This window comes from Marinobacter sp. ATCH36 (assembly GCF_023555055.1).
Lineage (GTDB): Bacteria > Pseudomonadota > Gammaproteobacteria > Pseudomonadales > Oleiphilaceae > Marinobacter.
Genome location: NZ_JAMJPL010000002.1, coordinates 115,344 through 173,014, shown reverse-complemented (window position 1 = coordinate 173,014; position 57,671 = coordinate 115,344). Strand labels below are relative to the sequence as shown.

Genomic DNA, 57,671 nt, shown 5'->3' with positions numbered 1-57,671 from the left:
CAAATTCCGCACACTCATTGAGTTCCTCGGAATTACGACATTGGTTGTTACCGATTTAGACAGCGTGAGTGGGCGAGCCAATAAAGATGGTGTTGACGCCGATGAGGATGAAGATGCGGCGGGCAGTACCTGTTTACCGGAAACGCCGGATGCCGTGACCTCGAACCAGATGCTTGCCCAGTGGCTGCCTGGAAGAAATAAGATCGATGAGCTCCTGGCCATGGAAGCGGCGGGGAAGACTATCCCCGCTGACATCTCTGGGCTGGGGGCGATTCGTGTCACCTATCCTTCCACGGTCGATATGACATTTAACGACGAGCAATTGCAGCGCGCCGGTCGGACGCTCGAGGTTGCCTTCGCCTTCGATAATCTTGATTGGACGCAGGAAGCCGCCAATGCTGACCTGAGACTGCGGGTGCACAAACCGCAAAATCTTGAACATCTCGCAAAGCGGCTTCACGAGAAGGTTCACAACTCGGGCTACAAGAAGACGGATTTTGCGCTTGCGTTGCTCGCCAAAGACCCGGAGGCCTGGAATGTCCCTCGCTATATCGCTGAGGGTCTACAGTGGCTTGAAGCTGTGCTTGGTGTGTCGGTTGATGACGATGGCCAGCAAGAAGGTGAGGGGGCATGACTAGCCGCGTTGGCAAACCCAATACAGAAACCGACACGGTGCTTCACCAGAGGCTTGTCAGTGACGGCAACCGACATTTTGTGATGGTTGCAGGGGCCGGTTCGGGCAAGACAACATCGCTGGTCAAAGCTCTTGCTCAGATCGAACGTACCCAGGGGCCGTCTTTGCGCCGCAACGGGCAGAAAATTGCCTGCATCACCTACACAGAAGTAGCTGTTGAGGAAATTTACGGTGACGTGGGTAACGACGAGCTGTTCCATGTTTCCACGATCCATAGCTTCCTGTGGGCCATGATCAAGCCCTTTCAAAACAATCTCAGGGATTGGGTGCGGAACCGGCTGCAAGAGAAGATTTCCGAGGAACAGGAAAAGATCGAAAACCCACGAACTAGAGAAGCAACGAAAGTCCGTGCCGCTGAAAACATCGAGCGCTATCGTCGTCAACTCACCGAAATCGATTCGGTAAAGAATTTCCGGTACGGAACTGGCAGTGACTACTCGAATGGTGTTCTCGGCCATAGCGATATCCTGAAGATAGGACCAGAATTTATCGCAGGATACCCACTGATGCAGACCTTTCTGACACAGCGTTTTCCAATCATCTTCGTCGACGAAAGCCAGGACACTGAACCGGCCTTTGTAGATGCTTTGCGCCAGGTGGCGTGTGCGGTTCCCCTGGGCTTTTGCCTCGGTTTTTTTGGTGATCCGGTACAGAAAATATACATGCAAGGTGCTGGCCCAATACCACCAGAAGAAGGATGGGAAACGCTTAAAAAGCCCGAGAACTTCAGATGCCCACAGGCCGTGCTTCGCGTCATTAATCGAATCAGGGCGGAAGACGACCGGCTTCAGCAAACGCGGGGGCGGCACATTACAGTAGACGGCGAAGAAGTTGCTGTTGAAGGGTCTGCAAGAGTATTGATATTACCTGCCGATAACCGGAGACAGGAACGGCTGGAAGAGGCGCGTCGCTGGCTGGCCGACCAGGACGGTGACCAAGGCTGGCTGGTAGAGGATGAGGATGCGCTACGGATGTTGGTCCTGGTGCACCGGATGGCAGCAGCCCGACTTGGGTTTCCAAGCCTTTATGGTGCACTTAACGATAAATCACCGGAGGACTTGAGTGCCGGTTTGATTGACGGAACAGCATGGGTAGTGCGTCCCTTCCTGTCCTACATCTTGCCACTGGTCCTTGCGCGGATCGAAGGGCGTGAATTCGAGCTTATGCGCCTGCTTCGAAAATACTGTCCTCGTTTGCAGCCGGATGCTCTGGCTGTTGGAGACACAGCCGGCCTGCTAAACAGTCTACAAGAACAGGTCGACGAACTGGTGGCTATGTTGAAAGCCGATAGTGGCGCGCGCGTCGGTGATATTACGCGTTTCATTAGGGATAACGATTTGTTGGCGTTTGACGAGCGTTACACCAGGTTGGTCAATGTCTACGCTGAAACAGCTGATCCAGTTGCCGAACCGGCGATTGACAACGCCGCGTTGCGTTTTATGCAGTGCGACGCGTCGGAGCTATGGGGATATCGAAAGTATATTGAAAAGCTGTCTCCCTTCGCCACGCAGCAAGGTATCAAAGGGGCCGAGTTCGAAAAAGTTATCGTTGTCGTTGACGATCAGGGGCGAACAAATACGTTCTCCTACGGCAAGTATTTCGGTGTTACGGAACCTTCGGATACAGATCGGGCTAACGCTGCTGCCGGAAAGGACTCAGTCATCGATCGAACACGACGCTTGTTCTATGTTTGCTGCTCGCGAGCATTGTCCGACCTTGCCGTAGTGATATTTGCCGATGACACCGTGCGGATGCGCAATGCGTTGCTCGAAAGAGCATTCTTTGAACCCGAATGCGTCAAAGTCTTCGATTAATCGAGGGTCATCTGGCGACGCCGGTTCAGCGCCCGATCAGGATCAATCCTGAAGTTGTCGTCGGGCTACACTCTGTATCTCCCGTTGGCTAAGGTGCCTGATTAGAATATTCCCATGAATTAAGGTCTGGCATATCGTCAAACTTCGCAGGAGTAAAAATGGTGGCACGACGCATTTCGCGGAGCCAGCTATTGGGCTACCTCGATAAACTATCTCGAGAAGAAGCCCTGCCCGAGCCCAAACTGCATCAGGCCGCAGACCAGTTCGCGCTGGACATCGACCAGCTGCTTGCCAACGCCACTCGGTTGCATGTCCGTCGCGACCTGGTCAGATACCTGGGGGTGAATCAAGACCTCCTGGCACAGTGGCAACGTATGGCGGAGGAACGTCACGAGGTTCCCCGGATTGACCAGTCCAGCTTGGGCAACAGCCACGGCTCTCGCGTCAGCGGCGCCATGGTCACTGTCCGTAGCGCTCGCCAGCCACACCCTCAGGTTGTTATGGTGAACGATCAAGGGGAGATCAGCGCGCCATTGGGGAGCACCCCTGCCGCCCGGCTGGTCATCGTGGAGAACCTTGAGAACTTCCTGAGCCTTGACGGCACGCTGTCACTTCTCCCTACCTGTGGGCTAAGTCCGGCCTGGCAGGACGCTGATATCCTCTACGGCAGTGGTAACAGCATCACGAACATTCTGCTTACCCCTTTTTTCCAGCAGTACCAGGAAATCGGCTGCCTGTTCGATCCCGACCCTGGTGGCATCCGCATGTGTGACACGCTTCACCAGCGGGGAGACCTTCCTCCCCTCTATTTTCTGGCACCAGCGGATCTTCGGGAGCGCCTAAGTGCTTCCACGCGAGAACTCAACATGAAGCAGCGCCAGCAGTTAGCCACTCACATACGCCGTTCACCGCCTTGCGCTCATGTAGGTGGCCTGATCCGCACTACGGGTAAGCACCTCGAACAGGAAACCTATCTTCTACCCGTGTCAACTACGGAGGCCACCCGATGAATCTGGGCTTTGATACCTTTGATACCTTCCGCTTCAAGCAATTGGTTTTCGTCAACAGTGCGGCCTATGCATACACCCAGATCCGCATCGACCAGCACACCGCACTTTTCGGCGAGAACAACCTGGGCAAGACCTCCATGCTCAACGCCCTGAAACTGTTCCTCCTGCCGGAGGTGAACTTCCGAAACTGCGGCAGCAAGTTCAACTTTCGAGGTACCAACGGTAATCTCTATGACGGGATGGCGAGCTTTCGCTACTACTTCCCGGAAGACCGCACCTTTATCGTACTTGAAGCCGAAAACCCCCACGGTGACTTCTGTATTGTCCTGCATCGTGGCGGGGCCACCGATAAAATGGAATACGCTCGCATGGTGGTACCGTGCCCTTATGCGAAACTCGAACCGCTGTTCTGGGATGTCGACGCCGACACTAACGGTGGGATTGGCGCTCCGATCGAGAGCATGACCCTGCAGGGGGTGAAAACGACACTGCGTGAGATGGGCGGTGAGCCGCTGAGTGACCGGAAGACCATTCTGGAGCGCCTGTTCACCAACCAGCCCTACGACAAGAAGGCCGGGCGTTACAGCCTGCTCCCCCTGCGCAACGGTGCTGGCCAGCGGGAGATGGACGCCTGGCGTAAGCTGGTGCACCTCGCCTTCGATATCTCCGCATCGGACGAGCGCACCCTGCCGGATACCTTAGCTACCATCATCGAGGGGCAGAAAAGCCGTAAGGAAGAAGAGTTACTCCTAGACCTCAATGCTATCGTAGAAGAGGCATTCCAGCTTCGTGAGCAAGGCGACCGCATTACGCGCATCCGCAATGCCTCTGACAGCTGGGAGAAGTTTAACGAGAGGTTCCAGTGTGAGACGCAGCTGCGCAGCCAAGCGGCCAAGGCGTATGCGGATCTCAATGAAAGCGTTGAGGTCGAGGAGGGGCGCCTGAAGGAGGCGTTGGAGACAGCCTCCCGGTTCCTCACCGAGGCCGAAAACCGAGAAGACGGCCTTCGTGGCATCAAGCGCGACAGCGACAAAGCGGTTTCCAACACCGATGTCGAGGTCAGGGCCAACAGCAGGCTGGTAGAGGACCTACGCAAGGACATCAATGCGGCATACGCCACTCTGAACGAGTTTCCTAACGGCACGCCTCGACAGGAAATCATCAAAAGCCTCGATGAGTACATTGACCAGCAGTCGCAAGCCATTAAGGGCTACGACGACAAGGCTGTAGCTCAACAGGAAATCGGCAAGATCTGTGATCGACTGGGCGGGAACGAACGCCAAGCCAAGCGACTGGATGAACGGCTCACCAATCGCACCCCAACCCTGCTGGACGACCTCACCGTGAGTGACGCCAGCATCCTAAACTCCCTGAATCGCTCACTGGGCACCACTCATGGGGTGCTCACCCGAGAGCAGAAGGAAGTATTCACTCAATTCAGCCAACAATTCCGGTCGGAAGATGACCACCTAGCGTTAGGCCATCTTCACGAGCGTATCGCTCTGAGTGATATTCCTTACCAGGATTATGATGCCGAAAAGACTCGACAGCAGATGCAGGACACCCTGAACGAATTGAAGACGAGAATCGCCCAAGACAAGAAGCGGCGTGACAATCTCCTGGAAGAGTCGAACATGAGCCCCGAGGAAATAGCTCGGCGCCGCAAGCAGGCAGATAAGGAGCTCAACAAGGCGCAGAAGGACAAGAACGCGCTCAATGCCCTCGATGCCAATCTCCAGACGTTAGAGAGCAGAGAAGGTGAGCTGCGCGAGGATGAAGAAAAACTGGAAGAGCAAAAGCGCCAGCGCGACAAGGCTGATGTCCAGTGGAGGGAAGCCGATGAGAACCGCAATAAAGCGCGGCAGGGCCTTAAAACCCTTAAAGACCAGGCACAGCAGGTACACGTGATTCGGCAGCGCCTCGACCCCATCGGCAAGGACGCCAATAACGTCCTCGAAGGGCGCCACAAAGTGATCCAGCCGACCCCTTGCGAGGTCAGCGAGGCCAATTTCGAGGCCCTACAGGAAACTATCTATGAGCTGAGCAATCTTCGCACCAAGGTGCACCACCAGCTCCGCAACCTGCTCACCATGAGCATCCTGCCCAACGCCGATAGCCAGGCCCACCTCAGCTCTTTCACCAGTGATCAGGTGGCCGAGTTCCACGAGCAACTCAAGGCGGTGTTCGACAACCTCGACACCCAAGAGGCGAACTACCGCCATCAAGTCGAACGCCACAACATGACCACCAACTCCCAGGTTGATATCCTGCGAAGCGCCAAACATCTGGTGTCCGCCTTCATCAGCGGGATCAACGCGGAGATGGGCCAGTTCTCGATCTCTGATCTGGAGGAAGTGCGGGTGGACTATAAGCTACACCCGCGCTTCGAGCAGCTCCTCACCGACCTCGACAAGGCTGACCTCGGCGGCAAGGAACTACAGGATAGCAAAGTCTACGAGCAGCTGAAGGCCTTCCAAGCCGACTTTTTCAACTCGGACGCCCGGCGCACCGGCATCCTGCTCAGCCTCGACAAGATCCTGGCCGGCGTGCATTACAAGTACCGCAAACGCGGCGAGGAAGGCTGGACGACGAATGCCCAGTCCAACGGCACGACCATGATGATCACGACCAACCTGCTCTCGGTGCTGATGTCGCGGCTGATGGACGGTGACGCCCAAGTGACCATGCCACTGGTTATGGACGAATTCGGCTCTCTGGCCACCCAAAACATGCGCACCGCTCGCCAGATAGCCGAGCAGCACGACTACTGCCTGTTCGTGGCCAACCCCAACCGAGACTCGAAGATTACTCAGGTGCTCGGCAACTACGTCCACCTCGGCCTGTTCCACGCCACCCAGGCCTATGCAGAGAATCGCACTGTCGTGCACCACGGCCTCTGCGAGTCACTCGCCCGCAAAGGGACGCTCACCAGACGGCCGGCAGACACCCGGATTGAAGGAGCGACCCTTTCGGAAGAGGAGGCTGACCTGTGAACATCAAGTCGCCGTTCGTGCTCAAACAGATCATCGAGCACCGTCAACTCTTTACCCAGCTGGTGGCCTACATAGAAGAGCACGACGGGGATGTGGAGATCCCCTCCAGGCTCTACCGCTTCATCGTGCGCCAGGCTATCCAGACGGAAGCAACCCAGGGCAATGACCGCGAACGTGAGCGCATCCGCTACACCCTCTCGGAAGACAACCTGTTGCGTGAACGTCTGATCATCCGGAAAGATCCTGCTCGCGGCACACTGGTACTGGCACCCTTCGTCGTCGACATGCTGCGCCATTTCGATATTGGGCGCATGCGAGGGTTGAGCCAGGCCGAGCTTGAGGATCTACGTGACGGCCTCAACCAGAGCCTGGCGGCATTCCAAGAGCTACCCATCGATCTGGAGAACGACGACTTCACTGATGCGCTGCGTCTGCTCCGGCGTCGGATACAGGACACTCTCGGCAAGATGCAGGAAAGCATCGCGGCACTCGAAGCTCAAGGGGATCACCTGGCGGATCAGGTGGAGCAGCAGGACGTAGGCAGCCTCGAAGGTGCGGCAGAAACCCGCAAGGCCTTAGAGAACATCAACCGCATCTACCAGCGATATATCCTGCCGGCGCTCGAATTCCTCGACCCCAAGACCCTTTTCAAGAAGGGCGTCCCGGCGATTACTGCCATACGCCGCATCGCAAAGCTAGCGGAAGAAAGCGACCACCCAGCGCTTAATGAAGAGATGCAGCTCTCAGCCAATGCCATCCAGAGCTACGTCAAGGACATTGATTCTCTGCGCCTTTCACTTGAACGTTATGTCCGCCAGGACCGGCAGCAGCGCCAGCAATACGACGCCATCGAGCGAGCCTTCAATACCATCCGGCTCGCCACGGAGGAGCGTCACGACGATAGCTTCCGCAATCTCTACATTCCCGTTCGTCACGCCGCCATCCAGTCACCTGGTACTTTCGTGGGAATCAAGCGGATGCGCTTTGCCCGCCTGGACTGGCACGACATCGACCACCGGGCCGATATTGAGGAGTTCACAGATCGACGCATTGAAGAGCTACGCAACCAGCTCGATAAAGCTGGCTCTGTTACGGTAGACCCGGCGCGAGCGAGGCGATCAGAGGTCGAGCTGCAAGAACAGTTGCGCCAACATCAGATCCAGGCGCTATTCGAAACGTGGACGATCCCGGATGATTGCCAAGACCTTCACGCCTCTCTTCACGAATACTTAGGCAGTCACCTTGAGGACTACACCCTCAACGACCTTCTCGAAGCCTTGGACTGGGTAATGGCTCTCCCGGACTTCAAGTTCCATGCCCGCTTCCAGCACCTCGAAATTGCCCACGGCGAGTTGGCACTGTCATACCACCCCCTCATTCCCCAGGAAGCCCCCGTCAAGGAGATCACCGCATGAGCGACACCCCCCGCACACAAGAAACAAACCTTGGACAGCCGGTCGTCAATCGTCGCTTGAGTCAGGAAGCTTTTCGCAAACTGACTGCGGGCCAGGTCATCAACCAGACCCAGTATGTGAATGGGCAGGTAGCGCCCAACCCCTTGTTCGACGAGCTTTACAAGGAGCGGGACCGATACTACGTCGAGGCTTACGCCAACATGGGAATGGAACTGGTACAACGCCCCGGTTTCTTCTACGTTCGCTCTCTCTCAGAGGCCCAGAACGATGATGACACCAGGGATCATGAAAGCACTGGCGCCATCCGCCAGGTTCAGGGGGTGTTACTGGTGCTGGGTCGCGGCGTGCTTGAGAAGGGCTTCATGTTCGAAGCCTTGACGCTACCTGATGCCGGCATCTCTCGGGAAATCCTCGAAAACATCGGTAATGATCCGATCTTTAACCAGATTCTGAAGGCATGCAAGATGGATCAACCACTCCCAGAGGCGGTAAAGGTGGCTCTTGTGGATCGAGACATCGCCTACTTCAATGTAAAAGGGAATCTGGTGCTTGCCGAATCCGGGAAGGCATTCTTTGATGACCTCTTCATCGAATATCAGTCTGGTGAATAGGAATCAGAGAAGATGCTTTTTTGTGGTTTTATCAGTTACAACTGGAGAAAAGCCCAGGCTCCATTCTGACGTTCACTGGAAGCCACCATTGTCCATCGTGTTATTTGCATAGACTAGGGCATGCAACAAGGGCCGCCTTGCATGCATTAACAGTTTAGTAGCATATTGATTTGCATGCTCCAGTTGGTCTGCTACCCTTTGGGTCGGCTCAGGGTGAGCCAGCAGATCCGCATCGTGCGAAGCTACGAGCAGCCCTCCATCTAAAAAAACGTGATTTCACCAATCAGAGCTTGTTTGATTGGGCCTGCGGATCGGCCAATCGAAATTGGCTCTGTACTTGGAGAAAAAACGTGTCCTACTATCTATCCCCCAATAAGTTCTTGATCAACCTGAAAAGAGCTGCAAAAGCAGAAAAGCGAGCCGCTGGCACGGGGCCCCTGGCTCAATATCAGAATGATCTTGCCAAAGCTCTTGGCTTTCAATCGTGGGCCCTACTGCACAAAAACGTTGTCAAAGACGGATTTCGGAATCTGCAAGACCGCAGAGAGCAAATAGGTCGTGGTATTGGAAGAGCTCTTCCAATTGCTGCTAGTGAGTATGCTTATAGAGATATCGAAACGTTCATGTGCTCAGCTTTTGAAAGGTGTGCGGTGTACTCCGTGCCGAGTGTAGAAACCCCGAATGGTTATTCCCATTCCTCGATTTCTGTCTCCAAAACAGTTCGAGAAGAATTTGGTGATATTTACCCCGAGGAATTTCTGCTTCCAGCAATAAAGCGGATTGAAGAGATGGGGCCTTGGACTGAAGACGAGTCGGAGTTGATATTTGAATAAGCTCGATATCATGCCGCTTAATAGATGAACTTGAGACCGGTGCCTGAATCAATCAGGCACCGGTCTCCTACTCTATGATCTGCCTTGATCGCTCAGTAAACGCCTTAATGCTCATGTCTTTGATATAGGCTTTGGGTCAGGTTCGCCTGCTTTTTAGTCCAATTAATCCGCCGCCAATTCTTCAGGCTCTCCTGCCAATCCCAAATTCGTTGGACTCTGAACGGGCTCACACAATACCGGGGCCGGTATGTGCGTTTTCAGCAGATGATGAAAAGCATCGACCTTGTGGAAGTCCGGATCGAGCCAGAGCTCAAAATCATCAGGCCGCAGCATCAGGGGAATGCTTTTCGGATGAATGTGGCTGAACTTTGGGTGGGGCGGTAGCGTGATTACTGTGAACGAGTTCATCCGCTCATGGCCAAAGTGCCAGGACTGCCATAGCCCGGCCAGCGCCGTTGCCTCGTTTACGGGGTGGATATTGTAAACCTGTTTCCCACGCCACTCATGGAATGCGCTCACCGGAATCACACACCGTTTTGAGGGGAAAGCCTTTTTCCAAAGCGGGCTGCTAGTGAGGCGATCACTGCGGGCATTGAAGGTCTGGAACTTGGGGTTAGGACGAAATCAGCTTCCATCGGGTTTGGGCTCAATGAGTAGTGACCAGATGCCGGGTATTAATAGGCGCTTCCCGTCCGCTTCAACCACAAATTCACCCGTGCCGCCGGGCGGCACGTTCAGTTGCGGTGAGGGCGCTATGCCAGTTAGGCCAAGCTCACCCATCAGAGTCTGGATTTCCGGAGAGTCCGTTACATTGTACCGGCCACACATTTTGGCCTCCTTGATCAGCTCTGCATGTTCTGTGGTTCACTGGACGGTTCGTTCGCAAGATTGTCGGAACGGTCAGTAAACGTCTGGTAGCTGTTTCCAGCTTGTGGTGTAGGCTGGTGACAGGTGTTTCCGCCTCATGGCGTATGCACCAGGCCCTGCCTCCCTGGCCATAGTGACGGTGGCGCGGGATTTTCGATTTATGTCGTCCATCACCGCCATTAGTCGAGCGGCTCGCTCTGCCGAATAATTATGCTCGCCCGGGGCCTCAAACAGGTCTGACTGCAAACCTGTCCCGTCCACCAGTTCACTCAGCATAACCCCGGCTTTTGCGTAGTCAAAGCCGTATCGATAGAGCGATCGGAGCAGCGTCATGGCCTGGCGGGTAATCACTCGTGAATCCTGTGTCGGACTAACCAGGCTGACGGATGCGCTTCTGGAATACTGAGGAACAGACGCCCGAAATGGATTGGTTCGAATAAACACCATCAGCTCCCCGGCGTACAATTGACCTTTACGGAGTTTTTCAGTGGCCCTCGCCGTGTAATGGCTAACGGCTTCCTCTAAATCGGATAAAGCCTGGATGGGTTGGCCAAAGCTACGTGAGCACATGATCTGTTTCTTGGCCGGGGGCGCATCTTCCCAGGCCAGGCAAGCGATGCCTCTGAGTTCGCGAGCTGTTCGCTCCAGCACAACAGAGAATCGTTTTCGAACGGTCGCCGGGTCCGCATCAGCCAAGTCTAAAGCGGTTTCAATGCCCATAGCCTGCAACCTGGCGCTGAGCTTACGCCCGACACCCCATACCTCCTCAACTGGAACCCTTGCCATCAGACGGCGCTGTCTGGCGGTGTCTGTCAGGTCGACCACCCCGCCGGTTGCTGGATAGTGTTTTGCCGAGTAGTTGGCAAGCTTGGCGAGGGTCCGGGTTGGCGCAATGCCAACACAGACCGGCAGACCAACGCTTCGAAAGATCGTGTTTTTGACCTGGCACCCGAATTCTTCAAAGGACACCACGCGATCAATACCCGTTAAATCCAGAAACGCCTCGTCGATGGAATAGACATCGACGCGCGGCGCCAGCGACTCCAGTGTGACCATAACCCGTCGGCTCATGTCGCCGTAGAGAGTGTAATTCGATGAGAACACCTGGATCTTGTGTCGGCGGATGTCCGATTGAATGTGATGAACCGGCACACCCATCTTGATTCCGAGAGTTTTAGCTTCTTTCGATCGAGCCACAACACAGCCGTCATTATTGGAAAGCACGACCACCGGCGTATGCCGCAGATCCGGCCGGAATAGTTTCTCGCAGGAGGCGTAAAAATTATTACAGTCCACGAGGGCAAAAACCGATGTCATCCTGGCTCGCCCTGAACACAGCTCATCTTGCGATCCAGGATACCGAAGCTAGCCGTCGCTTCATGACAACCCGCCACGGGTAAAAGAGCGCACCACATTGGTCACTACTCCAAACACCTCAAGCACCATATCGTCCCCGATAACGATGGGTTCATAGCCAGGGTTTCTCGGCAAAAGCTTTGCGGGCGGGGGAGACAAATGTAACTGCTTCACCGTCATTTCGGTTTCCAGACTAGCGATAATGATATCCCCATGCCGGGCTTGGAGAGATCGGTCCACCACCAGCACGTCACCCGGGAAAATACCGGCCTCAGTCATTGACTCGCCCTGTACACGGACAAAGAAAGTAGCGGCAGGGTGCTGAATGCATAGTTCGTTCAGATCGAGTGTTTTCTCAACGTAGTCCTCCGCTGGGGAGGGAAAACCCGCCGAGACCCGTTCCAGGAACAGCGGGATTTTCAGGACCGAAATGGGGTTGTAGTCACCGAGGAGGGAGCAGGGCATGGAGACACCTAGTACTGTTAATTTATACAGTATTATTGGTGGGGCAAAAGGTCGATGTCAAACGATTACGTGGCGAGGAAAGCGACACTAGGCTAGGCTGTTGTTTTATCGCGATTTGGAGAGAGTGCATGTGGCAGCGCGGAGCGTAATCAAGAAGCGGTCAGGTGTCTAGATATCGAGGGCTTGCCACGCACTGGGGATACCATTGGCTAAAATTTTTTTCATTGAAGAGAAGGTGTGGCATCTTCTTCTAATTGCTCATGGAGAGACCATTGAAGAAAATTGATCTTCACTTACACACAATCCCTACAATCAGTGATGCAGACTTTACATTTTCACTAGACAAGTTTAGTGAATACGTTAATTCTGCTGAACTCGACGCCATAGCTATAACAAATCACGATATTTTCAATCTTACTCAATTCCATGAGATCGACGACGCGTTAGACTGTATTGTCTTTCCCGGAATTGAAGTAAATCTAGATAATGGTCACATCTTAGTTATTTCCGAAAATAGAAATTTAGAAGAGTTTCAAATTAAAACTAGGCTAGTTTCTGAGAAGATAACGGAAATAGGGGATTCAATAAGTGTAGATGAACTAATCCAAATTTTTGGCGATCTAAATAACTATTTACTTATCCCCCATTATCAGAAAAAACCTGCTGTATCGAGAGATAACATTGCCCAGCTAAGTGCGTTTATCTCTGCAGGTGAGGTTGATAGCCCTAAAAAGTTTATTCGTATGGCGAGAGATGAGACTGAGCTAACGCCAGTTCTATTTAGTGATTTAAGAATCAAGGAAGGTTTGAGCATATTTCCCCCTAGGCAGACATATATTGACTGTGGGGAGCTGACTTTAAATGCCATAAAGCACAGTCTTCGAGATAGAAAAAAGGTTGCTCTCTCGAAGTTAGATGGCAACTCTCTTTTTAATATTTTTGATGATGGTCAGCAACTGTCCACCGGTTTGAATATTATTTTTGGAACAAGGTCGTCAGGGAAAACTGTAACCTTAAATCGAATAAATGAAGAGTGTGAAAATGTAAAATACATTCCCCAGTTCTCTTTAGTTCAGCGAGATGATGCCGTCAATGAGAAAGAGTTTAATGACGGCGTTGCTCGTAAGAAAAGCAACTTTGCTGATAAACATTTGAGCCCGTTCAAGGCTGTTGTGGACGACGTTATAAATATTGACCTAGCAGCAAATCGGCGAAAGGTAAGTGATTACCTTGACACTCTAATGAAGTTGGCAGAGGAAGCTGGGAAACGTGATGCTTTTTCCAAAGTTGCACTGTTTAACGAAACTTTATTTGATACAGGCGATGAAAAGGGACTCAGTGACCTTTTTGGTGCTGTACGTCTACTGATCGAAAACATTGAACACAGGGAAGTAATTGATAGACATCTCAATATGGATGCCTTGAAAGCACTGGCATGTGAATTGATAGGTCTTCTTTGGGCCAAGAATCTCGAACGAAAGAAAAAGAGCGCTGTGAATGATGTTGTTCGAGACGTTAAAAGCAAACTTCATCTGCGTTCATCTTCAACTCAAGTCAAAGATGTTGATCTATACAAAGTCATGATTGAGCACCAGAAGGTGCAAAGGTTTAATCAAATTGCAAAACGATTGCAGACAGAAAAGGTAATACATGAAGAAAACATTCAGGGATTTAAAGTGGTTTGTAAGCAACGCGCTTTTACAGGAGCAGGTGAGGTTAAGGGTGTTAGTGGCAGAAAAGTGGCATTTACCGATGCATATAAAGAGTACTCTTCTCCATACCAATACTTGATGCTATTAAAGGATAACGAGGCTCTAACGCCCTCCGAGTTTTATAAATATTTTACGTGCATTGAATACGAGATACTAAACCGAGACGGCTTTAGGGTTTCCGGCGGTGAAAGGTCAGAATTTAGATTGCTGCAAGAAATCAAGGATGCTCAAAATTATGACTATTTATTGATCGATGAGCCAGAGTCTTCTTTTGATAACCTATTTTTGAAAGGAGAAGTTAATCAGATATTGAAAGAGCTTTCTAAAACTATGCCCGTAGTGGTTGTTACCCATAATAGTACTGTCGGTGCTTCGATAAGTGCAGATTATATTTTGTATACATCTAAGGAAGTTGAAGGGCAAGAGGTTGTGTATCGAAGGTATTCAGGGCACCCATCGGATAAAGAGCTACGGTCAGTTGATGGTAAAACAATAGATAATTTTAAGGTAACACTGGAGTCATTGGAAGCTGGCGAAGGTGCTTATGTTGAAAGGAGGAGTGGTTATGAAAGTATTAAAGATTGATAACAGTCAAGGTTACTTTTTAACTGAAGAAGGTGACTATAAGCCAATAGATAAATTGGATAAAAACGTTCTACTGAGGTTGGTTAACGTGGCTCTCGAAGACGGCTTTGAAATCGATACTTACGACGAAGCTAAACTTAGAAATCAAGCCCATCAAATCATATATAAGAGTATTAGTGAAAAGCTTAGTGATCTGCATCAGAGACGGCAGCAATTTCGTGATGAGTCAGAAAACATGTACTTAGAAGAGTACGAAAAGTACACAGCCTAGTATTAGCAGTTGAACTTGAATCGATGACTTTCTATTTGATTCCGGCCGAGAGAAAGTTATGTAGGGCCGGTTTATTGCCGTATAACAAAGCGCTGCTGTTGGACAATTTTCCGCTACGCTCCTAAATTACCGCAGAGCGCGGCGTTAAAAAATTCGTCAGAAATTCCATGCCCAAAATATGGAGAATGACATGGGTGACTATGCAGACTTTTGTGAGTCGTACGGAGGAACCGCAAATGATCCTGATTTCATGGACCGATGGCTGGACCAGTATGCCAGTGGATCAACCTCTGTAGATCGCTATATTTCAAAAAGTGAAGAGTCGAAGTTCATCTCTGAATTCGACCTCTCGGATATCGAGTGGCAACAAGTTAAAAGTTACGTGGCGATTTTTATAGATCAATCGCTAAAAAAACACCACGAAGTCAACAATTACATCACAGGCCAAGGTCAATGGGGTAAATTTACAGAGATTAGATCAATTAACGATCATGGAAATGGGAAAATTGTATACGGCATAACGCGTAAACATTTCAAGCTTATCTGTGAAATACTAGAAATTACAGGTGGGGGTGGCGACCCGCTGCTGCGAGATGAACGCTATTAGCCTTACCTCTCACAAACAGTGTGGACAAGGTGCTCCTGGCATGAACGGGAGGGCCTGTTGTGGGTCTATGGAAGGCCCTCACCGTCCATAACGTTTTCAGAAATAATTAAAGGCCCCAGCCTCTGGATGGCCCATGCCGCATATCACGCTCGACCTGTTTCTCTTGCAACCACTCGTGGATTTCCGATTCGATCCAGCCTACGGATTTACCACCCAGCGATATCGGTCTCGGGAATCTGCCCAGATCGGCATACTTATATATGGTCGATCTTGCCAGGCCGGTTTTCTCAATTACCTCTGCGAGTCTCAGCACTCTCATAACACTACTCCTATTTTCATCCATAATATTTGCTGGAAATCAGAACGTGCCAGCGCCCGGAATTCGGTGTTGGCTCGATTGCCATTATTCGCCACAACTCGTGCAGGGCCATGCCACTTTCTGTTGGTAGTGTTTTTAGAACACAACAAGAAAGGAGTGCTGTCATGGGATTTGTTTCGTGTCTTGAGGATCAGCAAAAGCGGTTTGAATCGGATTGCCACTTTCTTCAGCGGGATATTCGGCCAGGGAGGGCGGACGGTGAATCTGCAAAAAAGGATGCTCTACGCCTGCTTGGTGATGCTCAGGTGTGTTGGGCTAAGATGCTGATATATCTGGATGAAATAACCCTGCCAGATTTTGGCCTTGGGGAGAGTCCGCAGGAGCTTCGTGAGCAATGCTCAGAATTAAAGAGTGTGCTAGCTAGGACAGAGCAGGAATCGTCGCGTGTGAGCGATCTGGCGGGGTTGCTATTTCTGCACAATCAGGTAATGCAGGAACAGTTGAAGCAAGAATGCATTCGCCGCAGGCAATTAGAGCGGGATTTTGAAAAAATGGGCGTTGAGGATTTCGGCCGAATGGTGGAGCCGTTCCTTTCAAAGGGTATGTTTGAGAGACATGCGAAACGGTGACCGAGTGGTGACGAGATTTTTAAGGGTTTGAGAAACGGTGACCAAACGGTGACGAGAAAGGCTGTTTTCCAGAAACGACAAAGCCCGGATCTTTCGAAGCCGGGCTAAGTATTTGATCTAATTGGTCGGGACGGTAGGATTTGAACCTACGACCCCTTGCACCCCATGCAAGTGCGCTACCAAGCTGCGCTACGCCCCGAATTTGCTAGCGGCCAAGGAAACTTGAGATAAATCTCAGTGGCTTAGCGGAAGCGAAGTCTACACCAGCTTCTTTAAAAAATAAACATCGTCAGGGCATTTCGGCGATGATTTCTAGCGCAGCTTGGTTTCCCTCAGTTCCATGATGAATTCGGGAGGGTCAAAGCTGTCACTTCGCGCTACCGGCCAGTATTTATCGTATACCCTGACACCGGTTTCACCTTCAAGAAGTGCACCTGGTGCAAGAAACCGAAACAGATCCAGATAGGAATGGATCTCGGTTTTTGAAGTCCGGCTGAGGATGTGTTCGGGGCCCAGTGCCGAGGGATGGTTGAGGCCAGAAGCCGCGAGCAGGTTCCTGAGCGCGTCCAGAGTGTTCTTGTGGAAGTTGTAGACGCGTTGGCTTTTGTCCTCAACGTCCAGCTTTTTGCCTCGCCTGGGGTCCTGGGTGGCAACGCCGCTGGGGCACTTGCCGGTATGGCAGTTGAGCGCCTGAATGCAGCCAAGGGCAAACATATAACCCCGTGCGGCGTTACACCAGTCGGCGCCCAGGGCGAGGGTACGGGCAATACCGAAGGCAGAGGTAATCTTGCCCGCCGCGCCGATGGCGATGTCCTCACGCAGGTTGGTGCCAACCAGCGTATTGTGCACCAGTAGCAGGGCTTCGGTTAGGGGCTCACCGAGACGGTTGATAAATTCCAGGGGGGCCGCACCAGTGCCACCTTCGCCGCCATCCACGACGATAAAGTCCGGCTTCTTGCCAGTTTCCTGCATGGCCTTGACGATAGCGAACCACTCCCACGGGTGACCAATCGCCAGCTTGAAGCCCACGGGCTTGCCGCCCGAGAGCTCTCTGAGCTTCTCAATAAACTCCAGCATTTCGATGGGCGTACTGAAAGCCGGGTGGCTGGCGGGTGAGACCACGTCCTTGCCCGGCTCCACGCCTCTGGCTTCCGCGATTTCAGCCGTCACCTTTTCGCCTGGCAAGATGCCGCCGTGCCCGGGTTTTGCTCCCTGAGATAGCTTGAGTTCTATCATTTTTACCTGATCAAGAGAGGCGTTTTTCCGGAACATTTCCTCAGAGAAGCTGCCATCTTTGTTTCGACACCCGAAATAACCGGAACCAATTTCCCAAACCAGATCGCCACCGGGTTCCCGATGATAGCGGGAGATCGACCCTTCACCGGTGTCGTGATAGAAATTGCCCAGCTTTGCGCCTTTGTTCAGGCTCAAAATGGCGTTGGGTGAAAGTGAGCCAAAGCTCATGGCGGAGATGTTGAAAACACTGGCTCTGTAGGGCTTGGCGCAATTTTTTCCGATGTCGATCCGGAAGTCGTTGCTTTCAATTTCAGTAGGGCGCAGGGAGTGGTTAAGCCACTCAAAGCCCTCTTCATACATATTGAGCTGTGAGCCGAAAGGTCGCTTATCCAGGACGTTTTTTGCACGCTGATAAACGATTGTGCGCTGCTCCCGGGAAAAAGGCCGTTCTTCCGTATCTGACTCGATGAAGTACTGGCGTATTTCCGGGCCAATGGATTCAAAAAAGTAGCGAAAATGCGCGATGATCGGGTAATTGCGGCTGACTGTGCGTTTGCTTTGTACCAGATCCCGGGTGCCAAGGGCAGTCAGGCCAGCGAAAAGCAGGGGCAGGATATACCAGCCGCCCCAATAAACGCTCAGGGGAAGGGTAATCAGAAATCCGGCAATGCTGGCGACATAGAGTGTGTAGCGGAAAGGAAAGGTTCTCGTTTTGGCCATTTTAACCTCATTCTGGGAACAGAAGGCGTTCTATAAGGAAAACACCGTCGTGTTTCTGGATTTGGTCTATTCTTGAATAAGTGCCTCAGTATAGCGCCACTTTGATGTTTTGAACTCAAACCAATAAGATGTCGAACTTGTAACGTGAAGAGCTAAGTACTTTTACTCATTCCTGATCAAAATAAGGGGGCTCCCATTGTGGGTGAGGTAGTCAAAGACGAATACTCGACGGATTACGTCGCGGGGCAGGACAACATCCAGAAGTTTGGGTTTGACCTGCACGCGCCGGTTTTTCCGATTACAGCAGTGCTCGTTTTACTGTTTGTAATTGGTACTCTGATGTTTCCTGCACAATCGAAGGAAATTCTGGACGGTTTGAAGTGGGACATTATTGGCAGTTTTGACTGGTTTTTCCTGCTCAGTGCCAATATTTTTGTCATTGTGAGCCTCGCGCTCATCTTCATGCCTATTGGTAAAATCCGCCTTGGCGGCATGGATGCGAAGCCGGACTTCTCGACCCTGTCCTGGTTCTCCATGCTGTTTGCTGCCGGTATGGGGATCGGCCTTATGTTCTGGGGCGTTGCCGAGCCGGTGGCCTATTATACCGGCTGGTACGAAACCCCGTTCAACGTTGAGGCCAATACCCCTGAGGCCGTTGGTCTGGCGATGGGTGGCACCATGTTCCACTGGGGTCTTCACCCTTGGGCTATCTATGCCATTGTGGCTCTGTCACTTGCGTTTTTTGCGTACAACAAAGGCATGCCGCTGACTATTCGGTCGGCGTTCTTCCCACTGTTGAAAGACAAGGTGTGGGGTTGGCCTGGCCACATTATCGATGTCCTGGCAGTTGTAGCGACCATTTTTGGTCTGGCAACGTCACTTGGTTTCGGCGCGCAGCAGGCTGCGTCTGGCATGAATTACCTGTTTGAAACAGGGTCAGGTATCAACGTCCAGATGGCCATCATTGTCGGTGTCACGGCGCTGGCTCTGATCTCTGTTCTTCGCGGCCTCGATGGCGGTGTAAAGATCCTCAGTAACGTCAACATGGCGTTGGCAGGCATTCTGCTGTTCTTCGTAATCTTTGCCGGCCCGACCATGGCCATTCTGGAAACACTGTGGGTGACATCTTCCACTTACGTCGCCAACATTGTTCCACTGAGCAACCCGTTTGGCCGTGAAGATGAAGCCTGGATGCACGGCTGGACCGTGTTCTACTGGGCCTGGTGGATCTCCTGGTCACCGTTCGTTGGTATGTTCATTGCCCGGGTCTCCAAAGGCCGCACAGTGCGTGAATTTGTTACGGCCGTTCTTCTGATTCCCACGCTCATCACCATTGTATGGATGAGTGGTTTCGGTGGCGCGGCGCTGGAGCAGATCCAGCAGGGCACTGGTGCTCTTGCTGAAGAAGGCCTGACCGATGTGTCGCTGGCGATGTTCCAGATGTTTGCCAACCTGCCGCTGACCGGCATTCTGTCATTCGTTGGCATTGTATTGGTAATTGTGTTCTTCGTGACATCGTCTGACTCCGGTTCGCTGGTTGTCGACAGCATTACCGCTGGCGGCAAAACCGATGCCCCGACTTCTCAGCGTGTCTTCTGGGTTGTGATGGAAAGTGCCATCGCGGCCGCGCTGATCTTCGGTGGTGGTGATGATGCCCTGGGCGCGATCCAGGCGGTCGCCATCAGTGCTGGCCTGCCGTTCACGGTTGTCATGCTGGTCATGACATGGGGTCTGCTGAAAGGGCTGACCCATGAGCGCAAGTTGCTCATGGCCAAGGGTGAGATGTAAAAGCACCCTTGAGTTGAGCGAAGAAAAACCGGGGCTTTTGGCTCCGGTTTTTTTATGCCTTGAGTACAGGCGCAGTTGTACCGGATTACCGAAAGAGATGGCCAGGAGACTTTGATTCTTAGAGTTCAAACTTTTAGCATTTCCCACGTGTAATGTTCAGGTGGTCTAAAATAAATTCGGCTACCAAATTTTACAGCGATGGGGGACATCACTTTGGGTGACGTCATTAAAGATGAATATCAGACCGATTATGTAGCAGGGCAAGACAATATTGCCAAGTTCGGTTTCGATATACACAACATTGTGTTTCCGGTAACGGCATTACTGATTGTTGCTTTTGTCGTTGGAACTCTGATCTTTCCGTCCGGAGCGAAAGAGTTACTCGATAGTGCCAAAAACGGCGCTATTGCTGTGTTCGACTGGGGCTTCCTTCTCAGTGCCAACCTGTTTGTTCTTTTTAGCCTGGCCCTTATTTTCATGCCAGTGGGTAAGATTCGAATCGGCGGCGTCGATGCCAAACCCGAGTTTTCCCTGTTGTCCTGGTTCGCGATGTTATTTGCTGCCGGTATGGGCACTGGCCTGATGTTCTGGTCTGTCGCCGAGCCTGTTGCCTATTACACGGACTGGTTTGGAACACCACTGGGCGTCGAGCCGAATACCGAAGAAGGCGCTCGGCTGGCAATGGGGGCGACGATGTATCATTGGGGCCTGCACCCGTGGGCGATCTACGCCATTGTTGGCCTCTCGTTGTCGTTTTTTGCGTTCAATAAAGACCTGCCACTGACTATTCGCTCAGCGTTTTTCCCGATTCTCGGTGACAAGGTGTGGGGTTGGCCTGGCAATGTCATTGATACCGTGGCGGTTCTGGCGACGATTTTCGGTCTTGCCACCTCTCTTGGCTTTGGTGCCCAGCAGGCAGCCTCCGGAATTTCCTATCTGTTCGGTATTGAAGGTGGCCTCAATGTTCAGGTGGCCGTCATCGCTGGTGTGACGGCGGTCGCAACCATTTCGGTTATTCGGGGTATTCACGGCGGTGTGAAGATGCTGAGTAATGCGAACATGGTGATGGCAGGGCTGCTGCTTGTCTTCGTTCTGTTCGCAGGTCCCACTCTGGCCATTTTCAACTGGTTGTGGGAAACAACTGTTTCCTATGCTTCGAATATGGTGGCGCTGAGTAATCCGTTTGGCCGCGAAGATGACACTACCTGGTTCCACGGCTGGACGGTGTTTTATTGGGCCTGGTGGATTTCCTGGTCTCCGTTCGTGGGCATGTTCATCGCCCGCGTGTCCAGGGGGCGCACAGTGCGTGAATTTGTGACGGCAGTGCTGATCATCCCGACGATCATTACCGCAGTCTGGATGAGCACCTTTGGTGGCAGTGGGCTTGAGCAGGTTCAGAACGGCATCGGAGCGCTGGGTTCCGAAGGGCTGACCGATGAATCCCTAGCACTGTTCCAGGCATTGGAGAACATTCCATTCGCGGCCATTACATCATTCATCGGCATCACGCTGGTACTGACTTTTTTTATCACCTCTTCCGATTCCGGTTCACTCGTGATCGATAGCATCACATCGGGCGGAAAGGTTGACGCCCCCAAAGGTCAGCGGATCTTCTGGGCCATTACCGAGGGTACTATTGCAGGTGTTTTGCTGTTCGTTGGCGGTGAGGAGGCGCTTGAGGCTCTTCAGGCAGGTGCTTTGAGTGTCGGCTTACCGTTTACTCTGGTGCTGTTGGTAATGAGTTATAGCCTGTTCAAAGGGTTGCATCATGAGCGCCGACTGCTGATAGCTGAAGGAAAAATGTGACGGGCTGACTGTTCGTCAGTTCCGATACAATCAGATGTAAGGGCCTCACATAGTGGGGCCCTTTTGCCATGCAGTAGTGCAAAAGTCAAAGTGCGCTGAACGTTTCCATGGCATAGTCAGCCCGGTCTTCCGGCGTGAAATGGGGCTTGCGAAGGGCTTCAATTTTACGAAGGCGTGGCAGCAGGCCGCGACCATTGGCCATCTGGATGGCAAGGCCAGGACGAGCGTTCAACTCGAGCAGCAGCGGTCCCTGGTTGATATCAACGACCAGATCAACGCCCATATAGCCCAGCCCGGTCGCCTCATAGCACCGTGATGCCATTACCAGCATTTCCTGCCAGTCATCGATAGCAATGTTTTCAAGCGCCAGACCGGTATCCGGATGTAAGGAAATAGGGCGGTTGAACTGCACCGCATTCAGGCCGCGGCCGTTGGCGATATTCAGCCCTACGCCCACAGCACCCTGATGCAGGTTGGCCTTGCCATCCGATGCGGTCGTGGCCAGCCTTAACATCGCCATTACCGGATAGCCCTGAAACACCACAATGCGGATATCAGGCACGCCCTGGAAGGAATACCGGGCCAGCCCCGGAATGGACTCCACCAGGCTTTCCACAATGGCCACATCCGGTGTGCCAGCCAGCGAATAGAGCCCGGCAAGGATGTTGGAAAGGTGTCGCTCAAGATAGGCTGCCGGCACTCGTGCACCAGAGGCCTTCACGTATTCATCACCATCCCGCCCGGTTATCACGGTAATGCCCTTGCCTCCGGACCCCTTGGCGGGTTTGATGGCAAAGCCTTCGAGATCTTCGGCCATTTGCCGAAAATGGGAAATCTCATGCTGCTGCCGCACAACCTGAAGCAGTTTTGGGGTACGAACATCATACTCCGCTACGACCAGCTTGGTTTTGAGCTTGTTGTCCACCATTGGGTAGGAGGCACGGCTGTTATACCGGGCAATGAAGTCTACATTGCGCCGGTTCATGTTCAGCATTCCCAGCTGATTGAGCTTGAAGGGCGAGATCCAGCCCATTAGTCGTAAGCCTTCATGGGATGGAAGCGACGAAGTTCAAACAGCTTGTAGCCGGTATATTGTCCCATCAGCAGGATCAGACCCAGCACCACAAAGTGCAACTCCGGGAAATTGAAAGTCAGGTGACTTGCCAGGGGGGCGCTCATCAAGAGGAAAGCACACACGGCAACGAACAGACTGCCTGCGCCCTGTACGAATACCTCACGGGCACCTTCTTCTTCCCACAGTATGGACATGCGTTCGATGGTCCAGGCAATGATAACCATGGGGAAGAAAGTGACGGTCATGCCGGTGTTGAAGCCCATCTGGTAGCCCGCAATACTGAGCCCGGCAGTGATGAAAATGACCAGAATGATCAATGCGGATATCCGCGACACCAGTAGCAGGTTCAGGCTCGACAGGTAGCCGCGCATCAACAAACCGATGGCCACCACGGATATAAACGCAATCAGCCCCGGAATCAGTGTGGTCTGAACGAAAGCCACAGCGATTAATATCGGCATAAAGGTGCCGGAAGTTTTTATGCCGACCACGATTCGCATGAACGCAACAACAAGTGCGCCCAATGGCAGTAACAGCAACATTCTGAACATGCCCTGTTCTTCGATCGGAAGCTGGTAAAGACTGAGGAAACCAAGGCCATTCTCCGATGACTGGGCCTGGGCAAGCTGCAGTGCCGGCACAGTTTGCCGGAGCATGGAAAAGCCCACTTCCGAGTCGTCACCGCCCTCCAGGTCAAGCAGGGAAGTGGCTGCCTGCCTCCACAGCAGTACATTTTCCGGCAGTCCCTGCTCGGCAGTCCGAGGGTTGAAGGTCAGCCACCTGCTGCCGTCGTAGATCTGCAGGAATGGACGAAGCTGTTGCCGCCGCCTTGCATCTTCCAGGGTCAGCCCATCTGCGGTTCGTGCTGGAATGCCGGCGTGGTTCAGCATGCGGTTCAGAAGGTCAATATAATTGGAGTCCGATACCAGCAGCGTTGTGTTCTGTGCGCTGTTATCCGGCTGTAGCAGTTTGATCAGCTCGCGGGTCATGCTCTCCGGTGTGCTGGAACGGGCAGCCGCCTGTTGCAGCAGCTCATCCACAGCCGTGGCCTGGGGTTCCTCCCAGAACACCGGTTCCGGTTTCGGGCGGCGCGTGGGCTTGCTGCCTTGGATGCGGTCGTCTGGTACCAGCTGAACTTTGAAGTAGAGGGTTTGTGGGCCGTTGACACTGCGTTTGGACCACTCTGCCCGGCGATTCCCGGAATCCTCGACAATCGAAAAACCGTAACCCGGCGAGGCAGCCTGTTCGGAAATAATCCGGAACCCCGGGGGCTGATCCGGGATGTTCATACTGGCAAGGACCGGTTCGTCGGTACCCGTGAAATCAACCCGGGCTTCTACCATCCAGACCGGCTGTTGCTCGCCGGTGAACCAGGGAATACCCAGTTCGACATGTCGCCAGACAGCGACCGAAATGCCGGCAGCGATGAGCAGGAGAATGGCAAGATAAAACGGGATACGCGAGCGGGAAGTCAAGATTCGTCCCCATCGCTGTCTTCAGGTAGCGAGTCGGGTAATTCAGTGGCGAATTCCTTGCCCACATCAATCAGCATAACGTCCCTCAGAATGTTTCGTCCTACCAGTACAGCGTGCGACAGGTGCTCGCGGTTTGTCAGGGTAAACTCCGCCTGTTGCCGATGATTACCAATCATGAACTGCAGTTCCACCACCACCCGTCGTTCCGACTCATCTGCACTGGATTGTATGATTTTGACTCGGCGGGAAATCTCGCGCTCAACCGTCACCAGGTCATCGGAGTCCGGCATCGGTACGTCAAACCTGACCCAGTTACTGCCATCCCGTTCAAAGCGGGTAATGTTTCTGGCATCAAGTGACGAGGTTTCGGCCCCGCTGTCGATGCGTGCGTCATAAACCAGTCCGGGACCTACCAGGTAAAATTTTTCAACTTCGCCAACGATGACCTTGCCTTTGAGCCTGTCGGCCCTGCCATCGTCATCCGCATCACTGACTTTGCATACGGGCTGTTCGGGCGCAGGCGGGCAGGTGGGCTTTTCAACCTGTTCTGTAATTGCCTGCAGGATATTCTGGGTGGATTCTTCGTTAAGGCGGGTCAGTGCCTGGAAACCTTCGTGTGTGCGATTTTCAAGGCTGATGACTTGGTCGCCCTGGTTGACAACCGAGGTGTTGAGAGCTTCAAGGTCTTTTTTCTCTACCATCAAGTAGCGGTCTGTCGTGCAGCCAGATAAAAACAGTAGCAATGCAGTGGCCGCCGTCAGTTTTCCAAAACCTGAACTCATCAAGAACATCCGAAACCCCTGAACCCGCGGCGTGAATTCTCAAATTCCGGAATTCCGTAATAGTCGGAATGCAGTAATAAAGAGTGCCGCAATTAAAGTCATTGCCCTGGCGGGCATAGCTATCTTATTCACAGGCCAGAAGTATACAACAACATAACAGTAGATAGGGTTTACAGATCATTAACGCCGGGATTATGTGATCTGCGGCGTTCGGGACAGAAAGTGGTTTTCTGCAACCACTTCGTGGGAACGGAGATATTCCTGAACAATCGGGGAGCAGTTGAGATAGAACAGTAAGAGCTCTCTCTGCACGTCCTGATCCTGAATACGGGAGGCAAAGTGGATCAGTTCGAGTATGGACTCATCACCGTGGTTCGGAAAACTTCTACCGTAGCGTCCTTTCAGAATACTGGTCAGTCGTTCCAGGTGAAATTCCCCGGTATGCGTCATATGAGGCAAAATGCGGAACTCACCGTGGTTGTTTTGCGAACGGCAGCTGCCTTGCGCTTCTGGCCAGCCGGCAGGGGACAATTCCGATCCCAGTTTTCTCCAGAGCTCTTTCAGCATGTGGTATTTTCGTCCTTTGTACTGCCCAGAGGCCACGGTGCCGGGTTTAAATTATTCATCGATAAACCATCAATGTCTCTTCAACGCGGCCCACAGCGCCTTTTTACCGTTTTAGATGATATTACGCACCGAGTCCAGAGGCGGATGCATCAGGTTGATATTTTTGCAAAGAAGTCGATGGCCATATGTGGCGCTCCAGGTATCCGACGGGGCGACGCGTCAAAAGGTTCCGCTAATGGGGTAAACTGTTGCTGTATTGTCATTTTCGAGTAATCAGTCAAGGAGATCAGGGTGCCTGAGGCCGTTGTCGCTGTTATGGAAAACCAACCGCAAACCGTCGTGTTTGCGGCAGTATTGGCCCTGGTTCTGAGTCTGTTGGTGTTCCTGGTGGTACGGGGCGGCCGCGCCACCGAAAGCTGGCGCCAGCGTGCCGCGTTGCTGGATAACCAGGTGGCCGGGTTGGAGTCTGAATGCCGGTCGCAGCTGGCGCGCATAGAACAACTTGAAAGCGAACGAGCCTCGCAGCAACGGCGTGCCGAAGAGCTGTCGAGAGAACTCAGTGATGCACGAATTTCCCTGAGAGAACAGGAAGTCACCCTGGATAAAGAGCGCCGGGCAACCACGGAGAAACTGGAGCTGCTGGAGCGCAATCGCGATGCGTTGAAACAGGAGTTCGAGAACCTTGCCAATCGCATTTTTGAACAGAAAAGTGAACGCTTCAGCCAACAGACCCGCACCAGTATTGATACCCTGCTGAATCCGTTCCGGGATCAATTGCAGGATTTCCGCAAGCGCGTGGAAGATGTCTACACTAATGAAACCCGTGATCGACAGGCGCTGAGAAGCGAAATCAAGTCCCTTCAGGAACTGAATCGCCAGATCACCGAAGAGGCCTCTAACCTCACCAAGGCTCTCAAGGGCGACAAAAAGATCCAGGGCAACTGGGGTGAACTGATTCTCGAACGGGTGCTGGAGCGGTCCGGCTTGCGCAAAGGCATTGAGTACGAGACCCAGGGCAGTTACCGCGATGATGACAACCAGTTGTTACGGCCAGACGTGATTGTGCACCTGCCCGACCAGCGTAACCTCGTTGTGGACTCGAAAGTGTCGCTGGTGGCCTATCAGCAATGGGCAACGGAAGAGGATGAAGACGCAAAGGAGGAAGCCCTCGGGCAGCATGTCGAAGCGGTTCGAAACCACATCCGAGCGCTGAGTGACAAGGACTACAGCCAGCTTCACGGTTTGCATTCGCCGGATTTCGTGTTTCTGTTCATGCCCATAGAGCCGGCCTTTGTGGCGGCTTTTCAGCAAGACGAGAACCTATTCGCAGAAGCGTTTGAGCGAAAGATTATTGTGGTTACACCAACCACGTTACTGGCTACATTGCGCACCATCGAGAACATCTGGCGATATGAGCGCCAGAGCCAGAACGCGCGACGCATTGCAGATAGAGCCAGTGCGGTTTACGACAAGCTTCGGATATTTGTGGAGGCCATGGAAAAGCTTGGCACTCAGCTGCATACCGCCCAGGGCACCTATGACTCGGCAATGAACACCCTGACCCGTGGCCGGGGAAATCTCATATCCCAGGCCAATCGCTTTGTGGAGCTGGGCGTTCGTGTTAAAAAAGAACTTCCGAAAGCGATTATGGACCAGGCAGAAGTGGACGCTGAAGAAGACACCGCCCGAGAAAACGAGCAGGAGTAGATGAAATGGTCAAGATAATCCGTGTCGGGCGCAGTTCATTTTGCGGCCTTGTGTTGGCATCGCTGCTGATGGCCAGTCAGGTTCATGCTCTGGAGCCTGAACATGAAATCCGCCGTTTGATGTTGGCCACCGAAGAGGCTGTGAGCGGAGAAAGCTGGGGCGAGGCGGGGGAATACCTCAACCGTCTTCAGCAACTCGAAGGAAAAAAGCCTGCAGACTATTTCTATTTTCGCGGTCGGGTGATGATGGAGTCTGGCCACTTCAACGAGTCGCGAGCGGCACTTGAAAAATACGTCAGCGAGGCTGGTACCGAAGGCGAGCACTATAACGACGCGCTCAAGATGATCACCCGCGTTGAAAAAGCTCGCAAGTTAGAGGGTGCCCGGGCCAGCAAGGCCAGCCAGAACCAGAATGAACCCGTTGCGATTATCGAACCGGCCGGCGATCAATCTCTGGATAAGCTCAAGCAGCTGTATCTTGCGGATTCGGATGCAGAGGCCTTGGTTATTCATGCCAATACCCTTCTCGAAGGGGCAGGGTGGCGATCCGATCAGCGGATCGTAAGGCTGGATCAACCGGCAGACATTGCCTACAAGCTCGAAAAACGCAACGACAGGCTCAGCATCCAGGAATCCCGACGCGAGGACAACGGACGGGTGGTAAGAACCACAGAGTCGATGGGCGTGTTCGGGGTTAATCCGCAAGTTGAGTGGAACTGCGAGAGCGCAACCACCAGCTGCTGGATATATGACCCACGGGATGGTTCACGCCTGATGAAACTGAGCCAGAACCGCGAACTGGCGGAAGAAATCGCCCGCACGCTCGGTCGCCTGATAAAGACGATGCAGGGGAGCAGTCAGCCCCGCAGCTGACCCCGTTCACCCTCGCGGTACGCCCCGGGGGTAACGCCAGTCCACTTTTTGAACGCGCGATGGAAAGTGGAAGGCTCGGTAAAGCCGACACGGAACGCGATGTCGTTGATCGGCAAATCCGGCCGTGACAGGTAGTAGATGGCTAAATCCCGCCTGAGCAGATCCTTGATCTCCTGAAACGACGTATTTTCCTGCTTCAGTCGCCGCCGCAGAGTCTGGGGGCTGGTGTGAAGTTCCGCGGCAATCCACTCAAAATCAGGCAGCGAGCGGGTAAAATCCCGGCCAATCAGCGCCCGTATACGGCCAGTAAACGTGTTGCTCTCATCCGGGCGCGACAACAGGTCCGCTGGCGATGTTTTCAGGAACTGACGCATTTCAGACTTGTCGCGAATCACCGGCGCCTGCAGAAAGCGTTTATCGAACGTCAGCGCGGTTTCGTTAGCCTCAAACGACAGCGGGCAATGGAAAATATGCCGGTACTCGTCGCCATGGGGCGGTCGGGGATAGTTGAATTCCGCCTTCTGCAGTTCCACCGGTTGCCCGATCAGCCAACTGCCCAGCCGGTGCCAGATAACCAGAATGCTTTCCCGAAAAAAATGCATCGGATCGTAGGTGTCACCCTCGATCACCGTCACCAGCCGTGCGTCTTTGTCATCTACCTCCAGCTGCATAGTGACCATGGGCTCGAACAGCCGGCAGAACTCGAACGCCTGTCGATAAACCGCTTCAAGGTTGGGGCAATCAATCACCAGGGCGCACATGGTGGCAAAGGTGCCGGTACGACAGCGCCGCGGGCCCAGGCCCATGAACTCATCTTCCATGCAGTTCCAGATAATCTGCATCAGCCGGCTGTACTGGGTGCTACTGACCCGAGCCATTTCGATCTTCAGCAAGTCCGGTGAAATGCCGGCTTCCTGGAGCAGGGCATGGGTATCGAATCCGGCCTTCTCGGCGCCGATCAGCGCGGCTTCCACAAAGTGTCTGGAAACAGTGAGTTCCGACATGTCATCGTTTATCCTTATTTGAATGAAGCCCATCATAAAACCCCTCGCTTACAATGCAACCATAAGGAGATTTGCATGCCGGGCCCACTAAGCCACGTTAAAGTACTGGATTTCAGCACATTGCTGCCTGGCCCCTACGCCACCATGTTGCTGGCGGATATGGGTGCTGACGTATTGCGGGTGGAAGCCCCTGGCCGCATGGACCTCACCCGCGTTATGCCCCCGCTGGAAGATGGCGTAAGCACCGCCCATACCTTTCTGAACCGTGGCAAACGCTCTCTGGGCCTGGACCTGAAAAAAGAGGGCAGTGCGGATGTCGTCAAGCGCCTGGTCAAGGACTACGACGTGGTGATCGAACAGTTCCGCCCGGGGGTGATGGACAGGCTGGGCATCGGTTACGAAACCCTGAAAGCCATCAACCCGAACCTGATCTATTGCGCCATCACCGGCTACGGCCAGACCGGCCCCTACAAAGACCGAGCCGGCCACGACATCAACTACCTGTCGCTGGCTGGCGTATCCAGCCACAGCGGCCGCAAGGCATCTGGCCCGCCACCACTGGGCATCCAGGTGGCGGACGTGGCTGGCGGCTCCCACCATGCGGTAATGGGCATCCTGGCGGCAGTGGTTCACCGGCAGCAAACCGGGGAAGGTCAGTATATCGACATCAGCATGACGGATGCGGCCTTCGCCCTCAACGGAATGGCCGGTGCGGCTGCCCTTGCAGGAGGGCAGGAACAGCAACCGGAAAGCTCCATGCTTAACGGCGGCACCTTCTACGACTACTACCAGACCAGCGACGGCCGCTGGATATCCGTCGGCAGCCTGGAGCCGCAATTCTCAGCCCGCTTATGCGATGCCCTCGATATCCCCGAGATGAAAAGCTTCGCCCTGAGCCAGAACCCTGAACATCAGCGAACCATCTGCGAAGCCCTGAAAGCCGCATTCGCCCAGAAAACTCTGGCGGAGTGGCAGAACGTATTCGCAGACCAGGATGCCTGTGTGGAGCCGGTTCTGACGATTACGGAGGCTGCAGACCACCCCCAGATGAAAGCGCGGAACATGGTAATCGAGGTAGCCAAAGGCGGTGGTGGTTCCCAGAAGCAGATAGGGCATCCGATCAAGTTCAGCGCGACGCCTTGTGAGAGCCGTTATACCGGGCGGGCGTTGGGGGCGGATAACGACGAGATTTGAAAAACGCCCGAATAGCCTTAAAGCCAAGAAATGAAAGCGGCATCAGTTCTTAGCGAAAAAACAGTTTGTCTGCTAATTTGTGAGAGTGAGTCATCTTTGGCTCATTCATAACAATCACAATGGACAAACAACTATGAAATTGCTTCGCAACCCTTTCAGAAGCGCTGATACAGGCGTATTGAAAGCTGCTGGATTAGCGCTGGCCAGTAGCTTTCTGATTACAGGATGTTTCGACGGGAGTAGCTCTTCGAGTTCCGATAGCTCAGTGAACGAACAGCTTTTTCCGGCGGACGGAAAATTTGAGGCAACTATAAGGAGGACGACCAACGGGGTCCCGCATGTTAAGGCGGATAATCTTGCCTCTGCAGCCTTCGGGCACGGCTACGTGCAGGCTCAGGATAATGTGTGCTTGTTGGCAGAGGCCTTCGTCAAGGCACGGAGTGAAAGGGCGAAGTATTTTGGTCCGGGCAATGACAGTATTAATATTATCAACGACTTCAGCTACAAGGCACAGGATATTCTCAGCGGTGCGAAAGCCGAGTTCCCACAACTGAGCGAAGAAAGCCGTGCCATGGTTGAGGGATTCACAGCCGGGTATAACCGGTATGTCGGTGAAACTGATCCCGGAGCCTTACCCGCTGAATGTCGCGACCAGCCATGGGTGAAGGAAATCGAGCCAACGGACCTGCTGGCTCATTATCGAATTGTGGGACAGTTTGCCAGTGGCGCTCAGTTTGCTACGGGGTTAGCCTTTGCTGCGGTACCTCCAGGAGAGTCAGCCGACCCGGTTTTGGCTCAGCCTATGACAAGCACTGGTGGTGCCATTGGCAATACCTTACAAGTGGCCAAGGCTGCTCGCGAAAACGCTCGCAAAATCGACAACTTTGCCGACATGGGCCTGGCCAGCAACGCCTGGGGTATTGGCTCTGAACTGACCGAAAATGGAAAAGGGGCGTTACTGGCGAATCCCCATTTCCCGTACACCGGCCATAGGCGCCTCTACCAGGCCCAACTAACTGTTCCGGGATATCTGAACGTTAATGGTGCAGGCCTCCTTGGCACGGCCATCCCGCTGATCAACTTCAATGAGAATCTGGCTTGGTCCCATACCGTGACCACCAGCCGTCGTTTCACTTGGTATGAACTGGAGCTGAAACCCGGGGACCCGCTGACTTATATTAAAGACGGCGTCGAAAAACCCATTACTTCCAAAACCTTTCAGGTCGAAGTGAACATGGGGGCGCCCGAACCGGTTGTACTTGAAAGAACCTTCTGGTTCTCGGAATACGGCCCAATGCTGGCAGCAAACGAGGCCAACGACGCCTTCCCGGAGTGGGGTGGTACCGGTTTGGTCAACGGAGAGCCAGCTGCTTACACCTATCGCGATGCCAATGCCAATACGTCCGGCTTACTGGATACCTGGCTTGGAATGAGTCGGGCAACCAACCTCGAGGAATTCAAGGATGTGTTCCGGCAGTGTGGCACTACTCTTTGGACTAACACCACTTATGCGGATGATCAGGGCAACGCCTACTTTATTGACAGCAGTTCTGTGCCTAATTTGTCCGATGCCTCTCTGGCTGTTCTGGATTTCAAGCGCACGGCGAGTCCGGCGTTCGACCAGTTGTTTAACAATAACGTGACCCTTCTTGATGGCTCGAAATCACGTGATGACTGGGTTGAGGGCGAGTGCGCGGGACTGGTGCCCTTTGAGGACAAGCCGAAGTTGCAGCGTACGGACTGGGTCCAGAACTCGAATAGTAGTCACTGGGCTACCAATCCGGATGAGTTCTTGACAGGTTTTTCACCACTGTTTGGCCCTGAAAATAAGCCGGTCAACCCTCGTACCAGACTTGGCATCAAGATGCTGCAAAATCCAACGGATCCCGGGTTGGACTCAAATACTATACCGCCAGCCGGTCAAGATGGTAAATTCAGCGCCAAGGATCTGATCGATACCATCTGGAATAACCGGGCCTGGTATGCAGAGCAGTTCTTGCCGGAGTTACAGGAGCGCTGCGCCCTGATAACCGATCCGGTTAGTGTACCCCAAGGCCTGCTGCCATCAGATCCTGAGGTAATATCACCTGGCACACAGGATGTGACTGCAGGTTGTGATGCGTTGAATGGTTGGAACGGAACTTACGATCTGACCAGCACAGGTGCTCATCTGTTCAGAGCTTTTATTGACATCTATAACCGCAGCTTCCCGAAGGATCTGGACACGGAGTTTGACCCCGCAGACCCAGTCAATACACCGGCTGACCCTTCAGCGGATGGTCGCGGTACCGCAGATGATGCAATGCTTCAGTCCCTAGCTGCTGCCATGGTGTTGCTGGATGATGCGGGTATCGCACTTGATAGCCCACTAAGTGAGGTGCAGTACTATCAGCCCAGCGGCGGCGTTCCCCCAGGCGGTGACCCCACAAGTGCCGAAGCGCTCGCTTCCAGAATTCCCTGGCACGGTGGTGATGGAAACGTGGAAGGTGCATTCAACGCTATTGGTGTTGTAGATAACTCTTTCGCTGAAGATACGCGTATACCACGACTAAATACGCCAGATTACGAAGGTGTTAAACAGCCCGAGGAAACGGAGTTTCGTTTTGCGGGAGGACTGTCCTCAAATGAAGGCGAAGGTTGGTTAATGGCTCGTGGCACAAGTTGGCACTTCGGTCTGGAGTTTACCGAGGATGGTCCACAGGCTTATGGTCTCACCAGTTACTCCCAATCTTCAGATGCGGAGTCTGATTTCTTCGTAGATCAGAGTGTGCGCTACTCGCAAAAGGACGCAAGAAAGCTTTTCTTTACGGATGAAGAGATTGAGCAGAATCTTTTGAGCGGTGGGGTGATTACCATCAGCGATTGATGAATATAGTATCAAATAACACAACCATCTGACTGTAATCACAGTGACCCCGGAGCCTTAGGCCCGGGGTTCAGACTGCTGACAAACCCTCGCCATTTTGGAGGGGTTGTTGTAATTGGGGTATGGATTTTTCAGGGGCTGCCCCATGCTCAAAGAGTCGTCCCAACAACAACACGAACTCGAGATGGTCAGTCTCGAATCGCTGGTCCCCGACAATCACCTTCTCCGAACCATTGACCAGTAAATCGATTTCGAGTTTATTCGTGACCGGGTTCGGCACTTGTAATGCTTGAACAACGGACGACCGGCGCTGTACCCGGTGGTGCTGTTCAAGATGCTGTTTCTGGGCTATCTGTTCGGCATCCGAAGTGAGCGGCAGTTGGTCTGAGAGATACAGGTCAACGTGGCGTATCGCTGGTTCTTGCGCTTCAACCTGACCGATAAGATTCTGGACGCCTCCACCCTGAGCCAGAACCGAAGACACCAAGATTAGTCCCACCGATCCGGACAGTGGCTACATGGTTCGGGAAGGCAAGCCCAAGAGCTTCTTCTACCTGGACCACCGGACGGTAGACAGCCGCAATGCCATTATTACGGGCAGCTACTCCACGCCGGCCAACCTGCATGACAGCCGCCCCTATCTCGATCGGCTTGATCGTCAATGTGAGCGCTTCGGCTTCGACGTCTGGGGTGTTGGACTGGATGCGGGGCATTACACTGCTGCCCTCTGCAAGGCGGTGGAGGACTGGAGAATCCATGGGGTGATTGGATACCGTGAGTACAAGTCCAACCCGAGTCACTGCAAAGACTGTTCGCTACTAGTCCAATGCAGGCTTAGCGCTAATCACGTGAAGGTGCTCACTCGGAATGTCTGGCAGGACAGCAAAGACAGAACGGAAAGTTATCGGTTAACGCCGTGGGGCAAAGCACACTATAAACGACGTCGGGAAACCGTAGAGCAGTCATTTGCCGATGCCAAACAGTTGCGTGGTCAACGTTATGCTCGATTACGGGAGCTCTCGAAGGTTCTCGAGCATTGCGTGCTGGCCGCCTCAGCCCACAATATGAAGAAGATCGCGCATATCCTGGCGCGTCTTTTATTTCTAAAATACCCTAGGACACTTGGCTTACAATGGTAGATCCGAAAATGGGCCCTGAAACCTGCCTATCGGGAGTATTGGCAATCCGACCGGGAATATTGGGCTGCCCCCTCCCATCGCTAACTGAATTTAAAAGCGCCCAAACGCAACGAACCCCGGAAAGACCAGGGTTCGTCAACACACTGGGGTGGCAAAAGCCACCCCTTTTCGATGCTGATTCCGTTAGTCTTGTTGAACGATCTCCGTGATGTCAGTGTCTTGCTCCATGAAATTAAGGATCACAGCCCCGCCACCTGTGGCGTTAACAGTTACGGTTTGCCGAATCATCTCGGCAAAGACACGCTCGTCAAGCGGACCGCCCTCCGGTAGCACAGGGGTACCATGAGTGCCTTCGATATAACGGGTAATGGCAGCGTTGGCCAGAGGCACTCCTTCGACGCCCGCCAGAGGTCCGTTTTCGATACCGAGGTTCACTTCGTTGGCATTGGTTACCGAGGTGGCATTCAGAAGAGCCGCAAACGGTTCGGTACCAGACAGGTAAGCATCGAAAGCATCACCTAGAGGATTTGCCAATGCATCATTCGGAATGACAGTGTCGCCATTAACTTGTGATAGAAGAACCGGAGTTTCCGAAGCATTCAGGCTCGCCGCAAAGTTGATCGGATCCGTGGAATCCAATGCCGCCTGGAATACGTTAAAGAACGTCTCCAGATTCGCATCGCCTTGCTCAAGCCCTGCGGCAGCCTGGAGCCCCCCAAGAATCTGGGGTGCAAAAGCAGGAGAGTTCTCTAGCAACCTGACGATACCGGCTCCCGGAGTCAACAGTTGTGCAGCAACGATGTCGTCGTCCGTATTACTGCTCTCGTTGGCAACCGCGACAAACGGTGCGCCAACGATTGTGCCGAGAGAGTGGCCAGCAAAGTATACGGTGTCGGCATCCAGATCAGCTCCATCTTCACCGTCGAAATCAAGCCCAATCAACGAGGCACGCACGTTCAGGAGGTCTACGACAGCTTGCCGATTCTTATCTCGAGAGTTAGTGAAGTTGGTCAAATTAATGAACAGGCTTCCAGATTCGCCGGAGGTCCCCGACATTGCTGTCGGCGTGTTGGAGGCGCTGGCAGTAAAATCGAAATGGCGTTCGTTATCAGTTTTGGCTAATCCAGGGACGGTGCTTCCTGCATTTGCAACTGTGTTTTCAAGCGAACGCAATGAACGAGCAGTTGTTACTAATGGATAAGTGGCGTCATCTTCATCTGGTGTTGCTGCTCCGGGTGCAGTGACGTTTTGTATAAAGGCCTCCGCTTCCTGCGGAGTGTCGACGGCAGGATTATTCTCAATCACAAAGCCGATGGCCGCTACCCCTTCGATTAAAGCTTGGACAGACTCATCTGTCGCCCCGCCCGGAAGGTTTTCGGCGAGAGTCTCAGCAAGTTCAGTTTGATCGGCTTCACTGAACGGTGTTACCCCGTGAAGTGGTTGATCAATGACAACCACAGCGACATTGGATGCATTTGCGAGAGCACTGCCGAATGTAAGTGCTGTACTGCGGTCTGTTGTTATGCCATGCATATACATGATGGTTTCTAAAGGGTCGCTGTCTGCATCATAATCCGCTGGGTATAGCACCATGATTGGTACAGTGACATCAGCAGATTTAGCGGGGAATGGGAAGCGATAGTTAACGACCTTGCTGACGTCGGGTTCAGATTGTGCCAATTCCGCATCAAGCAGATCTCCCGCGACTGCAGCAAGATCTGAGTTGGCAACCCAGCTTTGCGTATTGATAACCGAGCCTTCGGCATCGGAAGTACCGGTGGGCACACCCAGATAGTAAGGCAGGTCAATAGTTCCCTGGACCAGATTTACCTCTCCGAAGTCAACAAACTGACTGGCGATGGCAGATACCTGAGTAACATCTTGCGGATCCTCGAACGTTGCCGAAGAACTCCGGTTTGCGGGTGTTGGTAACAGGGCTTCTAATGCCCCGACCAAACTTTCGGCTTGACCACTCACGGCTTCCTCTGCTCCATCAACGGCATCCTGACCAATCTGCTTGAGTGTGGCAAAGTCGGTTTCACCACCCTCTCGAGCTGCAGTGACCGCATCAAAGCGTATGGAACCTAAAATAGTATCCATCAGGAACTCTTTCGGGTCAGCGATGTACTGTAGAACTTCCTGATCATTGGAGGTGGTGAAGCTATAGGACAGGGCAATACTTTGCTCATCCAGCGGGTCAACGCCCTGTTGCTGTCTTACCGAGTTTGGTAGACCGAAATAGGCAGACGCAATCTTCTCCCAGAAACCGTCAACGATCTGGCGCACAGGTGCGAGTGCCGTTGCGTTGCCCAGTGGGCGCTCGGGATTGGCAACATCACGATAAACTGGATCTTGGATAATCGGGTCGCCATTGACATCGAGAACCTCGTTGGTAACGACGACGAGGTAACGGGTAAACGGATTCAACGGCTTGGTCGGATTGATGCGTATTGCAGAGGTGCCATCAAGCTCAACAACTTCAGCGACATATTCAGGGTTGTTAGCAATATCAGCAGCAACCAGAGCACCCGGATTAGTCTGTGCAGTTACGGCTAGGGGAATACTGGGGCTTTCACCTTCTCCGAGGCCAAGTACCGGGTCACCACTAGCATACTCAAGTTCAATCAGGAACACGTTCTGGCCCGGGTTGGGAACCAGGCTGGTGGGGTCTTCGGGGTCTGTCAGTATAAATGCCCTGGAGTCAACGGAATCTTCATCAATTTGCCCGTTGAAGCGAACCACAGGAGGAGCAATGGTTGAGGCGCCGCTCAACTGGTTCAATGCAGTTGTAACGGGAGGAGAAGTATCCGCCACCCGGAATGAACCATCGGCTTCATTTATGCTTGTGTTTTCATCATCGGACCCGAAGATCAGGTCATTTGGTAGAGGCAGGTTGCTGGTCACGGGGTTAAAGAACGGCCAGGTCTTACCATCAATCTCCGGATTACTGATCTGCGGATTCGGATTCGCATTACTGGACCCCGAACCGGCGCTGTCAAAGCACCCTGTTAGTCCAAGGGAGGACGCCACAGCAAGACTTATTAGAGTTTTCTTGAACATGGGTGTGGAACCTTTTCCTGTTGTTGTGTCGTTATGTTCGGCAGCTGACGGGGCCGGTCTGGTCCGGTAAACCCGTTGTCAGTGGCCTGTTCTGCTTATCTGTTGTCTGAATTTCTGGCCAGCGCTCTGTGCCAAGTTTTCTGTAACTCTGACTATAACTGCAGTAAAGCAACAGTTGATCGCTCTAAAGTGTGATTCTGGCCATTGGGAGCCCACCCGCACAGTTAGAGTTCGGCTTCATTGAAAAATAGTTTGCCCTGAGAGGTTTGTCGAGTCCCTCAGGGCGCCTGCACCGAGCCTAGCTGAAGTTTGAGAAGTCGGGCTTTCTCTTTTCTGTGAAGGCCTTGATGGCTTCTGCATTTTCAGGGGATTTCAGGCGTTCGGCGAACAATTTTCCTTCGGCCAGCATTGTGGTTTTCAGCTCTTCGCCGTTTGCGCTGTTCAGCAGTTCCCGGGTTGCGCGGATGGCGGCCGGTGGTTGGGCGATGAGCCGGGCGCAGGCTTCCAGGGCGGCCGTTTCTGTCTGTGCGGGTTCGCACACGCGGTTGATCAGCCCCATTCGCAAGGCGTCGTCGGCGGTGAAGGCATCACCCAGCATAAGCAGTTCCGCCGCACGTACCCGGCCAAGCCAGGAGGGCAGCAGCAGACTTGAGCCGCCTTCCGGGCAGAGACCCAGTGTGGCGAAAGGCATCTGGAAGCGGGTGTTATTGCCGGCAAATACCATGTCGCAGTGCAGCAGCATGGTGGTGCCAATACCAACGGCCGGGCCGTTCACTGCTGCCACGATGGGCTTACTGGTGCTGGCCAGCAGAAGCAGGAAGCGGCCAACCGGGGTGTCTTCAAAGTCTCCGGGCAGGCCGGCTGCAAAATCGCCCAGGTCGTTGCCGGCGGTGAAGCAGTCTTCGCTGCCTGTATAGAGGATGCAGCGAATGTCGTTATCGTCCCGGGCCTGTTCGATAGCATCGCCGAGGGCGGTGTACATATCGTGGGTGAGGGCGTTCTTGCGGTCGAGGCGGTTAATGCGGACCGTTAACGTGTGATTGTTCTTTTCGGTAAGTACCAGGTCGGTCACGGTGTCTCCTGTAGTGCGATGATCATGATTGGCAACGATGTTACCGTGAAAAACCTTTGCCGTCTGTCTGATCCCGCGTTTCCGGATTTTCTGGTAAACTTCGCGCTTCTGTTTATACACCCCAATTTAACAACCCAATCGACAAACCAGACCTGATGAGACGCCTATGACCACCGTAATCCGCCAGGACGACCTGATCGAGAGCGTAGCGGACGCGCTGCAGTTCATCTCCTACTACCATCCGAAAGATTTTATCCAGGCAGTTTACGAGGCCTATCAGAGGGAAGAGTCTCAGGCGGCGAAGGATGCCATGGCGCAGATCCTGATCAACTCTCGCATGTGTGCACAGGGTAAGCGGCCACTGTGCCAGGACACCGGCATTGTTACGGTGTTCGTCACGGTTGGTATGGATGTGCAGTGGGATGCCGATATGGCGCTGGACGATATAATCAATGAAGGCGTCCGCCGGGCCTATATGCACCCGGATAATGTACTGCGCGCCTCCATTCTGGCCGACCCGGACGGCAAGCGCACCAATACCAAGGACAACACGCCTGCCATTATCCATTACAAAATTGTGCCGGGTAACACCGTGGATGTGCATGTGGCTGCCAAGGGCGGTGGCTCCGAGGCCAAGTCCAAATTCGCCATGCTGAATCCGTCGGATTCCGTGGTGGACTGGGTGCTTAAGATGGTACCGCAGATGGGCGCCGGCTGGTGCCCGCCCGGTATGCTGGGTATTGGTATCGGCGGCACCGCTGAGAAAGCAATGGAACTGGCGAAAGAATCCCTGCTGGACCCGATCGATATTCACGACCTGCAGGCCCGTGGCGCCTCCAACCGTGCCGAAGAGTTGCGCCTTGAGCTGTTCGAGAAGGTCAATGACCTGGGCATTGGCGCTCAGGGCCTGGGTGGCCTGACTACGGTTCTGGATGTCAAAGTTAAGGATTATCCGACTCACGCTGCCAATAAGCCGGTGGCGATCATTCCCAACTGCGCCGCCACCCGCCACGCGCATTTTGTGTTGGACGGCTCCGGCCCTTCACTGCAAACACCACCGAGCCTGGACGACTGGCCGGAAATTACCTGGGAAGTGGGTGACAGCGTGCGCCGCGTGAACCTGGATACAGTTACGCCGGAAGACGTCAAAGACTGGCAGCCGGGCGAAACCGTGCTGCTGTCCGGCAAGATGCTGACCGGCCGTGACGCTGCCCACAAGAAGATGGTGGATATGATCGAGCGCGGTGAAGAACTGCCGGTCGATATGAAAGGCCGCTTCATCTATTACGTAGGCCCGGTAGACCCGGTACGCGAGGAAGTGGTTGGCCCTGCAGGCCCCACCACCGCCACTCGCATGGACAAGTTCACCCGCACCATGCTTGAGAAAACCGGCCTCACCGGCATGATCGGCAAGGCCGAGCGTGGTCAGGTGGCGATCGATGCCATTCGGGAATTCGGCGCCGTTTACCTGATGGCGGTGGGTGGTTCTGCCTACCTGGTGTCCAAGGCCATCAAAAAGGCGGAAGTGGTTGCCTTCCCGGAACTGGGAATGGAAGCCATCTACGAGTTTGAAGTGGAAGACATGCCGGTGACGGTAGCCGTGGATTCAAAGGGCTCGTCGGTTCACCAGACGGGGCCGGTCGAATGGCACGACAAGATCATTGCAGCCAAGGCGGTTTGATCAGGAAGAACAACTGATGCTCAGGTGCTTTCCCCAGTCCGGGGGAAGCGCCGCGTACTTCTCGAATTCCGGCTGTTCATCGAACGGCTTTTTCAGCACCTTCAGCAATTCTTTCATCGGCTCGTAGTCACCGTTCTGTGCTTCCAGGATTACCTGCTGCGCCAGGTAGTTTCTCAGGATGTACTTGGGGTTCACCTTGCGCATCTGGTATTCCCGCTCGTCATGGGCACGGGTTTCGGACTGCAAGCGCTGTTCGTAGCGTTCCAGCCACTCGTCCGCCACGCTGCGGTCCACGAACAGATCACGAATCGGCCCAGAGCCATGGGAAGTCAGGTTGGATAGCCCGCGGAAGAACAAGGTGTAGTCCACATGGTGCTCGTGCATCATGCTGAAAGTATCCATGATCAGGCTCAGGTCCGACTCGTCCTCCAGAGCCAGCCCGAGCTTGTCCCGCATGTTCTGAAGGAATCGCTCGTTATAGGCGATTTCGTAACGCCGCAGCCCCCGCCGAACATCGTCCTCGTCCATAACGGGGAGCAGCGCATTCGCAAGGTACTGGCAGTTCACAAAACCGATGTTGGGTTGGCGGTTATAGGCATAGCGCCCGCCCTGGTCGGTATGGTTGCAGATATAGCCGGCGTCGAAATCGTCCAGGAAAGCGTAGGGGCCATAATCGAAGGTATCGCCGATGATCGACATGTTGTCGCTGTTCATCACCCCGTGGCAGAAGCCTGCCGCCTGCCAGTCTGCAATCATCCTGGCGGTGCGCTCAACCACCTCCACAAACCAGCGCTGGTAACGCTCGTCCTCCGGCAGCTCAATCAGGTGAGGGAAGTGCAGCGAAATCACATGCTCTATCAGGGTTTTCAGGGCCTCTTCCCCTTCATGATGCGCCGCAAACTCGAAATGCCCGAAGCGGATATGAGTCTGCGCCACCCGCACCAGCGCCGCCGCCGTCTCAATGGACTCCCGCCGCACTGGATCATTCGCACTCACCATAAACAACGCCCGCGTGGTCTGAATCCCCAACGCCGCCATGGCCTCACTGCACAGATATTCACGGATAGTGGAACGAAGCACCGCCTTCCCATCCCCGAACCGGGAATAGGGCGTCATCCCCGCCCCCTTCAAATGCCAGTCCCAACGCCGCCCATCCGGGCCCACCGTCTCCCAAAGCAACAACCCACGGCCATCCCCCAGATCCGGGTTATACATCCCGAACTGATGCCCCGTGTACTTCATCGCCACCGGGTCCATCCCCTCAAGCAACTCGGTGCCAGCCCCCACACCGGTCCACTCCTCCGGATTCTCCGAATGGAAACCCATCTCCCGAGCCAGATCATGGTTAAAACACACCATTCGGGCAGCTTTCAACGGTGTTGGTTGCACCCGGGTATAGAAACTGTCCGGTAGCTCAAGATAGCGGTGTTCAACTTTGAATTCGTTGCTGCTCATAGGTCATTCTGAACCTTCAAAACGATGAAAATCTGACTCCGTAGCCAGAGAGCGGTCATGGGAGATACCCTTTGAAGACCGTGCATTGCCAAGGATGGCAATGCCGAGCCCCCATGGATGGGTTCACGGCGTGTCTGCAAAGGGTATCTCCCATGACCGCCTGCACCCAGTTCATAGGGCTTCGAACGCCAGTGTCCCAGATAACTCCAGTATCCGACAAACCGAATATCCACTGCCTATACTCCAATTGGTACAAAACCTGCAAAACCCAAAACAAACCACAGGGAAACAACCAACCGTGTCTGCACCCGAAGTGACCACCACCATCCAGACCCTGATAAAACAGGAATCCCTTCCCGATTCCTACGCCGACACCGTCAAAAAGACCATCCTCCCCCTGGCCCAACACATCCACAGCCTCAGACAGGCCCGCAGCGAACCCATCATTATCGGCATCCACGGCGCCCAGGGCACGGGCAAGTCCACCCTCACCCTATTCCTCAGGGAACTACTGAGCACCCACTACCGTATCCCCACCGCCAACTTCTCCCTGGACGACCTCTACCTGACCCGCGCCGAGCGGGAACAACTGGCCAGGGAAGTGCACCCGCTGTTTATAACCCGGGGCGTACCCGGCACCCACGATATTGCCCTGGGCCAGCAGGTTATTGAACAGCTGAAAGCCGCCGGCCCGGAGTCCGAAATCCCCATTCCCGCCTTCGACAAATCCCGCGACGACCGCTGCCTGCAGGAACAGTGGCCGGTATTCAGGGGCAGGGCACAGGTCATCCTGGTCGAGGGTTGGTGTATTGGCGCCGTGCCGGCAGCCAGCGAAGAAGAATTGATGACGCCGGTCAACGAACTGGAGCAGGCTGAGGACCCGGAGGGCCTGTGGCGCCGGTACGTCAATCAGTGTCTCAAAGGTGAGTATTGCGGATTTTTTGATCAGCTCGACAGCCTGATCATGCTGCGGGCGCCCTCCATGGAATGCGTTCTGCAGTGGCGCACTCTTCAGGAGCACAAGCTCCGGGAGCGATCCGTCAGCGCACCAGAACAGGGCAACAAAAGCGGGGAGTCTGCACAGCCATCGCGCATCATGAGCGACGAAGAGGTCGTCCGCTTCATCATGCACTACGAACGAATCACTCGCGCCAGTCTGGCGGAAATGCCGGCCCGCGCGGATTGCCTGATCAACGTGGGCGAAGACCACAGTTTCAGTGAACCGCTGATCCGTCAGCGCCAGTAAAGGATATCGCCATGGCCAAACCACGCCTGATTGTCTTTTCTGACCTGGATGGCACCCTGCTGGACCATTACAACTATGACTGGTCCGCCGCCCGGCCTGCTCTGGAACGGCTGGCAGCAGGGGGTATACCTGTTGTGCTCAATTCCAGTAAAACCGCCGGCGAGGTCCGGGTGGTGAGGGACGATATGGGCAATGCCTCACCCTTTATTGTTGAAAACGGAGCGGCCGTAATCATTCCCGCGAACTGTTTTGGACCGGGCCCGGAGCACGTGGAGACTTTTGGGGCGTGCCGGGAGGAAATACTCGCGGTACTCGCACAATTGCGCGACGAGGGCTTTCAGTTTCGCAGTTTCAGCGACATGAGTGCGGCAGAACTGGCCCGCCACTCCGGCCTCTCGGAATCGGCGGCGGAGCTGGCCAAGGACAGGGTGGGCACCGAACCCCTGCTGTGGGAGGGCGACGAAGCATCCCTGGACGATTTCAGACAGAAACTTGCCGCCCAAAACTGCCGACTGGTGCAGGGCGGGCGCTTTCTTCACGCCATGGGAATCTTTGATAAAGCCGATGGGGTCCGGTTTTTGCTGGGGAAGTACGAAGGGCAGTACGCAGCAGAGAAAATTATTGCCATCGCGCTGGGTGACAGCCCTAACGACCAATACATGCTGAAGGAGGCGGACATTGCAGTGATTATTAAGGGCGTGCAGTCAGATCGCGTATCGCTGCCTTCCCAGAGCAGGGCGATCCGCTCCATCAAGGAAGGCCCAGCAGGCTGGAACGAATGCGTACTGAATCTGCTGATTGAGTACGGTTACTGAACCCGGGCATTGAAACGACAGGAGCTCCACCATGGGCGACTTTTACCAGAATGGCATCATAACCACCCTCCACAACCTCAGCCGTCGGCCGGTGGAAGAGCTGGAAGCGGAATTGATGAGCTTTCGCAAAGCCCGGCCCATGTCGCTGGTATTGCCATCGCTATATTCGGAGCTGGAAGGCCCGGCGCTGAAGAATATTGTCGAGGAACTGGCGAAGGTGCCGTATCTGGAGCAGATTGTTATCGGCCTGGACCGCGCGAACGAGCAGGAATATCGTCATGCCCTGGAGTACTTCTCCGGGTTGCCTCAGCACGTGCGGGTTCTCTGGAACGATGGCCCCAGGCTGCGGGCGTTGGATCTCAAACTCCGGGAACAGAACCTTGCACCGACGGAAATGGGCAAGGGCAGAAACGTCTGGTATTGCTTCGGGTATGTTCTGGCCTCCGGTATGAGCAAATCGGTGGCGCTGCACGACTGCGACATACTTACCTATTCCCGGGATCTGGTGGCACGGCTGATCTACCCGGTGGCCAATCCCAACTTCAACTATATGTTCTGCAAAGGCTATTATGCGCGCGTGGCTGACGGAAAAATGAACGGCCGGGTCAGCCGCCTGCTGGTCACACCACTGATACGTGCGCTGAAAAAAGTCTGTGGCCCGAACGATTTCCTGGATTATCTGGACAGCTACCGCTACCCGCTGGCAGGGGAGTTCTCCTTCCGTACCGATGTGATCAATGACCTGCGTATTCCCAGCGACTGGGGCCTGGAAGTGGGCGTGCTCTCGGAAATGAAACGCAACTACGCCACCAATCGCCTGTGCCAGGTGGACATCGCGGATACCTACGACCACAAGCACCAGGAGCTGTCCCCGGAAGACGCCAGCCGCGGTCTGTCCAAGATGAGTATCGACATCAGCAAGGCCCTGTTTCGCAAGCTGGCCACCAACGGCGAGATCTTCTCCAATGAGAAATTCCGCACCATCAAAGCCGCCTATTTCCGCATTGCTCTGGATTTTGTTGAAACCTACCATAGCGATGCCGTGATCAACGGGCTGGACTTTGATCGTCACAAAGAAGAAAAGGCAGTGGAGCTGTTTGCGCAGAACGTGATGAGGGCAGGGGCCTATTTTCTGGACAACCCCATGGATACCCCTTTCATCCCGAGCTGGAACCGGGTTACCAGCGCCATTCCGGACATCAAGGAACAACTGTTGGAGGCCGTGGAACTGGACAATGAGGAATATCGCTAGTGTGGACCAAGCCGGAGCACCAACCATGAGCAACACCCTGCACCACAAGCTGGCCACCATGCTGGATGTGGTTTATCCCGCCATCGACACGGGCTTTCTGGCAGATCAGCTCCTGCAAACCATGGGGCTGGAGCGGGATGCCGCCGCGCCGCCGGCCCACCAGAATAACTGGGACGAAGCCGATGTGATGCTTATTACCTACGCAGACACGGTGCAGCGGGAGAATGAAAAACCGTTACAGACTCTGTACCAGTTTCTGCAGGACTGTCTGAGGGATACGGTATCGGCTGTACACATTCTGCCGTTTTTCCCCTACAGCTCGGACGATGGTTTCTCGGTGATGGACTACCTGGCCGTCAATGAATCCCACGGTGATTGGCAAGACATCGAACGTATCGCCGGCAACTACAAGCTGATGGCGGACCTGGTGATCAACCATATGTCGGCCCGTAGCCGCTGGTTCGAGAACTTCAAAAAGCGGATTGACCCCGGCAAGGACTATTTCTTCGAGGCCAGGCCCACGGATGACCTGAGCGCCGTGGTGCGGCCCCGCACATCGCCGCTACTGAACTCGGTGCAGACGGACGATGGTGAGCGCTACGTGTGGTGCACCTTCAGCGAAGACCAGGTGGACCTGAATTTCGCCAATCCCCAGGTGCTGAACGAGTTTGTGGGCATCATCCGTTATTACCTGGAGCGGGGCGTGACCATTTTCCGGCTGGATGCGGTGGCTTTCCTTTGGAAAGAGGTGGGCACGCCGTCGATTCACCTGCAGCAAACCCACGAACTGATCAAGATCTTGCGGTTGCTGATCGAGCATCATACTCCGCGGGGTGTGGTGATTACCGAAACCAACGTGCCCAATCGGGAAAACCTGACCTACTTCGGCAACGCCAACGAAGCCCATGTCATCTACAATTTTTCATTGCCACCGCTACTGATCAACACCCTGGTTACCGGTAACTGTCGGCACCTGAAAACCTGGTTGATGAGTATGCCGCCGGCGCAGATGGGCACCACCTATCTCAACTTCATTGCTTCCCACGATGGCGTGGGCCTGCGCCCTACAGATGGGTTGCTAACGGAAGAAGAAAAGCAGCGTCTGATTAACACCATGGAATCCTTCGGGGGCAGGGTGTCCTACCGGCGCACGCCGGACGGCAAGGACCAGCCCTATGAAATGAACGTGGCACTGTTCGATGCGCTAAAGGGAACAGCTGAACGGGGCGCGGATCACTGGCAACTGCACCGGTTTATCTGCGCGCACACGGTGATGCTGGCTCTGGAAGGTATTCCGGCGTTCTATATTCACAGCCTGCTGGGCACGGAAAACGACCGCGACCGGGTAGAGCACACGGGGCGACTGCGCTCCATCAACCGTGGGCAGTGGAACCTGGAACGGCTGGAGGCAGAGCTGGCGGACCCTCTCAGCCATCACCATAAGGTTTTCACCGAACTTAAGCGGCTGATCGCCATTCGCCGCAAACAGCCTGCATTCCATCCCAACGCTACCCAGTTCACCCTGCATCTGGGGCTGCAACTGTTCGGCTTCTGGCGCCAGAGCATGCGCCGTGACCAGTCGATTTTCTGCATCCATAACGTCACCGACGAGGTTCAGCAGGTATCGCTGGGCGACATTAACCTGATCGGCACTGACCAGTGGCAGGACCTGATTTCCGGCCTGAAGATTGATGACCTGTCCGGAAGCCTGACCCTCAAACCCTATCAAAGTGTGTGGCTGTCCAACCGGGAATGATGGCAGAATGCGCCCATGCCATCGAACTTTCCATGCCATCGGCCCCGCATACTGCTTTTATCCGCCTACGACGCCGGCAGCCATAAGCGCTGGCGTGAGCAATTGGTGGCCAGCCAGCCCGACTTTGACTGGCACGTGCTGGCGCTGCCGCCACGGTTCTTCCGCTGGCGGATTCGTGGCAACGCATTAACCTGGCTGCAGGAGCCGGCGTTGAAGGCCGATTATGACCTGCTGATTGTTACCTCCATGGTGGACCTGGCCTCTCTCAGGGGCTTTCATCCCCACCTGGCCAGCACCCCCGCTATTCTCTACATGCACGAAAACCAGTTTGCCTATCCTGACTCCGGCCGTCAGCATTCCAGCGCCGAGCCTAAAATGGTTAACCTTTACAGTGCTGTCGCGGCGGATCAGGTGCTATTTAACAGTGCCTGGAACCGGGACAGTTTTCTGGACGAGGCCTACCGGTTTCTGGATAAGATGCCGGATGGCCTTCCGGATGGCCTCATTAGCAGCATCCGAGAGAAATCGCAGATAGTGCCGGTGCCCATCGAAGACCGGCTGTTTATCAAGCCAGACAAAGCTGTTAATGGGCAGCGCCCCCACCTGCTCTGGAACCATCGCTGGGAGTATGACAAGGCGCCGGACCGGCTGCTGCTTCTGCTGGACGCTTTGACGGCGGCCGGCCAGGATTTCCGGTTAAGCGTAGTGGGTGAGCAGTTTCGCAACCGCCCTGAGGCATTCAACCTGATACACGAGCGGCACCGGGAACGTATTGTGAACTGGGGATACCTTGAAAGCCGGGCCAACTATGACTGCCTGCTGGCAGAGGCTGACGTGGCCATTTCCACAGCGCTTCACGATTTCCAGGGTTTGTCCGTGTTGGAGGCGATGGCATCCGGCTGTATTGCGCTGGCACCGGATCGCCTGGCCTATTCCGAATATGTACCGGCGGCGCAACGGTATACCAGCCATGCAAATGATCCGGCGGCGGAAGCCGAGGCAGCGGCCAGTCTGTTACGCCAGTTGTTGCAGCAACCGCCAGAGCCCTGCATGCCGCAAGCCTGGCGGCTCAGCCAATTGCAAAAGAAATATTACAAAGTGATCAGTGCAACCCTGGGCCGGCAGACGGTATCCTGAGCCTGTCCCAAATTCTGGAGTGAGCACAGATGATGAGAGCCATAAAAGTCAGTGGCGACACATTGAGCTGGGAGGAGTACGACATCCCTTCCGAGGTGCCCGAAAATCATGTGGCTATTGATATCGCGTGGACCGCCATCAACCGTGCGGACCTGATGCAAAGAGCTGGCGTTTACCCGCCACCGCCTGGTGCGTCCGACATTCTTGGCCTGGAAGTCAGTGGTGTAGTCTCCAAAGTGGGGGAGGGGGTGGATCACCTCAAGCCCGGTGATGAAGTTTGCGCCCTGCTTACCGGTGGCGGTTATGCCACCCATGTGGTGGTGCCGGCGGTTCAGGTACTGCCGATCCCGAAGGGCTTCACGTTGAAAGAGGCCGCCGCGATTCCCGAAGTGTTTGCTACGGCGTGGCTGAATCTCTACCACGAAGCGGCCCTGAAGCCTGGCGAAAAGGTACTTGTTCATGCCGCTGCCAGTGGGCTGGGTACCACCGTTATCCAGCTGGCAACAGCTCTGGGTAATCCGGTGTTTGCTACGGCCGGTGATAATGAAAAGCTGGAATTCTGCCGCAAACTGGGGGCCAGTGGCGTCTGGAATCGCAAGGATGGCTCCTTTGTCGAGGCCATCAAATCCTGGGGCGGCGTGGACATGGTGCTGGACCCGGTCGGCGGCAACTACATTTCCGATGACCAGAAAGTGCTGAACATGGATGGCCGGATCATACTGATCGGCCTTATGGGCGGTCGCATGGCGGAAGTAGACCTGGGGCTGATGCTGATGAAGCGCCATCGCCTGATTGGCTCAACCCTGCGGTCGCGACCGGTGGCAGATAAGGGCGACGTGATGAGTGCTTTGTATCAGCACGTCTGGCCACTGCTCAGTGCACGGCAGATTGATCCGGTAATCGACAGTTCATGGCCTATCGAAAAGGCCGGTGAAGCCATGGCTTATGTGGCGGATAACCGCAATATCGGGAAAGTGCTGTTGCAGGTGGCGGGTTAAATCGCGAGTAAAACCTCCGTCCCTGGAGGTTTGCCGGATCAGTCGGCGATGTGCACCAGCTGCTTGCCGAAGTTCTTGCCCTTCAGCATGCCCTTGAAGGCTTCCGTTGCGTTTTCCAGGCTTTCAGCGACGGTCTCGCGGTACTTCAGCTCGCCGGAGGCAACGCGGTTCGTCAGGATGTTGGTGATTTCCTGGTGCTTGTCCTGCCATTCCGTCACCAGGAAGAAGCGATGCTCCGGAACCGGGTCCAGCGCCTTGAGCACGTGGAACGGGGTCTCAACCGAGGTCATGTCCTCGGCGTTGTAGGCGGAGACGAAGCCACAGATTGGTACCCTTGCTCCCGGATTGAGCAACGGTGCAACGGCACGGGTCACGGCGCCGCCCACGTTTTCGAAATAGATGTCGATACCATCCGGGCAGGCGGCTTTCAGGTCTGCTTCCAGGTTGCCGGCCTTGTAATCCACGCAGGCATCAAAGCCCAGCTCTTCCACCACGTAACGGCACTTTTCAGGCCCACCTGCCACGCCCACGGCGCGACAGCCTTCTTTCTTGGCGGTCTGACCGACGACGGTTCCGACAGGGCCGGAGGCGGCAGAAACCACTACGGTCTCGCCAGTTTTCGGTTGGCCTACATACATCAGGCCGCAATAGCCGGTGCGCCCGGGCATACCAGCAACGCCCAAGTAGGCCTGCAGGGGAACATTGTCCTTCTGGTCAATCTTGTAGACCATTTCGGCGTTGCCCGGGAACACCACGTATTCCTGCCAACCGGAGTAACAGGTCACCAGATCGCCCACTTTCAGCTTGTCTGACCGGGATTCAACAATCCGCGCAACACTCTCGCCAACGATCACTTCGCCAATGCCGATCGGGTCCATATAGCCTTTGGCGTCATTCATGCGCGGGCGCATGTAAGGATCCAGAGAAAGCCACAAAACCTTGGCCAGAACTTCGCCGTCTTTCAGTTCCCGAACCGGGCGCTCTTCCAGCACCAGGTCTCCTTCCTGAATTTCGCCCTGGGGGCGCTGATTCAGAATTACGGCTCGATTGGTATATTCGCTCACAAATTATCTCCGGTTGCATAATGAAACCAGATTAGAGTGCAGCAGAATCGTTTTGAGGTCAACATCCCGGCCTGGCGAACGCGGGGTTACATTCTCTGGCGTGATGGTTATAATCGGGCGAGCTCAGGATGAGCAGACAAACTTGTATAATCTTCAGGGATCGAAGTCATGCCCCAGGCAACCGGATTGCAGTTCACCGCCAGTGTTGGCGAACTCCCCAAAGACCTGTTCGTGGTCGCCCGCTTTGAACTGACCGAACACCTCTCACAGCTGTTCCATTGCAAGCTGGAACTGGCCAGTACCTCCCCGGATATCGCGGCTGAAGAAATGCTGGAGCAGCCCGTGGAACTGGTGGTCTGGCAGGATGGCGTGCCTTTGAGGCGCTTCCACGGTGTGGTGAGCGAATTCGCCCGGGGCGACACCGGCCATCGCCGCACCCGCTACGAAGTGATCGTCCAGCCCCCGTTGTGGCGCCTGGGCCTGATGCACAACAGCCGCATCTTCCAGACCCAGAGCACGGATGCCATCGTGCGCACCCTGCTGGAAGAGCGGGGCATCGTCGACACCGTGTTTGATCTGAAACGCACCCCCGAGGAACGGGAATACTGCGTCCAGCACCGGGAAAGCGATTTGGCGTTTTTCGAGAGACTGGCTGCCGAGGAAGGCTGGCATTACCGTTTCAACCACGGCGACGTGGAAGGCAACGACCAACCAGCTCTGATCATTGCCGACCATCACGGCGACGCCCCCAGGCTGGAGCCGGTGGAATACAACGGCAAAGCCGGCAGCAGCACCCGCCAGAGCGCGATCTTCCAGTTCAGCTACCGGAAGCGGGTAAAAGCGGCTTCCGTCGCCCTGAAGGACTACACCTTCAAGAACCCCGCCTACGCCCTGATGCACGAATACCAGGCCGACAAACTTGAGGGCCAGCGGGAAGATTATCAACACTACGACTACCCCGGTCGCTTCAAAGCCGACGCCAGTGGCCAGCCCTTCACCGAAGCCCGGCTGGACGCCCTGAGAAACGACGCCACCATGGCCAACGGCCAGAGCAACCGCCCCGACTTCACCGTAGGGGCCAAAGTCGAACTCACCGAACACGACAACCCGACCCTGAACCGGGAATGGCTGTTCACCAGCATCACTCACACCGGCGAACAGCCCCAGGCCCTGGAAGAGGATGGCAATAGCAGTGCCACCACCTTCCACAACGCCTTCAACGCCATTCCGGCGGACCGCACCTGGCGTCCACAAGTGAAACACCGACCCTTGATGGACGGCCCCCAGATCGCCATCGTCACCGGCCCGGCCGGGGAAGAGATTCACTGCGACGAACACGGCAGGGTCAAAGTCCGGTTCCCCTGGGATCGGCGCCTGCGGCCAAGCGAGGTAAAGAGTGCCAAGAACGACGAACACAGCAGCGCCTGGCTGAGAGTCAGCCAGGGCTGGGCCGGCGGCCAGTATGGATTCATGGCCCTGCCGAGAATCGGCCACGAAGTCATCGTCTCCTTCCTGGACGGCGACCCGGACCAGCCAATCATCACCGGCAGGACCTACCACGCCACCAACACACCGCCCTATGCGCTGCCGGAACACAAGACGAGGACTACCCTGAAAACCCAGACCCACAAGGGCGAGGGCAGCAACGAACTGCGGTTCGAGGACGAAGCGGACAAGGAACAGATCTACATCCATGCCCAGAAAGACCTGGACCTGCTGACCGAGAATAATCGCACCGAAGTCATCAGGAATGACAGCCACCGAACGGTCGAAAACAACGCATTCAGCCACATGAAAGGCAATGACCATTGCACCGTGGATGGCGAAAAGCGAGAGGCTGTCGGCGGTGATTACAGCCAGACCATCGGAGGAACCTACCACCAGAAATCCGGCAAAGGCACTCTCAGCGAAGCCGGCACGGAAGTCCACCACAAGGCTGGCGCCAAAGTGGTGCTGGACGCGGGTGCGGAACTCACGATCTCCGCCGGCGGCAGCCTGCTGAAGCTGGACCCAAGCGGCGTAACGCTGGCGGGGCTGGGGATCAAAATCAATTCCGGTGGTTCGCCGGGCAGTGGGAGTGGCCAACAATCTCGGCGTCCGGAAAAGCCAGAGCCCCTCGGCGCTCGTCGTGGCAAGGGCGTGAGCGCGCCTGAGCTGGCGGAAACCAACACCGGCCTCAAGCTGGAACCGGCGGACGCGGGCGAGGCGGGGAGCGCATGACCCGACACGGTAGTCGACAAGTGAGGTAGGGGAAGGAGGAACCTTAGTTCACCTCACTCCCCACACTGCGCATCCCCATTCTCCACCTCCAGATACCGCGTCGGTAAGTCTGGCAGCGAGGTGTTGATCAGCTCCTCAATCCGGCCGGCTTCCCGCAACTTGCGTAAGCCCTCATTGAATTCCTCCAGATAACGCTCGCTTTCCGGCACCCGCCGGGACAGAACGAGGTAAAGGTAATCGGACTGCAGAGGGGTTGTGTGGAAGGTGATCTTGTCATCCAGATTCAGCGTCTTCAGCATTTCGATTCCCACGGCGGGCTCCATGGGGAAAAGGTCGATTCTTCCCGCTGCCAGTTTGCGGAAGTTGGATTCGTCGGAGGTGGTCACTTCTGTGCTGATGGTTCCAGCCGCAACGGCTTCCTCGAATTCGTCGCCGTAGTTGTAGTCCTGCGTCAGGCCTATGCGATTGCTTTCCAGGTCTTCTACTTCGGCCCAGTCGAAGTCTTTGTCCTTGCGATAAAACAGTACGTAGTTGTGCTCCACAATGGGGTCGCTGAAGTGGAAATATCTGAGCAGTTCCGGGCGGCAGGTCCAGGCAACCGACCCGTCCCAAAAACCTTTTTCAGCCAGCAGCTTGGCCCGGGACCAGGGGAAAAAGCCGTAAGTGACGGGCCTGTCGTTTTTGCCGAAGGCCAGTGACACAATGCGGGAGATCATACCGTAGTGGGGAGGTGTGTTCTCCATGTAGGGCGGCCAGTGGCCATTGGTGAGGCGAACGCTCTGGTGTGGTTCCTCCGCATGCAAAACTGTGGGCAGCGCGGAGATAAGCAACACACCCAAAAGCAGGTTGCTGCCACGAATGACCAGTGGCTTGCGGTAAAGCTGTCCTTGCTGACACATCTTTCCATCCAGACAGACAGGCCAGTGCTGACCGGACAATGCCATCTGGCATAAAGGGGCAGCAGCGTATTCGAGAGAAGGTAAGTTCGTTATATCGAAATAGTAGCAGTCAGCCCGTCTTTTACAACCAGCATGGCTGACAGCGGTCCCCCGGTGTTTGCAAAGATTTTCAGCATTTTACGATTGAGGGCATGCAGGTCTATGAGTTTGAGCGTAATCTGACGCTAATCATTCGGAAATGCCATTGAAATTCGTCAGGACAAGTCATGACTGCCAGGGACCCAACCAGGGAACGTCGCCCGCAATTCTGGCAGGTGGCGAAACGCTGCTGTCAGATAGCAGCCACAGTCGATGTGGCTTTTTTCTTTCTTTTTCATCTTCTGGGTTCGCCAATCCTGGCCTGGGTCAATGTGGCCAGCGTTACCATGTATGTGGTGGCCTACCGGGCACTGGGTAAAAAACAGAATGGCCTGGCCATTTCCCTGATCTGGGCGGAAGTCATTATCCACGCCGGGCTTGGCGTGGTGCTCATTGGCTGGGAGAGTGGTTTTCACTATTACCTGCTGATATTTATCCCTGCTTTGTTTGTGACCATGCAGTTGCAGGGCGCGGTAGTGGCATTGGCCGGGCTGTGGAGTTATTACGTCGCGCTGTATCTTCTGATGTGGTTTATTGAGCCACTTCAGCCTATCGCACCAGGTGCCTTGCTTGGCGTTTACCTGTTCAACCTGAGTGTGGTTTTTGCCTTGTTCAGCTACCTGTCCTTTTTCTACCTGACGATGGTCACCACGGCGAACCGCAAGCTGCGGCGAATGGCGACAACAGACTCATTAACAGGTCTCTTCAACCGCCGACACATGACGTATCTGGTAGAAAAAGAACTGGCTCGTTTTCAACGCAACGGTCACCCGGTGGCGTTTCTCGTTCTGGATATTGACCATTTCAAGTTGATCAACGACCAGTACGGCCACGAGCTCGGTGACCGGGTGCTTGAAGATGTTGCCAGTATCATCAAGGCGCAGCTACGCACCCAGGATCTGATTGCGCGTTGGGGAGGGGAGGAGTTCCTGGCCGTGCTTCCGGATACCGGGTTACAAAACGCCGAGGCCAGTGCAGAGCGGGTACGGGAGGCGCTTCTGGCCCACAGCTGGCTGGCGCCTGATGGTGAGCAGATTGATATTACCATCAGTGCCGGTGTCAGCGAGTTCCGAAAGAGCGACGACCTGAACACCGCCATCAGCCGTGCTGATCATGCGTTGTACCGAAGCAAAGAGCGCGGTCGGAATCGTGTGGAGCTGGAAGTCGTATAGAGCAGCCGTGCTCAGCTCTTACCCGATGAGCCCGGCCACGTCTCCGGAACCACAAACAGGCGTGATGATTCCTGCCAGAAACCATCGTCCGGGGATTGTTCCAGCACGGCAAACAGGCGGGGAATGCCGGCTGAACGAACAACCTCCAGTGCCTCTTCGGCTTGCTGTGGATCGGGGGGCTGCCTCTGTCGCCAGGGGCCGAGCCAATGAGGCTTGATCAGCGGAATCCAGCGGCTGGTGTGGGATGCTTCATCAATGCGGAGCCATTCGCCCCGGAGGTGGTCAGGCGGTACGTCGGCGGGTGGAGGCATTGGTTCGCCACTCGGATAGAAAAGATAGCCGGGCATGAAAACCCGAGGTCGGGCGGGCGTCTCTATTCCCGATGATTTCAGGAGACTGCGCGCTTCTGACCGTCCAGTGAGCTGGCTCTGGTGGCTGATCAGCCTCTGGGTTTTGATATCAAGGCGATCCCTTGAATTTGGCCCATACCACAGAGCCGTCTGTTGAGCGGTTTCGCGATAACCGAGGTAGAACTTCACAGCAATTTCATGATGTTCAACGGCGTTGTCTACAGGGTTGCGGACCACGAAATCCAGTTCGCCCAGAGTAATACCGTTACTTCTGACCGGCTGGTTTTTCAGCAGTATCTCCCAGCCGAGCAGGTCTTCCATCAGGCATTGGTAAAGGCGCTCGAAGTAGTGGCCCAGGCGCCTGGCGGGTTGCTCCGTTAATACTGCCGGGCCAAGCCGGGGCTCGTTGTCCCAGGCCCTCAAGCGTTCTTCGGCATCCGCTGGCAGATATTTTTCTGGAACAAATCCCATGGGAGAGCTGATAAGCTGGGGGGCATGACACATCCACGCCAGGTGGCGCACGGCTGGAACCCGGTAATCAAGATGAGCTATCGTTTCAGGGCGTCGCTTCATAGTGGCAGGATAACCCAACAGGAGACGCAATATGCAGTATCTTCATACCATGATCCGGGTCAGTAACCTGGAAAAGACCCTGCATTTTTTCTGTGATCTGCTCGGCATGGTTGAAATCAACCGCAAGAGCAGCGAGAAAGGGCGCTTTACCCTGGTGTTCCTCGCCGCCAGGGAAGATGAGTCGAGCGCCAGAGAGAACAAGGCTCCGATGATCGAGCTGACTTACAACTGGGACCCGGAAGAGTACTCCGGTGGCCGCAATTTCGGTCATCTGGCGTATCGGGTGGATGATATCTACGAGCTTTGCAGTCATCTGCAGGCCAATGGCGTTACGATTAACCGGCCGCCTCGTGATGGCCATATGGCCTTTATCCGGTCGCCGGACGGCATTTCCATCGAGCTGCTCCAGAAAGGTGAATCCCTGCCGCCGAGGGAACCATGGGCCAGCATGGAGAATACGGGCACATGGTGATTGCTGTATTCCGGGTGAAACCGGTTTAATGACCGCCGGCGGGACAATCCGGCGGTGTTTGGGGTAAAATTCGCGAAAATTCAAGACAAGGACGATCCATGCTTGCTGTGATTCTCTCTGGTGGTTCCGGCACCCGCTTATGGCCGCTTTCCCGTGAAGCCTATCCCAAGCAGTTTCTGCCGGTGGTGTCTGACGAAACCCTGCTGGCCGAAACCATTGACCGTGGCCTGGCCCTGGATGAGAAAGCGAGGGTAATGGCAATCACCAACGAGGAACATCGATTCGTTGTGGCTGCCCATTTGCACGCTCAGGCAACTGACCGCACCGCTGGTATTATCCTGGAGCCGGTTGGTCGCAATACGGCCCCGGCGATTGCCCTTGCGGCCCTTGCCGCGGCTGAGGAAAATCCCGAAGAGTTGCTGCTTGTCATGCCCTCGGATCATGTTCTGAAGCAGCTGGATGTGTTTCGTCAGGCGGTTAGCCAGGGCGCGGAAGCAGCCCGGGCAGGAAAGCTGGTCACTTTCGGCATCGTGCCTGATGCGCCGCATACGGGTTATGGCTATATCAAGGCAGGTGAGGCCCATGAGGGCTACAACGATGTGTCCGCTTTTGTAGAAAAGCCGGATGAAGAAACCGCCCGCCGGTATCTGGAGGAGGGCGACTATTTCTGGAACAGTGGCATGTTTCTGTTCCGGGCAGACCGCTACCTGCAGGAGCTGGAAAGCCAGCAACCGGCGATGATCAAAGCCTGCCGCGCTGCCTGGAAAGAGCGCAATGCCGATATGGATTTCACTCGTGTAGGCGCCGAGGCTTTCAAGGCCTGCCCGGACGACTCTATCGATTACGCCGTGATGGAAAAAACCCGGGATGCCGTGGTAGTTCCCTTGGATGCCGGCTGGTCTGATGTTGGCTCGTGGTCGGCGCTCTGGGATATCCAGCCCCACGATGAAAACAACAACGTGTGCCGGGGAGATGTCATCACCGAAGACGTTTCCGGTTCCTATATCCACTCCGAAGGCCGCCTGATTGCCGCGCTGGGCATTACCGATCACGTTATTGTTGAAACCGATGACGTAGTGTTGGTGGCGGACCGTAACCGGGTTCAGGATGTGAAGAAGCTGGTCGCCCAGGTAAAGGCCCAGAACCGCCACGAACACCGGTTCCACAAGAAAGTACATCGTCCCTGGGGCACCTACGAGGGCATTGCCATGGGTGAGCGCTTCCAGGTCAAGCGTATCACCGTCAAGCCCGGTGCCTCCCTGTCACTGCAGAAGCATCACCACCGTGCCGAGCACTGGGTTGTGGTCAAGGGAACGGCCACCGTCAACCGCGGTGACGATGTCATGCTGCTGACGGAAGACCAGTCCACGTACATTCCACTGGGCATTACCCATCGGCTGACCAACCCTGGTGTCATTCCGCTGGAACTGATTGAAGTACAGACTGGCAGTTACCTCGGTGAGGACGACATTGTACGTTTCGAAGATACCTATAACCGGGTCTGACCGGATTGATTGAACCGGCATCAGGACGATGCCACTTAGACCACAAGGAGAAGTGAATGGAAGACTGGCAAGGATGCCTGAGCCCCCTCTGTCAAACTGCACTGCAACGGGCACGGAACAGTGTTGCCCAGCGGGGTGGTTATGCCATTACCATAGAAGACTTCCTGTTGGCGCTGCTGGATGGCGAGCCGCAGATATGTGATTTCTTCCGAGGCTGTGGTGTTGACCTCGATGAACTGACCCGCACCATCCAGTGTGAACAACCAATCGTGGCTGAAGTGGGCGGTGAGGGCCCGCTGTCCTCACAGCTCATGTATTGGTTTTCCTGCGCCCGTGAACTGAGCGATGCCCCCTGGCTGGACTGGCCATTACTGTTGTCGGTACTGACACGCAA

At 54.7% G+C, this 57,671-nt stretch carries 45 protein-coding genes, 1 tRNA gene and 2 pseudogenes (2 of these 48 cut by a window edge); 30 read left to right on the top strand and 18 right to left on the bottom strand.

Going from position 1 to position 57,671, the window contains the following annotated elements:
• From M8010_RS08530 to M8010_RS08500, 7 genes are all read left to right on the top strand, one after another.
• On the top strand, positions 1-634 hold the 3' end of the coding sequence (locus M8010_RS08530; protein WP_250091137.1) for an ATP-dependent endonuclease. It extends 1,544 nt beyond the left edge of the window; only the last 634 of its 2,178 coding nucleotides appear in the window; its start codon lies beyond the left edge, outside the window; the stop codon is at positions 632-634.
• Positions 631-2,508: a UvrD-helicase domain-containing protein gene (locus tag M8010_RS08525; RefSeq protein WP_250090405.1), complete on the top strand. Its 1,878-nt coding sequence runs from the start codon at positions 631-633 to the stop codon at positions 2,506-2,508. The genes M8010_RS08530 and M8010_RS08525 overlap by 4 nt, the downstream gene beginning before the upstream one ends.
• 158 nt (positions 2,509-2,666) lie before the next feature.
• Positions 2,667-3,518 (top strand): hypothetical protein, encoded by an 852-nt coding sequence (locus M8010_RS08520; RefSeq protein ID WP_250090403.1) that lies wholly within the window; start codon positions 2,667-2,669, stop codon positions 3,516-3,518.
• Positions 3,515-6,511 carry a hypothetical protein gene (locus tag M8010_RS08515; RefSeq protein WP_250090402.1) on the top strand — a complete coding sequence of 999 codons (2,997 nt, stop codon included), beginning with the start codon at positions 3,515-3,517 and terminating at the stop codon, positions 6,509-6,511. The genes M8010_RS08520 and M8010_RS08515 overlap by 4 nt, the downstream gene beginning before the upstream one ends.
• A complete protein-coding gene (locus M8010_RS08510) occupies positions 6,508-7,926 on the top strand; it encodes a hypothetical protein (protein ID WP_250090400.1) in 1,419 nt (472 codons plus the stop codon). The genes M8010_RS08515 and M8010_RS08510 overlap by 4 nt, the downstream gene beginning before the upstream one ends.
• Positions 7,923-8,537 carry a condensin complex protein MksE gene (locus M8010_RS08505; protein WP_250090398.1) on the top strand — a complete coding sequence of 205 codons (615 nt, stop codon included), beginning with the start codon at positions 7,923-7,925 and terminating at the stop codon, positions 8,535-8,537. The genes M8010_RS08510 and M8010_RS08505 overlap by 4 nt, the downstream gene beginning before the upstream one ends.
• Before the next feature lie 350 nt (positions 8,538-8,887).
• A complete protein-coding gene (locus M8010_RS08500) occupies positions 8,888-9,370 on the top strand; it encodes a hypothetical protein (protein WP_250090396.1) in 483 nt (160 codons plus the stop codon).
• Positions 9,371-9,532: 162 nt separating this feature from the next.
• Here M8010_RS08500 and M8010_RS08495 read toward each other — a convergent pair.
• From M8010_RS08495 to umuD, 4 genes and pseudogenes are all read right to left on the bottom strand, one after another.
• A pseudogene (locus M8010_RS08495) lies at positions 9,533-9,970 on the bottom strand (SOS response-associated peptidase family protein); the annotation flags it as partial.
• A 24-nt stretch (positions 9,971-9,994) separates the two neighbouring features.
• A complete protein-coding gene (locus M8010_RS08490) occupies positions 9,995-10,198 on the bottom strand; it encodes an SOS response-associated peptidase family protein (RefSeq protein ID WP_250090395.1) in 204 nt (67 codons plus the stop codon).
• Positions 10,199-10,270: 72 nt separating this feature from the next.
• The gene (locus M8010_RS08485; RefSeq protein ID WP_250090393.1) at positions 10,271-11,554 is read right to left on the bottom strand and encodes a Y-family DNA polymerase; all 1,284 of its coding nucleotides are present in this window, start codon (positions 11,552-11,554) and stop codon (positions 10,271-10,273) included.
• A 60-nt stretch (positions 11,555-11,614) separates the two neighbouring features.
• Positions 11,615-12,058 carry a translesion error-prone DNA polymerase V autoproteolytic subunit gene (gene umuD, locus M8010_RS08480; protein ID WP_250090391.1) on the bottom strand — a complete coding sequence of 148 codons (444 nt, stop codon included), beginning with the start codon at positions 12,056-12,058 and terminating at the stop codon, positions 11,615-11,617.
• A 272-nt stretch (positions 12,059-12,330) separates the two neighbouring features.
• On the opposite strand from umuD, the gene M8010_RS08475 reads away from it, so the two are divergent.
• The 3 genes from M8010_RS08475 to M8010_RS08465 all read left to right on the top strand — a co-directional run bounded on the left by M8010_RS08475 (position 12,331) and on the right by M8010_RS08465 (position 15,233).
• Entirely contained in the window at positions 12,331-14,355 is a 2,025-nt protein-coding gene (locus M8010_RS08475; protein ID WP_250090390.1) for a phosphotransferase, read from the top strand.
• On the top strand, positions 14,336-14,626 hold the full coding sequence (locus M8010_RS08470; RefSeq protein ID WP_250090389.1) for a hypothetical protein: 291 nt from the start codon (positions 14,336-14,338) through the stop codon (positions 14,624-14,626). The genes M8010_RS08475 and M8010_RS08470 overlap by 20 nt, the downstream gene beginning before the upstream one ends.
• Before the next feature lie 190 nt (positions 14,627-14,816).
• The gene (locus M8010_RS08465; RefSeq protein WP_250090387.1) at positions 14,817-15,233 is read left to right on the top strand and encodes a hypothetical protein; all 417 of its coding nucleotides are present in this window, start codon (positions 14,817-14,819) and stop codon (positions 15,231-15,233) included.
• Between the two features lie 106 nt (positions 15,234-15,339).
• Here the strand turns inward: M8010_RS08465 and M8010_RS08460 are convergent, their stop codons facing one another.
• Positions 15,340-15,552 (bottom strand): AlpA family transcriptional regulator, encoded by a 213-nt coding sequence (locus M8010_RS08460; protein ID WP_250090385.1) that lies wholly within the window; start codon positions 15,550-15,552, stop codon positions 15,340-15,342.
• Positions 15,553-15,716: 164 nt separating this feature from the next.
• Here M8010_RS08460 and M8010_RS08455 point away from each other — a divergent pair, with 164 nt between their 5' ends.
• Complete coding sequence (locus M8010_RS08455) at positions 15,717-16,181, top strand: hypothetical protein (protein WP_250090383.1); 465 nt, start codon at positions 15,717-15,719, stop codon at positions 16,179-16,181.
• Positions 16,182-16,303: 122 nt separating this feature from the next.
• Here the strand turns inward: M8010_RS08455 and M8010_RS08450 are convergent.
• Together M8010_RS08450 and M8010_RS08445 are read right to left on the bottom strand one after the other, a co-directional pair.
• Positions 16,304-16,380 (bottom strand) — tRNA-Pro (locus M8010_RS08450).
• Between the two features lie 113 nt (positions 16,381-16,493).
• On the bottom strand, positions 16,494-18,137 hold the full coding sequence (locus M8010_RS08445; protein WP_250090382.1) for an FMN-binding glutamate synthase family protein: 1,644 nt from the start codon (positions 18,135-18,137) through the stop codon (positions 16,494-16,496).
• A gap of 198 nt (positions 18,138-18,335) precedes the next feature.
• Between M8010_RS08445 and M8010_RS08440 the strand changes: the two genes are divergently transcribed.
• Positions 18,336-19,925 carry a BCCT family transporter gene (locus tag M8010_RS08440; RefSeq protein WP_250090380.1) on the top strand — a complete coding sequence of 530 codons (1,590 nt, stop codon included), beginning with the start codon at positions 18,336-18,338 and terminating at the stop codon, positions 19,923-19,925.
• 213 nt (positions 19,926-20,138) lie between these two features.
• Entirely contained in the window at positions 20,139-21,731 is a 1,593-nt protein-coding gene (locus M8010_RS08435; protein ID WP_250090379.1) for a BCCT family transporter, read from the top strand.
• Positions 21,732-21,816: 85 nt separating this feature from the next.
• On the opposite strand, the gene M8010_RS08430 is transcribed toward M8010_RS08435, so the two are convergent.
• The 4 genes from M8010_RS08430 to M8010_RS08415 form a co-directional block, all read right to left on the bottom strand.
• The gene (locus M8010_RS08430; protein ID WP_250090377.1) at positions 21,817-22,764 is read right to left on the bottom strand and encodes an alpha-L-glutamate ligase-like protein; all 948 of its coding nucleotides are present in this window, start codon (positions 22,762-22,764) and stop codon (positions 21,817-21,819) included.
• Positions 22,764-24,281, bottom strand: coding sequence for an inactive transglutaminase family protein (locus M8010_RS08425; RefSeq protein ID WP_250090376.1), 1,518 nt, complete (start codon positions 24,279-24,281; stop codon positions 22,764-22,766). Before M8010_RS08425 ends, M8010_RS08430 begins: the two co-directional genes overlap by 1 nt.
• On the bottom strand, positions 24,278-25,063 hold the full coding sequence (locus M8010_RS08420) for an ATP-dependent zinc protease family protein (RefSeq protein ID WP_250090375.1): 786 nt from the start codon (positions 25,061-25,063) through the stop codon (positions 24,278-24,280). The genes M8010_RS08425 and M8010_RS08420 overlap by 4 nt, the downstream gene beginning before the upstream one ends.
• A gap of 192 nt (positions 25,064-25,255) precedes the next feature.
• Entirely contained in the window at positions 25,256-25,630 is a 375-nt protein-coding gene (locus M8010_RS08415; protein ID WP_250090373.1) for a hypothetical protein, read from the bottom strand.
• 315 nt (positions 25,631-25,945) lie between these two features.
• Between M8010_RS08415 and M8010_RS08410 the strand changes: the two genes are divergently transcribed.
• Together M8010_RS08410 and M8010_RS08405 are read left to right on the top strand one after the other, a co-directional pair.
• On the top strand, positions 25,946-27,337 hold the full coding sequence (locus M8010_RS08410) for a DNA recombination protein RmuC (RefSeq protein WP_250091136.1): 1,392 nt from the start codon (positions 25,946-25,948) through the stop codon (positions 27,335-27,337).
• A 5-nt stretch (positions 27,338-27,342) separates the two neighbouring features.
• Positions 27,343-28,209 carry a hypothetical protein gene (locus tag M8010_RS08405; protein ID WP_250090372.1) on the top strand — a complete coding sequence of 289 codons (867 nt, stop codon included), beginning with the start codon at positions 27,343-27,345 and terminating at the stop codon, positions 28,207-28,209.
• Here M8010_RS08405 and M8010_RS08400 read toward each other — a convergent pair.
• Positions 28,194-29,213, bottom strand: a complete 1,020-nt coding sequence (locus M8010_RS08400; protein ID WP_250090371.1) for an AraC family transcriptional regulator — start codon at positions 29,211-29,213, stop codon at positions 28,194-28,196. The genes M8010_RS08405 and M8010_RS08400 overlap by 16 nt on opposite strands.
• Before the next feature lie 75 nt (positions 29,214-29,288).
• Between M8010_RS08400 and M8010_RS08395 the strand changes: the two genes are divergently transcribed.
• The 3 genes and pseudogenes from M8010_RS08395 to M8010_RS08385 all read left to right on the top strand — a co-directional run bounded on the left by M8010_RS08395 (position 29,289) and on the right by M8010_RS08385 (position 34,412).
• Positions 29,289-30,407, top strand: coding sequence for a CaiB/BaiF CoA transferase family protein (locus M8010_RS08395; RefSeq protein WP_250090369.1), 1,119 nt, complete (start codon positions 29,289-29,291; stop codon positions 30,405-30,407).
• Between the two features lie 133 nt (positions 30,408-30,540).
• Positions 30,541-33,273: a penicillin acylase family protein gene (locus M8010_RS08390; protein WP_250090368.1), complete on the top strand. Its 2,733-nt coding sequence runs from the start codon at positions 30,541-30,543 to the stop codon at positions 33,271-33,273.
• A gap of 145 nt (positions 33,274-33,418) precedes the next feature.
• Positions 33,419-34,412, top strand: a pseudogene (locus tag M8010_RS08385) (transposase).
• A 183-nt stretch (positions 34,413-34,595) separates the two neighbouring features.
• Here the strand turns inward: M8010_RS08385 and M8010_RS08380 are convergent.
• Together M8010_RS08380 and M8010_RS08375 are read right to left on the bottom strand one after the other, a co-directional pair.
• A complete protein-coding gene (locus M8010_RS08380; RefSeq protein WP_250090367.1) occupies positions 34,596-37,472 on the bottom strand; it encodes a hypothetical protein in 2,877 nt (958 codons plus the stop codon).
• A 298-nt stretch (positions 37,473-37,770) separates the two neighbouring features.
• Positions 37,771-38,544, bottom strand: coding sequence for an enoyl-CoA hydratase (locus M8010_RS08375; RefSeq protein ID WP_250090366.1), 774 nt, complete (start codon positions 38,542-38,544; stop codon positions 37,771-37,773).
• A 166-nt stretch (positions 38,545-38,710) separates the two neighbouring features.
• Here M8010_RS08375 and M8010_RS08370 point away from each other — a divergent pair, with 166 nt between their 5' ends.
• Positions 38,711-40,225 (top strand): fumarate hydratase, encoded by a 1,515-nt coding sequence (locus M8010_RS08370; RefSeq protein WP_250090364.1) that lies wholly within the window; start codon positions 38,711-38,713, stop codon positions 40,223-40,225.
• On the opposite strand, the gene M8010_RS08365 is transcribed toward M8010_RS08370, so the two are convergent.
• A complete protein-coding gene (locus M8010_RS08365) occupies positions 40,226-41,680 on the bottom strand; it encodes a protein adenylyltransferase SelO (protein ID WP_250090363.1) in 1,455 nt (484 codons plus the stop codon).
• 298 nt (positions 41,681-41,978) lie between these two features.
• Here M8010_RS08365 and M8010_RS08360 point away from each other — a divergent pair, with 298 nt between their 5' ends.
• Genes M8010_RS08360 through M8010_RS08335 form a run of 6 tightly spaced genes read left to right on the top strand, consistent with a single transcriptional unit; the run spans position 41,979 to position 48,884 of the window.
• Positions 41,979-42,926 carry a hypothetical protein gene (locus tag M8010_RS08360; protein ID WP_250090362.1) on the top strand — a complete coding sequence of 316 codons (948 nt, stop codon included), beginning with the start codon at positions 41,979-41,981 and terminating at the stop codon, positions 42,924-42,926.
• 11 nt (positions 42,927-42,937) lie between these two features.
• Complete coding sequence (locus M8010_RS08355; protein ID WP_250090360.1) at positions 42,938-43,741, top strand: HAD-IIB family hydrolase; 804 nt, start codon at positions 42,938-42,940, stop codon at positions 43,739-43,741.
• 31 nt (positions 43,742-43,772) lie between these two features.
• Positions 43,773-44,993, top strand: coding sequence for a glycosyltransferase family protein (locus tag M8010_RS08350; protein WP_250090358.1), 1,221 nt, complete (start codon positions 43,773-43,775; stop codon positions 44,991-44,993).
• Between the two features lie 25 nt (positions 44,994-45,018).
• Entirely contained in the window at positions 45,019-46,749 is a 1,731-nt protein-coding gene (locus M8010_RS08345) for a sugar phosphorylase (RefSeq protein ID WP_250090357.1), read from the top strand.
• A 15-nt stretch (positions 46,750-46,764) separates the two neighbouring features.
• The gene (locus M8010_RS08340; RefSeq protein WP_250090355.1) at positions 46,765-47,886 is read left to right on the top strand and encodes a tRNA-queuosine alpha-mannosyltransferase domain-containing protein; all 1,122 of its coding nucleotides are present in this window, start codon (positions 46,765-46,767) and stop codon (positions 47,884-47,886) included.
• Between the two features lie 29 nt (positions 47,887-47,915).
• A complete protein-coding gene (locus tag M8010_RS08335) occupies positions 47,916-48,884 on the top strand; it encodes an NAD(P)H-quinone oxidoreductase (protein WP_250090353.1) in 969 nt (322 codons plus the stop codon).
• A 38-nt stretch (positions 48,885-48,922) separates the two neighbouring features.
• Here M8010_RS08335 and M8010_RS08330 read toward each other — a convergent pair whose 3' ends face one another.
• A complete protein-coding gene (locus M8010_RS08330; protein WP_250090352.1) occupies positions 48,923-49,948 on the bottom strand; it encodes an NADP-dependent oxidoreductase in 1,026 nt (341 codons plus the stop codon).
• A 168-nt stretch (positions 49,949-50,116) separates the two neighbouring features.
• On the opposite strand from M8010_RS08330, the gene M8010_RS08325 reads away from it, so the two are divergent.
• On the top strand, positions 50,117-52,168 hold the full coding sequence (locus M8010_RS08325) for a type VI secretion system Vgr family protein (RefSeq protein WP_250090351.1): 2,052 nt from the start codon (positions 50,117-50,119) through the stop codon (positions 52,166-52,168).
• 53 nt (positions 52,169-52,221) lie between these two features.
• Here the strand turns inward: M8010_RS08325 and M8010_RS08320 are convergent, their stop codons facing one another.
• On the bottom strand, positions 52,222-53,067 hold the full coding sequence (locus tag M8010_RS08320; protein ID WP_250090349.1) for a substrate-binding periplasmic protein: 846 nt from the start codon (positions 53,065-53,067) through the stop codon (positions 52,222-52,224).
• Positions 53,068-53,333: 266 nt separating this feature from the next.
• Between M8010_RS08320 and M8010_RS08315 the strand changes: the two genes are divergently transcribed.
• Positions 53,334-54,377 (top strand): GGDEF domain-containing protein, encoded by a 1,044-nt coding sequence (locus M8010_RS08315; protein WP_250090346.1) that lies wholly within the window; start codon positions 53,334-53,336, stop codon positions 54,375-54,377.
• A gap of 11 nt (positions 54,378-54,388) precedes the next feature.
• On the opposite strand, the gene M8010_RS08310 is transcribed toward M8010_RS08315, so the two are convergent.
• Positions 54,389-55,300 carry a DUF1853 family protein gene (locus M8010_RS08310; protein ID WP_250090345.1) on the bottom strand — a complete coding sequence of 304 codons (912 nt, stop codon included), beginning with the start codon at positions 55,298-55,300 and terminating at the stop codon, positions 54,389-54,391.
• Between the two features lie 31 nt (positions 55,301-55,331).
• Between M8010_RS08310 and M8010_RS08305 the strand changes: the two genes are divergently transcribed.
• From M8010_RS08305 to M8010_RS08295, 3 genes are all read left to right on the top strand, one after another.
• Positions 55,332-55,772 carry a VOC family protein gene (locus M8010_RS08305; RefSeq protein WP_250090344.1) on the top strand — a complete coding sequence of 147 codons (441 nt, stop codon included), beginning with the start codon at positions 55,332-55,334 and terminating at the stop codon, positions 55,770-55,772.
• Positions 55,773-55,870: 98 nt separating this feature from the next.
• Entirely contained in the window at positions 55,871-57,277 is a 1,407-nt protein-coding gene (locus tag M8010_RS08300; RefSeq protein WP_250090342.1) for a mannose-1-phosphate guanylyltransferase/mannose-6-phosphate isomerase, read from the top strand.
• Positions 57,278-57,333: 56 nt separating this feature from the next.
• Positions 57,334-57,671 carry the 5' end (the start) of a hypothetical protein gene (locus tag M8010_RS08295; protein ID WP_250090341.1) on the top strand. The gene runs 1,072 nt beyond the window's last position, so the window shows 338 of its 1,410 coding nt (coding positions 1-338); the start codon lies at positions 57,334-57,336; its stop codon lies off the right edge, out of view.

Excerpts from the sequence above, each read along its gene's own strand:
- M8010_RS08505 (WP_250090398.1), top strand. The coding sequence starts at position 7,923 with ATGAGCGACACCCCCCGCACACAAGAAACAAACCTTGGACAGCCGGTC.
- M8010_RS08325 (WP_250090351.1), top strand. The coding sequence starts at position 50,117 with ATGCCCCAGGCAACCGGATTGCAGTTCACCGCCAGTGTTGGCGAACTC.
- M8010_RS08355 (WP_250090360.1), top strand. The coding sequence starts at position 42,938 with ATGGCCAAACCACGCCTGATTGTCTTTTCTGACCTGGATGGCACCCTG.
- M8010_RS08310 (WP_250090345.1), bottom strand. The coding sequence starts at position 55,300 with ATGAAGCGACGCCCTGAAACGATAGCTCATCTTGATTACCGGGTTCCA.
- M8010_RS08405 (WP_250090372.1), top strand. The coding sequence starts at position 27,343 with ATGGTCAAGATAATCCGTGTCGGGCGCAGTTCATTTTGCGGCCTTGTG.
- M8010_RS08370 (WP_250090364.1), top strand. The coding sequence starts at position 38,711 with ATGACCACCGTAATCCGCCAGGACGACCTGATCGAGAGCGTAGCGGAC.
- M8010_RS08430 (WP_250090377.1), bottom strand. The coding sequence starts at position 22,764 with ATGGGCTGGATCTCGCCCTTCAAGCTCAATCAGCTGGGAATGCTGAAC.
- M8010_RS08455 (WP_250090383.1), top strand. The coding sequence starts at position 15,717 with ATGGGATTTGTTTCGTGTCTTGAGGATCAGCAAAAGCGGTTTGAATCG.
- M8010_RS08345 (WP_250090357.1), top strand. The coding sequence starts at position 45,019 with ATGAGCAACACCCTGCACCACAAGCTGGCCACCATGCTGGATGTGGTT.
- M8010_RS08470 (WP_250090389.1), top strand. The coding sequence starts at position 14,336 with ATGAAAGTATTAAAGATTGATAACAGTCAAGGTTACTTTTTAACTGAA.
- M8010_RS08395 (WP_250090369.1), top strand. The coding sequence starts at position 29,289 with ATGCCGGGCCCACTAAGCCACGTTAAAGTACTGGATTTCAGCACATTG.
- M8010_RS08445 (WP_250090382.1), bottom strand. The coding sequence starts at position 18,137 with ATGGCCAAAACGAGAACCTTTCCTTTCCGCTACACACTCTATGTCGCC.
- M8010_RS08465 (WP_250090387.1), top strand. The coding sequence starts at position 14,817 with ATGGGTGACTATGCAGACTTTTGTGAGTCGTACGGAGGAACCGCAAAT.
- M8010_RS08340 (WP_250090355.1), top strand. The coding sequence starts at position 46,765 with ATGCCATCGAACTTTCCATGCCATCGGCCCCGCATACTGCTTTTATCC.
- M8010_RS08520 (WP_250090403.1), top strand. The coding sequence starts at position 2,667 with ATGGTGGCACGACGCATTTCGCGGAGCCAGCTATTGGGCTACCTCGAT.
- M8010_RS08410 (WP_250091136.1), top strand. The coding sequence starts at position 25,946 with ATGGAAAACCAACCGCAAACCGTCGTGTTTGCGGCAGTATTGGCCCTG.
- M8010_RS08490 (WP_250090395.1), bottom strand. The coding sequence starts at position 10,198 with ATGTGTGGCCGGTACAATGTAACGGACTCTCCGGAAATCCAGACTCTG.
- M8010_RS08390 (WP_250090368.1), top strand. The coding sequence starts at position 30,541 with ATGAAATTGCTTCGCAACCCTTTCAGAAGCGCTGATACAGGCGTATTG.
- M8010_RS08350 (WP_250090358.1), top strand. The coding sequence starts at position 43,773 with ATGGGCGACTTTTACCAGAATGGCATCATAACCACCCTCCACAACCTC.
- M8010_RS08460 (WP_250090385.1), bottom strand. The coding sequence starts at position 15,552 with ATGAGAGTGCTGAGACTCGCAGAGGTAATTGAGAAAACCGGCCTGGCA.
- M8010_RS08415 (WP_250090373.1), bottom strand. The coding sequence starts at position 25,630 with ATGCTGAAAGAGCTCTGGAGAAAACTGGGATCGGAATTGTCCCCTGCC.
- M8010_RS08315 (WP_250090346.1), top strand. The coding sequence starts at position 53,334 with ATGACTGCCAGGGACCCAACCAGGGAACGTCGCCCGCAATTCTGGCAG.
- M8010_RS08400 (WP_250090371.1), bottom strand. The coding sequence starts at position 29,213 with ATGTCGGAACTCACTGTTTCCAGACACTTTGTGGAAGCCGCGCTGATC.
- M8010_RS08380 (WP_250090367.1), bottom strand. The coding sequence starts at position 37,472 with ATGTTCAAGAAAACTCTAATAAGTCTTGCTGTGGCGTCCTCCCTTGGA.
- M8010_RS08485 (WP_250090393.1), bottom strand. The coding sequence starts at position 11,554 with ATGACATCGGTTTTTGCCCTCGTGGACTGTAATAATTTTTACGCCTCC.
- M8010_RS08515 (WP_250090402.1), top strand. The coding sequence starts at position 3,515 with ATGAATCTGGGCTTTGATACCTTTGATACCTTCCGCTTCAAGCAATTG.
- M8010_RS08365 (WP_250090363.1), bottom strand. The coding sequence starts at position 41,680 with ATGAGCAGCAACGAATTCAAAGTTGAACACCGCTATCTTGAGCTACCG.
- M8010_RS08525 (WP_250090405.1), top strand. The coding sequence starts at position 631 with ATGACTAGCCGCGTTGGCAAACCCAATACAGAAACCGACACGGTGCTT.
- M8010_RS08305 (WP_250090344.1), top strand. The coding sequence starts at position 55,332 with ATGCAGTATCTTCATACCATGATCCGGGTCAGTAACCTGGAAAAGACC.
- umuD (WP_250090391.1), bottom strand. The coding sequence starts at position 12,058 with ATGCCCTGCTCCCTCCTCGGTGACTACAACCCCATTTCGGTCCTGAAA.
- M8010_RS08320 (WP_250090349.1), bottom strand. The coding sequence starts at position 53,067 with ATGTGTCAGCAAGGACAGCTTTACCGCAAGCCACTGGTCATTCGTGGC.
- M8010_RS08420 (WP_250090375.1), bottom strand. The coding sequence starts at position 25,063 with ATGAGTTCAGGTTTTGGAAAACTGACGGCGGCCACTGCATTGCTACTG.
- M8010_RS08300 (WP_250090342.1), top strand. The coding sequence starts at position 55,871 with ATGCTTGCTGTGATTCTCTCTGGTGGTTCCGGCACCCGCTTATGGCCG.
- M8010_RS08335 (WP_250090353.1), top strand. The coding sequence starts at position 47,916 with ATGATGAGAGCCATAAAAGTCAGTGGCGACACATTGAGCTGGGAGGAG.